The organism is Pseudomonas syringae pv. tomato str. DC3000 (assembly GCF_000007805.1).
GTDB classification, from domain to species: domain Bacteria; phylum Pseudomonadota; class Gammaproteobacteria; order Pseudomonadales; family Pseudomonadaceae; genus Aquipseudomonas; species Aquipseudomonas avellanae.
The window spans coordinates 1,936,565-1,991,299 of sequence record NC_004578.1 but is presented as its reverse complement, the minus strand read 5'-3'; the positions used below and the strand labels follow the sequence as shown (position 1 = coordinate 1,991,299).

56 protein-coding genes and 4 tRNA genes (2 of these 60 only partly in view) are annotated in these 54,735 nt (G+C 60.2%); 28 read left to right on the top strand and 32 right to left on the bottom strand.

The window, feature by feature from the left end:
• Positions 1-1,190: the 5' portion of a sigma-54-dependent phenylalanine hydroxylase transcriptional regulator PhhR gene (locus PSPTO_RS09500; protein WP_005767731.1), read on the bottom strand. It extends 376 nt beyond the left edge of the window; the window shows 1,190 of its 1,566 coding nt (coding positions 1-1,190); the start codon lies at positions 1,188-1,190; its stop codon lies off the left edge, out of view.
• Between the two features lie 274 nt (positions 1,191-1,464).
• Here PSPTO_RS09500 and phhA point away from each other — a divergent pair, with 274 nt between their 5' ends.
• The 4 genes from phhA (at position 1,465) to PSPTO_RS09480 (ending at position 4,621) form a co-directional block, all read left to right on the top strand.
• On the top strand, positions 1,465-2,262 hold the full coding sequence (phhA, locus tag PSPTO_RS09495) for a phenylalanine 4-monooxygenase (RefSeq protein ID WP_005767729.1): 798 nt from the start codon (positions 1,465-1,467) through the stop codon (positions 2,260-2,262).
• A gap of 34 nt (positions 2,263-2,296) precedes the next feature.
• Positions 2,297-2,653, top strand: a complete 357-nt coding sequence (locus tag PSPTO_RS09490) for a 4a-hydroxytetrahydrobiopterin dehydratase (RefSeq protein ID WP_005616592.1) — start codon at positions 2,297-2,299, stop codon at positions 2,651-2,653.
• A 451-nt stretch (positions 2,654-3,104) separates the two neighbouring features.
• Positions 3,105-3,284: a hypothetical protein gene (locus PSPTO_RS09485; protein WP_005767727.1), complete on the top strand. Its 180-nt coding sequence runs from the start codon at positions 3,105-3,107 to the stop codon at positions 3,282-3,284.
• A 137-nt stretch (positions 3,285-3,421) separates the two neighbouring features.
• On the top strand, positions 3,422-4,621 hold the full coding sequence (locus PSPTO_RS09480; protein WP_005767725.1) for an MFS transporter: 1,200 nt from the start codon (positions 3,422-3,424) through the stop codon (positions 4,619-4,621).
• A 301-nt stretch (positions 4,622-4,922) separates the two neighbouring features.
• Here the strand turns inward: PSPTO_RS09480 and arfB are convergent, their stop codons facing one another.
• The 8 genes from arfB to PSPTO_RS09440 all read right to left on the bottom strand — a co-directional run bounded on the left by arfB (position 4,923) and on the right by PSPTO_RS09440 (position 11,937).
• Entirely contained in the window at positions 4,923-5,336 is a 414-nt protein-coding gene (arfB, locus tag PSPTO_RS09475; RefSeq protein ID WP_005767723.1) for an alternative ribosome rescue aminoacyl-tRNA hydrolase ArfB, read from the bottom strand.
• Positions 5,337-5,367: 31 nt separating this feature from the next.
• On the bottom strand, positions 5,368-6,777 hold the full coding sequence (locus PSPTO_RS09470) for an amino acid permease (protein ID WP_005767720.1): 1,410 nt from the start codon (positions 6,775-6,777) through the stop codon (positions 5,368-5,370).
• Positions 6,778-7,048: 271 nt separating this feature from the next.
• Positions 7,049-8,275, bottom strand: coding sequence for a 23S rRNA pseudouridine(2605) synthase RluB (rluB, locus tag PSPTO_RS09465; protein ID WP_005767718.1), 1,227 nt, complete (start codon positions 8,273-8,275; stop codon positions 7,049-7,051).
• Positions 8,276-8,459: 184 nt separating this feature from the next.
• On the bottom strand, positions 8,460-8,651 hold the full coding sequence (locus PSPTO_RS09460) for a DUF1289 domain-containing protein (protein WP_005767716.1): 192 nt from the start codon (positions 8,649-8,651) through the stop codon (positions 8,460-8,462).
• Between the two features lie 172 nt (positions 8,652-8,823).
• Positions 8,824-9,597: an SMC-Scp complex subunit ScpB gene (scpB, locus tag PSPTO_RS09455; protein ID WP_005767714.1), complete on the bottom strand. Its 774-nt coding sequence runs from the start codon at positions 9,595-9,597 to the stop codon at positions 8,824-8,826.
• A 15-nt stretch (positions 9,598-9,612) separates the two neighbouring features.
• Positions 9,613-10,431, bottom strand: a complete 819-nt coding sequence (locus PSPTO_RS09450) for a segregation and condensation protein A (RefSeq protein WP_004396554.1) — start codon at positions 10,429-10,431, stop codon at positions 9,613-9,615.
• A complete protein-coding gene (locus PSPTO_RS09445; protein ID WP_004396553.1) occupies positions 10,431-11,060 on the bottom strand; it encodes an L-threonylcarbamoyladenylate synthase in 630 nt (209 codons plus the stop codon). The genes PSPTO_RS09450 and PSPTO_RS09445 overlap by 1 nt, the downstream gene beginning before the upstream one ends.
• A 13-nt stretch (positions 11,061-11,073) precedes the next feature.
• A complete protein-coding gene (locus PSPTO_RS09440; RefSeq protein WP_005767709.1) occupies positions 11,074-11,937 on the bottom strand; it encodes a PHP domain-containing protein in 864 nt (287 codons plus the stop codon).
• A gap of 65 nt (positions 11,938-12,002) precedes the next feature.
• On the opposite strand from PSPTO_RS09440, the gene PSPTO_RS09435 reads away from it, so the two are divergent.
• The 6 genes from PSPTO_RS09435 to PSPTO_RS09410 all read left to right on the top strand — a co-directional run bounded on the left by PSPTO_RS09435 (position 12,003) and on the right by PSPTO_RS09410 (position 16,218).
• A complete protein-coding gene (locus PSPTO_RS09435; protein WP_004396551.1) occupies positions 12,003-12,599 on the top strand; it encodes a septation protein A in 597 nt (198 codons plus the stop codon).
• A gap of 1 nt (position 12,600) precedes the next feature.
• Positions 12,601-12,900 carry a YciI family protein gene (locus PSPTO_RS09430; RefSeq protein ID WP_005767703.1) on the top strand — a complete coding sequence of 100 codons (300 nt, stop codon included), beginning with the start codon at positions 12,601-12,603 and terminating at the stop codon, positions 12,898-12,900.
• Between the two features lie 130 nt (positions 12,901-13,030).
• Positions 13,031-13,444, top strand: a complete 414-nt coding sequence (locus tag PSPTO_RS09425; protein WP_005767701.1) for a translation initiation factor 2 — start codon at positions 13,031-13,033, stop codon at positions 13,442-13,444.
• Positions 13,445-13,451: 7 nt separating this feature from the next.
• Entirely contained in the window at positions 13,452-14,129 is a 678-nt protein-coding gene (locus PSPTO_RS09420) for a response regulator transcription factor (RefSeq protein WP_004396544.1), read from the top strand.
• A 185-nt stretch (positions 14,130-14,314) separates the two neighbouring features.
• Positions 14,315-14,779 carry a Spy/CpxP family protein refolding chaperone gene (locus PSPTO_RS09415; protein WP_005767699.1) on the top strand — a complete coding sequence of 155 codons (465 nt, stop codon included), beginning with the start codon at positions 14,315-14,317 and terminating at the stop codon, positions 14,777-14,779.
• 86 nt (positions 14,780-14,865) lie between these two features.
• Positions 14,866-16,218 (top strand): sensor histidine kinase, encoded by a 1,353-nt coding sequence (locus PSPTO_RS09410; RefSeq protein ID WP_011103711.1) that lies wholly within the window; start codon positions 14,866-14,868, stop codon positions 16,216-16,218.
• 13 nt (positions 16,219-16,231) lie between these two features.
• Here the strand turns inward: PSPTO_RS09410 and PSPTO_RS09405 are convergent, their stop codons facing one another.
• Positions 16,232-16,792, bottom strand: a complete 561-nt coding sequence (locus tag PSPTO_RS09405) for a nitroreductase family protein (RefSeq protein WP_005767695.1) — start codon at positions 16,790-16,792, stop codon at positions 16,232-16,234.
• 174 nt (positions 16,793-16,966) lie between these two features.
• Between PSPTO_RS09405 and PSPTO_RS09400 the strand changes: the two genes are divergently transcribed.
• Both PSPTO_RS09400 and PSPTO_RS09395 read left to right on the top strand, forming a co-directional pair.
• The gene (locus PSPTO_RS09400) at positions 16,967-18,421 is read left to right on the top strand and encodes a TrkH family potassium uptake protein (RefSeq protein ID WP_011103710.1); all 1,455 of its coding nucleotides are present in this window, start codon (positions 16,967-16,969) and stop codon (positions 18,419-18,421) included.
• A gap of 627 nt (positions 18,422-19,048) precedes the next feature.
• Positions 19,049-19,360, top strand: coding sequence for a DUF962 domain-containing protein (locus PSPTO_RS09395; RefSeq protein WP_005767692.1), 312 nt, complete (start codon positions 19,049-19,051; stop codon positions 19,358-19,360).
• A 15-nt stretch (positions 19,361-19,375) separates the two neighbouring features.
• Here PSPTO_RS09395 and PSPTO_RS09390 read toward each other — a convergent pair whose 3' ends face one another.
• The 4 genes from PSPTO_RS09390 to PSPTO_RS09375 form a co-directional block, all read right to left on the bottom strand.
• Positions 19,376-20,197: a UDP-2,3-diacylglucosamine diphosphatase gene (locus PSPTO_RS09390; RefSeq protein WP_011103709.1), complete on the bottom strand. Its 822-nt coding sequence runs from the start codon at positions 20,195-20,197 to the stop codon at positions 19,376-19,378.
• Positions 20,198-20,289: 92 nt separating this feature from the next.
• Complete coding sequence (locus PSPTO_RS09385) at positions 20,290-20,592, bottom strand: SelT/SelW/SelH family protein (protein ID WP_005767690.1); 303 nt, start codon at positions 20,590-20,592, stop codon at positions 20,290-20,292.
• A gap of 51 nt (positions 20,593-20,643) precedes the next feature.
• Positions 20,644-21,456, bottom strand: coding sequence for an ABC transporter ATP-binding protein (locus tag PSPTO_RS09380; protein ID WP_005767689.1), 813 nt, complete (start codon positions 21,454-21,456; stop codon positions 20,644-20,646).
• A 2-nt stretch (positions 21,457-21,458) separates the two neighbouring features.
• Positions 21,459-22,316 carry an ABC transporter permease gene (locus PSPTO_RS09375; protein ID WP_005767688.1) on the bottom strand — a complete coding sequence of 286 codons (858 nt, stop codon included), beginning with the start codon at positions 22,314-22,316 and terminating at the stop codon, positions 21,459-21,461.
• A gap of 258 nt (positions 22,317-22,574) precedes the next feature.
• Here PSPTO_RS09375 and PSPTO_RS09370 point away from each other — a divergent pair, with 258 nt between their 5' ends.
• Positions 22,575-23,663, top strand: a complete 1,089-nt coding sequence (locus PSPTO_RS09370) for an LLM class flavin-dependent oxidoreductase (protein ID WP_011103708.1) — start codon at positions 22,575-22,577, stop codon at positions 23,661-23,663.
• A gap of 61 nt (positions 23,664-23,724) precedes the next feature.
• Here the strand turns inward: PSPTO_RS09370 and PSPTO_RS09365 are convergent, their stop codons facing one another.
• Positions 23,725-24,630 (bottom strand): LysR family transcriptional regulator, encoded by a 906-nt coding sequence (locus PSPTO_RS09365; protein ID WP_005767686.1) that lies wholly within the window; start codon positions 24,628-24,630, stop codon positions 23,725-23,727.
• Positions 24,631-24,849: 219 nt separating this feature from the next.
• Here PSPTO_RS09365 and PSPTO_RS09360 point away from each other — a divergent pair, with 219 nt between their 5' ends.
• The 4 genes from PSPTO_RS09360 to PSPTO_RS09340 all read left to right on the top strand — a co-directional run bounded on the left by PSPTO_RS09360 (position 24,850) and on the right by PSPTO_RS09340 (position 29,448).
• Positions 24,850-25,464 (top strand): cysteine dioxygenase, encoded by a 615-nt coding sequence (locus PSPTO_RS09360; protein WP_011103707.1) that lies wholly within the window; start codon positions 24,850-24,852, stop codon positions 25,462-25,464.
• Positions 25,461-27,044: a rhodanese homology domain-containing protein gene (locus PSPTO_RS09355; RefSeq protein WP_011103706.1), complete on the top strand. Its 1,584-nt coding sequence runs from the start codon at positions 25,461-25,463 to the stop codon at positions 27,042-27,044. Before PSPTO_RS09360 ends, PSPTO_RS09355 begins: the two co-directional genes overlap by 4 nt.
• 188 nt (positions 27,045-27,232) lie before the next feature.
• Positions 27,233-28,222, top strand: coding sequence for an ABC transporter substrate-binding protein (locus PSPTO_RS09345; protein WP_011103705.1), 990 nt, complete (start codon positions 27,233-27,235; stop codon positions 28,220-28,222).
• Positions 28,223-28,254: 32 nt separating this feature from the next.
• Positions 28,255-29,448: an acyl-CoA dehydrogenase family protein gene (locus tag PSPTO_RS09340; RefSeq protein WP_005766812.1), complete on the top strand. Its 1,194-nt coding sequence runs from the start codon at positions 28,255-28,257 to the stop codon at positions 29,446-29,448.
• Between the two features lie 7 nt (positions 29,449-29,455).
• Here PSPTO_RS09340 and PSPTO_RS09335 read toward each other — a convergent pair whose 3' ends face one another.
• The 3 genes from PSPTO_RS09335 to PSPTO_RS09325 all read right to left on the bottom strand — a co-directional run bounded on the left by PSPTO_RS09335 (position 29,456) and on the right by PSPTO_RS09325 (position 33,776).
• Positions 29,456-31,726 carry a molybdopterin guanine dinucleotide-containing S/N-oxide reductase gene (locus tag PSPTO_RS09335; RefSeq protein WP_011103704.1) on the bottom strand — a complete coding sequence of 757 codons (2,271 nt, stop codon included), beginning with the start codon at positions 31,724-31,726 and terminating at the stop codon, positions 29,456-29,458.
• Between the two features lie 28 nt (positions 31,727-31,754).
• The gene (locus tag PSPTO_RS09330; RefSeq protein ID WP_172679478.1) at positions 31,755-32,747 is read right to left on the bottom strand and encodes an ABC transporter substrate-binding protein; all 993 of its coding nucleotides are present in this window, start codon (positions 32,745-32,747) and stop codon (positions 31,755-31,757) included.
• 123 nt (positions 32,748-32,870) lie between these two features.
• On the bottom strand, positions 32,871-33,776 hold the full coding sequence (locus tag PSPTO_RS09325) for a LysR family transcriptional regulator (protein WP_007245106.1): 906 nt from the start codon (positions 33,774-33,776) through the stop codon (positions 32,871-32,873).
• A gap of 188 nt (positions 33,777-33,964) precedes the next feature.
• Here PSPTO_RS09325 and PSPTO_RS09320 point away from each other — a divergent pair, with 188 nt between their 5' ends.
• A complete protein-coding gene (locus PSPTO_RS09320) occupies positions 33,965-34,687 on the top strand; it encodes a pirin family protein (protein WP_005766806.1) in 723 nt (240 codons plus the stop codon).
• Positions 34,688-34,794: 107 nt separating this feature from the next.
• Here the strand turns inward: PSPTO_RS09320 and PSPTO_RS09315 are convergent.
• The 4 genes from PSPTO_RS09315 to PSPTO_RS09300 form a co-directional block, all read right to left on the bottom strand.
• A tRNA-Gly gene (locus tag PSPTO_RS09315) sits at positions 34,795-34,870 on the bottom strand.
• Positions 34,871-34,874: 4 nt separating this feature from the next.
• Positions 34,875-34,950 (bottom strand) — tRNA-Glu (locus PSPTO_RS09310).
• A 99-nt stretch (positions 34,951-35,049) separates the two neighbouring features.
• A tRNA-Gly gene (locus PSPTO_RS09305) sits at positions 35,050-35,125 on the bottom strand.
• Between the two features lie 2 nt (positions 35,126-35,127).
• Positions 35,128-35,203: transfer RNA gene (locus PSPTO_RS09300), tRNA-Glu, on the bottom strand.
• 306 nt (positions 35,204-35,509) lie between these two features.
• On the opposite strand from PSPTO_RS09300, the gene PSPTO_RS09295 reads away from it, so the two are divergent.
• Positions 35,510-36,268 (top strand): hypothetical protein, encoded by a 759-nt coding sequence (locus tag PSPTO_RS09295; RefSeq protein WP_032621400.1) that lies wholly within the window; start codon positions 35,510-35,512, stop codon positions 36,266-36,268.
• A 52-nt stretch (positions 36,269-36,320) separates the two neighbouring features.
• On the opposite strand, the gene PSPTO_RS09290 is transcribed toward PSPTO_RS09295, so the two are convergent.
• Positions 36,321-36,803: a GAF domain-containing protein gene (locus tag PSPTO_RS09290; RefSeq protein WP_005766803.1), complete on the bottom strand. Its 483-nt coding sequence runs from the start codon at positions 36,801-36,803 to the stop codon at positions 36,321-36,323.
• A complete protein-coding gene (locus tag PSPTO_RS09285) occupies positions 36,800-37,690 on the bottom strand; it encodes an ATP-binding protein (protein WP_005766802.1) in 891 nt (296 codons plus the stop codon). The genes PSPTO_RS09290 and PSPTO_RS09285 overlap by 4 nt, the downstream gene beginning before the upstream one ends.
• Positions 37,691-37,770: 80 nt before the next feature.
• Here PSPTO_RS09285 and PSPTO_RS09280 point away from each other — a divergent pair, with 80 nt between their 5' ends.
• Positions 37,771-40,122, top strand: a complete 2,352-nt coding sequence (locus tag PSPTO_RS09280; protein ID WP_005766801.1) for a hybrid sensor histidine kinase/response regulator — start codon at positions 37,771-37,773, stop codon at positions 40,120-40,122.
• A gap of 5 nt (positions 40,123-40,127) precedes the next feature.
• Here the strand turns inward: PSPTO_RS09280 and PSPTO_RS09275 are convergent, their stop codons facing one another.
• A complete protein-coding gene (locus tag PSPTO_RS09275; protein ID WP_004397843.1) occupies positions 40,128-40,613 on the bottom strand; it encodes a glutathione peroxidase in 486 nt (161 codons plus the stop codon).
• 144 nt (positions 40,614-40,757) lie between these two features.
• Positions 40,758-41,153 carry a peptide-methionine (R)-S-oxide reductase MsrB gene (gene msrB / locus PSPTO_RS09270; RefSeq protein WP_005766799.1) on the bottom strand — a complete coding sequence of 132 codons (396 nt, stop codon included), beginning with the start codon at positions 41,151-41,153 and terminating at the stop codon, positions 40,758-40,760.
• Between the two features lie 190 nt (positions 41,154-41,343).
• On the opposite strand from msrB, the gene PSPTO_RS09265 reads away from it, so the two are divergent.
• Positions 41,344-42,555 (top strand): pyridoxal phosphate-dependent aminotransferase, encoded by a 1,212-nt coding sequence (locus tag PSPTO_RS09265; RefSeq protein WP_004657364.1) that lies wholly within the window; start codon positions 41,344-41,346, stop codon positions 42,553-42,555.
• A gap of 268 nt (positions 42,556-42,823) precedes the next feature.
• Entirely contained in the window at positions 42,824-43,711 is an 888-nt protein-coding gene (gene htpX / locus PSPTO_RS09260; protein WP_004397849.1) for a protease HtpX, read from the top strand.
• 284 nt (positions 43,712-43,995) lie between these two features.
• Here the strand turns inward: htpX and PSPTO_RS09255 are convergent, their stop codons facing one another.
• Complete coding sequence (locus PSPTO_RS09255) at positions 43,996-44,658, bottom strand: thiopurine S-methyltransferase (protein ID WP_005766796.1); 663 nt, start codon at positions 44,656-44,658, stop codon at positions 43,996-43,998.
• Positions 44,659-44,760: 102 nt separating this feature from the next.
• Between PSPTO_RS09255 and PSPTO_RS09250 the strand changes: the two genes are divergently transcribed.
• The gene (locus tag PSPTO_RS09250; RefSeq protein WP_005766795.1) at positions 44,761-45,528 is read left to right on the top strand and encodes a DODA-type extradiol aromatic ring-opening family dioxygenase; all 768 of its coding nucleotides are present in this window, start codon (positions 44,761-44,763) and stop codon (positions 45,526-45,528) included.
• A gap of 86 nt (positions 45,529-45,614) precedes the next feature.
• Here PSPTO_RS09250 and PSPTO_RS09245 read toward each other — a convergent pair whose 3' ends face one another.
• Together PSPTO_RS09245 and PSPTO_RS09240 are read right to left on the bottom strand one after the other, a co-directional pair.
• Positions 45,615-47,336, bottom strand: coding sequence for a DEAD/DEAH box helicase (locus tag PSPTO_RS09245; RefSeq protein ID WP_007245115.1), 1,722 nt, complete (start codon positions 47,334-47,336; stop codon positions 45,615-45,617).
• Positions 47,337-47,757: 421 nt separating this feature from the next.
• Positions 47,758-48,519 carry a spermidine synthase gene (locus PSPTO_RS09240; RefSeq protein ID WP_005766792.1) on the bottom strand — a complete coding sequence of 254 codons (762 nt, stop codon included), beginning with the start codon at positions 48,517-48,519 and terminating at the stop codon, positions 47,758-47,760.
• 171 nt (positions 48,520-48,690) lie between these two features.
• Here PSPTO_RS09240 and PSPTO_RS09235 point away from each other — a divergent pair, with 171 nt between their 5' ends.
• The gene (locus PSPTO_RS09235) at positions 48,691-50,037 is read left to right on the top strand and encodes a class II 3-deoxy-7-phosphoheptulonate synthase (RefSeq protein WP_005766790.1); all 1,347 of its coding nucleotides are present in this window, start codon (positions 48,691-48,693) and stop codon (positions 50,035-50,037) included.
• A gap of 27 nt (positions 50,038-50,064) precedes the next feature.
• Here the strand turns inward: PSPTO_RS09235 and PSPTO_RS09230 are convergent, their stop codons facing one another.
• A complete protein-coding gene (locus tag PSPTO_RS09230) occupies positions 50,065-50,298 on the bottom strand; it encodes a DUF1127 domain-containing protein (RefSeq protein ID WP_046463922.1) in 234 nt (77 codons plus the stop codon).
• A gap of 94 nt (positions 50,299-50,392) precedes the next feature.
• On the opposite strand from PSPTO_RS09230, the gene PSPTO_RS09225 reads away from it, so the two are divergent.
• On the top strand, positions 50,393-51,247 hold the full coding sequence (locus PSPTO_RS09225; protein ID WP_005766786.1) for a LysR substrate-binding domain-containing protein: 855 nt from the start codon (positions 50,393-50,395) through the stop codon (positions 51,245-51,247).
• On the opposite strand, the gene PSPTO_RS09220 is transcribed toward PSPTO_RS09225, so the two are convergent.
• Positions 51,237-51,983: a sulfite exporter TauE/SafE family protein gene (locus tag PSPTO_RS09220; protein WP_011103701.1), complete on the bottom strand. Its 747-nt coding sequence runs from the start codon at positions 51,981-51,983 to the stop codon at positions 51,237-51,239. The genes PSPTO_RS09225 and PSPTO_RS09220 overlap by 11 nt on opposite strands.
• Positions 51,984-52,168: 185 nt before the next feature.
• On the opposite strand from PSPTO_RS09220, the gene PSPTO_RS09215 reads away from it, so the two are divergent.
• The 3 genes from PSPTO_RS09215 (at position 52,169) to PSPTO_RS09205 (ending at position 54,338) form a co-directional block, all read left to right on the top strand.
• Positions 52,169-52,642: a MarR family winged helix-turn-helix transcriptional regulator gene (locus tag PSPTO_RS09215; RefSeq protein WP_003373291.1), complete on the top strand. Its 474-nt coding sequence runs from the start codon at positions 52,169-52,171 to the stop codon at positions 52,640-52,642.
• 216 nt (positions 52,643-52,858) lie between these two features.
• Positions 52,859-53,278 carry an organic hydroperoxide resistance protein gene (locus PSPTO_RS09210; RefSeq protein ID WP_005766782.1) on the top strand — a complete coding sequence of 140 codons (420 nt, stop codon included), beginning with the start codon at positions 52,859-52,861 and terminating at the stop codon, positions 53,276-53,278.
• A 40-nt stretch (positions 53,279-53,318) separates the two neighbouring features.
• On the top strand, positions 53,319-54,338 hold the full coding sequence (locus PSPTO_RS09205) for an alpha/beta hydrolase (RefSeq protein ID WP_011103700.1): 1,020 nt from the start codon (positions 53,319-53,321) through the stop codon (positions 54,336-54,338).
• Positions 54,339-54,429: 91 nt separating this feature from the next.
• On the opposite strand, the gene PSPTO_RS09200 is transcribed toward PSPTO_RS09205, so the two are convergent.
• Positions 54,430-54,735 carry the 3' portion of an elongation factor P gene (locus PSPTO_RS09200; protein ID WP_003373297.1) on the bottom strand. The gene runs 264 nt beyond the window's last position, so only the last 306 of its 570 coding nucleotides appear in the window; its start codon lies off the right edge, out of view; it ends in the stop codon at positions 54,430-54,432.

Here is a 54,735-nt window from a genome sequence, read left to right as displayed (position 1 = left end):
GCATGATCGACAAAGTGCTCCACCAGCGGTTCAAGGCCGTCCAGACAATCGCGCAGCGGCGGGATGTGCAGTGACAGCACATTGAGGCGATGGTAGAGGTCCTGACGGAACTCGCCTCTGGCGCACAGCTGCGAGAGGTCAACCTGCGTCGAACACATCACCCGCACGTCGAGAAACATGTCTTCGTCACTGCCGACCCGGCGAAAGCTGCCGTCCTGAATGAAGCGCAGCAGCTTGGCCTGCATGCGCGCACTCAGCTCACCTACGCCATCCAGAAACAACGTGCCGCCCGCCGTCAACTCCACCAGCCCCAGCCGACCTTCAACCCGCGCACCCTCGAACGCGCCGGGCTCGTAGCCGAACAGTTCGATTTCGGCCATGGACTCCGAGAGCCCGGCACAATTGAGGGCCATCAAGGGTGACTGGCCGCGCGGGCTGGCGAGGTGGCAGGCGCGGGCCAGCAGCTCCTTGCCGGTGCCGGTTTCGCCTTCGATCAGCAACGGCGCGTCCAGCGGTGCCATGCGCCGTGCTTCGCGGACCACCGCAGCCATGACCTTCGAGCTCTGAAAGATACTGTCGAAACCGCGCAATTCCTGCTTGCGCACATGATAGATACGCTCGCCGACCCGGTCCGCGCGGTGCAGGGTCAGCACGGCGCCGGCCATGGCCTCGCTGTCGTCGTGTTCGGACTGCAGCGGCGCGATGTCGGCTAGAAACACGTCACCGCGCACCTTGACCCGCAGGCCGTTGATGCGCGACTGACTGGAACGCACCAGCGCGGGCAGATCGAAGTCCTCGGCATACCGCGACAACGCAATCCCCGGCACTTCATCGACCCGCACCCCCAGCAACTGCGCAGCGGCGCGGTTGGCGGCAACGATGGCGCCGGCCATGTCGATGGACAACACCGGAAAATCCAGCGCGCCGAGCAAGGCATTGAGTTCCATGTGCCGCCGCTCGCTGGGCATCAACCCGACGCGCTTGACGCCGAACACGCCGGTGATCGCCTCGAATTTCGGACGCAACGCCTGAAACTGCAGGTTGATCAGGTTCGGGCAAAACAGATAGATCGCGTCACCGTGCTCGCCGCCCACTTCACCGCGAGCCACGTTGACGCCATAGGCGACCAGCAGATCGAGGATGTCACGAAGAATGCCGATGCGGTTCTGGCAGTGGACCTTGATGCGCATGAGTGGTCTGTTCCTGTGAACGTCATTGGTTTTTAAGCGGCAAGTTTTTTTGAACATGACAAACTTTGCCGTCAACAATACGTTACACAACGGCATTGCGCGAGTTAGCCCGGCGCTTGATTCGAGGCCGAAATAAAGCATTCGTAAAGTTTTCGTTACGAAATGGCGAGCTAGCGACGGATGCCTGCAGTTCTCGCCCACTGACTGCCCCGCAAAACCGGGTTATTGCTGTCGTCAGGCGCTATAAAAACAACAGTCTTTCGAGGAGATCAGCATGGCCCAGACGCACTACGTGGCACGCGAACCGGACGCTTCGGGCTTCATTGACTATCCGGCGGTCGAGCATGCGGTATGGAGCACGCTGATCACTCGGCAGATGAAGATCATCGAAGGCCGCGCCTGCCAGGAATATCTGGACGGCATCGAGCAGTTGGCCCTGCCCCACGATCGCATTCCGCAGTTGGGCGACATCAACAAGGTGCTCGGTGCGACCACCGGCTGGCAGGTTGAAAGGGTGCCAGCGCTGATCCCCTTTCAGACATTTTTCGAGCTGCTGGCCAGCAAGCGTTTTCCGGTGGCGACGTTTATTCGCACCGAGCAAGAACTGGATTACCTGCAGGAGCCGGACATTTTTCACGAGATATTCGGTCACTGCCCGCTGCTGACCAACCCTTGGTTCGCCGAATTTACCCACACTTACGGCAAACTTGGCCTCAGCGCGAACAAGGAACAACGGGTTTACCTCGCCCGGCTGTACTGGATGACCATTGAATTCGGCCTGGTCGACACACCACACGGGCGGAGAATCTACGGCGGTGGCATTCTTTCTTCGCCCAGGGAGGCGGTATACAGCCTGTCGTCGGCCCCCGAACATCAGCCGTTCGACCCGCTTGAAGCAATGCGTACGCCGTACCGCATCGACATTCTGCAGCCACTGTATTTTGTCCTGCCTGACCTCAAGCGTCTGTTCGATCTGGCCGGCGAGGACATCATGGCGATGGTCGAACACGGTATGCAGATGGGCTTGCACGCGCCCAAGTTTCCCCCTAAAACCAAAAGCCACGCGGCCTGACTGCGGCCAGGCATCTGAAAAGGACACCCTGTTTATGAGCACATTGAATCAAGCCCACTGCGAAGCCTGCAGCGCCGGCGCCCCGCAAGTCAGTGAAGCCGAACTGCCGGAACTGCTCAGGCAGATCCCGGACTGGAACATCGAAGTACGCGACAGCGTGATGCAGCTGGAAAAAGTGTTTCTGTTCAAGAATTTCAAATTCGCCCTGGCGTTCACCAATGCGGTGGGCGAAATTGCCGAGGCCGAAGGCCATCATCCTGGCCTGCTGACCGAGTGGGGCAAAGTAACCGTTACCTGGTGGAGCCACTCGATCAAAGGGCTGCACCGCAACGATTTCATCATGGCGGCGCGCACCGATGAAGTAGCGGCAAAGGCCGAAGGTCGCAAATAAAAAACCGGGGAAACGGGCCGCGTTTGCGGGGCGTCGCAATGAACAATAACGCGGTCCGCTGCCTCGCAAGGCGAGGTCCAAAGACAGTAAAAAGCCGATTTTGTTTCGCAGAATGACCATTGAGGGTAAAAAAATATCCTGATTGTCATTTTCAGTGGGGTATCCTGCGCAGGCTTTTTAAAAAGCACGGTTCTATCTGCAACCCCTTGCGAGGAGCGACGACGATGCATGAAATCCCTAACTTCCCACCAGGCCAACAGGAACCACAGCAGTCGACTCTGGCTCAACAAGAGTTGGGGCAACCTGTCGCAATGAAAGCAGCACCCTCGGCTCAAGACAGCCAGAAAGCCGGAAGCAAAGACTGAAGGCGATTGTTTTCAGGCGTATCGAAAAACGGTCTTGCCGATTTTCAATACGCCTGGAAAACCAGCAACAGGCAGACACAGACGTTATGAGTGACTTCAGCGAAACCCAGGCCAATGCCCTGATCGGCACTGCCGAAAAAATGATCGAAATCTGGTCACGTCTCACCCCGGAAAAACAGAGCGCCCTGCTCGCCCGCTTCGGCACCCAGGAAAACGCACTGGCCGCCCTTGTGACAACCCAGCTTGTAGCCCCAGCGAACAAATAGCCCTTCTTTCGCCGTTTATTTCAATCTGTTGCACCTGCATCGCCAGATGCGTCGGTATGATGAGCACTTCGAGAGCTTGCTAAGGGTTTTCCCTGCCCGCTCGAAAGCCACGCCTGCACAGAACGAAAGCCTGCCCCATGCCCCAGACACAGCACACCACGCCGCAACCGCCGATGACTGTCACCCTGACCGTCGTTTCCATCGTCATGTTCACGTTCATCGGCTACCTGAATATCGGTATTCCGCTCGCCGTCCTGCCCGGTTATGTCCACAGCGACCTGGGCTTCGGCGCGGTGATCGCAGGCCTGGTGATAAGCGTGCAGTATCTGGCGACGCTGATCAGCCGGCCGTGGGCGAGCCGCATCATCGACAATCTGGGCAGCAAGAAAGCCGTACAGATCGGCCTGACCGGCTGCGGGCTGAGCGGTGTGTTCATGCTGGTGCCGGTCTGGCTGGACGCCTGGCCAATGGCGAGCCTGGTAATTCTGCTGATTGGCCGGGTGATCCTCGGCAGCGCGGAAAGCCTGGTAGGCTCCGGCTCGATTGGCTGGGGTATCGGCCGGGTCGGCGCGCAGAACACTGCCAAGGTGATTTCCTGGAACGGCATCGCCAGCTATGGCGCACTGGCCATCGGCGCACCACTGGGCGTGGGGATGGTCGACTCACTCGGATTGTGGACAGTGGGCGTGAGCATCATGCTGCTGTGCGCGCTGGGCCTGTACCTGACCTGGCACAAGGAAGCCGCGCCGATTGTGCACGGTGAACGACTGCCGTTCATGCATGTGCTGGGGCGGGTGTTTCCGCACGGCATGGGCCTGGCGCTGGGCGGTATTGGTTTCGGCACCATCGCAACCTTCATTACCCTGTATTACGCGAGCAATCACTGGCCGAACGCAGCGCTGTGCCTGACCCTGTTTGGTGGCAGTTTTATCGCTGCACGCCTGTTGTTCGGCAACCTGATCAACCGCCTGGGCGGCTTTCGGGTGGCGATTGTCTGCCTGTCGGTAGAGACGCTGGGGCTACTATTGCTGTGGATGGCGCCGACGCCCGGCCTGGCGCTGGCCGGTGCAGCCTTGACTGGCTTCGGCTTCTCGCTGGTGTTCCCGGCGCTGGGTGTCGAAGCGGTGAATCTGGTCCCGGCCTCCAGTCGCGGGGCGGCGGTGGGCGCTTATTCACTGTTCATCGACCTGTCATTGGGCATCACCGGCCCACTGGCAGGCGCGATTGCCGCCGGCTTTGGCTTTGTCTCGATCTTTCTGTTCGCGGCGCTGGCGTCACTTACCGGGCTGGGGCTGAGCGTTTATCTGTACAAGCAGGCACAGGCGTTGCGCCAGTGATGATCGGTTCTGGTCATCGTTTCCGCACTTGAGCGTGGTAACGCTCTACGTCGCAAAGAGGACGCGGAGCGTTCAGAAAGGCACGCGACGCGGAGCGCCGCACGATAGTTGCGATTATCGTTCCCGCGCTCCAGCGTGGTAATGCAGTTCGCGACGCTCTGCGTCGCAAAGAGGACGCGGAGCGTCCAGAAAGGCATGCGACGCGGAGCGCCGCACGATAGTTGCGATTATCGTTCCCGCGCTCCAGCGTGGTAATGCCGTTCTGGACGCTCTGCGTCCGATCTTGAAGGGCCAGTCGTACTCAAAAATCCACTTTCCCGCGCCCGGCCTTGATCGAGCCGCGTTTGCTCTTGGACTCCAGCCTTCGGGTCTTGGACCCCAAAGTCGGTCGTGTGGGGCGGCGTTTCTTTTCGACTTTGGCGGCATTGACGATCAGCTCGCTCAGGCGCAGTAACGCATCGGCGCGGTTCTGCTCCTGGGTGCGGTACTGCTGGGCCTTCAGCACGATCACGCCATCGCTGGTAATCCGGCTGTCGTTCAGCGCCAGCAACCGCTCTTTATAGAACGGCGGCAACGACGAGGCGTTGATGTCGAACCGCAAGTGCATGGCGCTGGAGACCTTGTTGACGTTCTGCCCACCCGCACCCTGTGCGCGAATGGCAGTCAACTCGATCTCGGCGTCCGGCAAATGGACATTGTTGGAAATCACCAGCATCGGGGCATCTTCTTTTCTGCAACAGGCACAGTTATTTGCCAGTCTCGGCATTCACGACAACGCTACGCCTGTTTTTGGCTCGGTAACACACCCACATCACCGCCAGCCAGACCGGTATCGCGTAAACCGAGATCTGGATACCGGGGATCATCAGCATGATGCCGAGAATGAACACCACAAACGCCAGGCAAACGTAGTTGCCATACGGATACCACAGCGCCTTGAACAGCGGCACCTGCCCGGTGCGATTCATGTGCTGGCGGAATTTCAGGTGCGAGTAGCTGATCATTGCCCAGTTGATGACCAGCGTGGCCACCACCAGTGACATCAGCAACTCCAGCGCCTGTTGCGGCACGAAGTAGTTGAGCAGCACGGCCACCAGCGTCACGGCGGCGGACGCGAAAATCGCCTTGACCGGCACGCCACGTTTATCGACCTGCGCCAGCAGCTTGGGCGCATCGCCCTGCTCGGCCATGCCCACCAGCATGCGGCTGTTGCAATAGGTGCCGCTGTTGTAGACCGACAGCGCTGCGGTCAGTACCACGAAATTGAGGATATGCGCCGCCGCATCGCTGCCGAGCATCGAGAATACCTGCACAAACGGGCTGCCGCTGTAGGAATCACCCGAGGCATTGAGGCTGGCCAGCAGGCTGTCCCACGGCGTCAGCGACAACAGCACTACCAGCGCGCCGATGTAGAAAATCAGGATGCGGTAGATGACCTGATTGATCGCCTTGGGGATCACAGTCTTCGGCTGTTCGGCCTCGGCAGCGGTAAAACCGAGCATTTCCAGGCCGCCGAACGAGAACATGATGATCGCCAACGCCATCACCAAACCGCTGACGCCATTGGGGAAGAATCCGCCATGCTCCCAGAGGTTGCTGACCGACGCCTGCGGGCCACCGCTGCCGCTGACCAGCATGTAGCTGCCCAGCGCGATCATGCCGATGATCGCCACCACCTTGATGATCGCGAACCAGAACTCGGTCTCGCCGAACACCTTGACGTTGGTCAGGTTGATGGCGTTGATCAACACGAAGAACACCGCTGCCGACACCCAACTCGGGATGTGCGGCAACCAGTAGTGAATGTATTTGCCGACCGCGGTCAGCTCCGACATACCCACCAGGATGTACAGCAGCCAGCAGTTCCAGCCCGACAGAAACCCGGCGAAACCGCCCCAGTAGTTGTGCGCAAAATGGCTGAACGACCCGGCCACCGGCTCTTCGACAATCATCTCGCCGAGCTGGCGCATGATCATGAAGGCGATGAAGCCACAGATCGCATAACCGAGAATCATCGAAGGCCCGGCTGATTTCAGCACGCCCGCCGACCCGAGAAACAAGCCCGTGCCGATTGCGCCGCCCAGAGCGATCAGCTGGATATGCCGATTCTTCAGACCGCGTTTCAATTCGCCCGAGGGTGCAGTTGTTTCACTCATTCGATAGCCACCTGATTGTTCTTGTTCTGTGACAGAAAAGGACCTGACGCGCTCGTGACGCGGCAGAATTGCAGCACTCCGAGCGAGTGGCCCTGAGTGTTGAACAGCAGTGATTCACAGAAAAAAGCGCAGCATTGTACACCTGCATGCAGGTCGAGACTCAAAACAGGGAAATGGATGCCAAAGGGCTGTGTGACAACGTTTTTCACACGGCCAGAAACAACAACGCCAGCCTCATGGACTGGCGTTGCTGCTTATTCACACCACGTCATCACTCAGGCTTGCGACGACCGAAGCCAGGGCGCTGGCCCGAGCCTGCCGGTGGACCGCGACGCTTGCCTGACGGCGCATCATCGTTCACCAGCTTGATGCCGACACGCTTGGGCCCAGGCTTGGCCGGACGCTTGTTCATGTCGCTCGGACGCTCGGCGACCGGTGTGCCACGGCTGTTGTCAGCCGGACGCGGTGCACGCGAACCGGGCTTGCCCGAGTCCTTGCGCACAGGACGCTGAGTAGAGTCGCCGCCACGCGGACGATCACGCTCGCTGCCGGTGATCTGCGGCTGACGCGGCGTACGATCGCCGGTCGCCGGAGCGCCAGCCGCAGGACGCAGCGTACGAACTACGCGCTCGCCTTTGCCCAGCGGGCGCGAGGATTGACGTTGCAGACGCTCCATCTTGTCCTTGGTCTTGGCGTTCATCTGCGGCTGAGCCACAGGTTGCAGACCGACTTCGGCAGACAGAATGTCGACTTCGTACTGGCTCATTTCGCGCCAGCGGCCCATCGGCAGGTCGGAGTTGAGGAACACCGGCCCGTAACGCACACGCTTCAGACGGCTGACCACCAGCCCCTGGGATTCCCACAGGCGACGTACTTCGCGGTTACGGCCTTCCATCACCACGCAGTGGTACCAGTGGTTGAAGCCTTCGCCGCCCGGCGCCTGCTTGATGTCGGTAAAACGGGCAGGCCCGTCTTCGAGGATCACGCCGTTCTTGAGGCGCAGCAGCATGTCGTCATCGACTTCGCCACGCACACGAACCGCGTATTCACGGTCCATTTCGAACGAGGGGTGCATCAGGCGGTTGGCGAGTTCACCGTCGGTGGTGAACATCAGCAGCCCGGTGGTGTTGATGTCGAGACGACCGATGTTGATCCAGCGACCTTCTTTAGGACGCGGCAGACGATCGAACACGGTCGGACGGCCTTCCGGGTCGTCACGGGTGCAGATTTCGCCATCGGGCTTGTTGTACATGATGACGCGACGGACTGTTTCAGCCGCTTCTTCGCGCTTGATGACGCGACCATCGACACTGATGGCGTCATGCAGGTCAACGCGCTGACCGAGGGTCGCGTCCTTGCCATTGACCTTGATACGGCCCTGGGTAATCCAGGCCTCTACGTCACGGCGTGAACCCACGCCAATGCGCGCCAGAACCTTCTGCAGCTTTTCGCCTGCGGGTCCGATTTCCTGGCTGTCCTGCTTGTCTTTTTCACTCATCTGGGCACCTCCCGGTGTGTCGAATCAGGGCTGACCGAGAACCGGTGAGACCTGTGCCCGGCGCGCTGTGGATAGCGGCAAGGCGAAATACTTGATAGCCCGGGCGACCACTGATCGCCGAGGGTCGGCCATCATACGCCTCTGCGCTGATTTACGCATCCAGCGTCAGAGACAAATGCCGGCGTCACTTCTTCTTTTTGCGACCGGCGGTCTTGAGCTTCGCCAGCCGCTTGGCGGACTCGTCAAGCACCGTGCGTTTGTCGTCCTTGTCGAGCTTCTTCCAGGCCTTGATTTCACGCTTGCTGCGACCGCAACCCAGGCAAATGTCATCATCGAATTTGCACAGGCTGATGCAGGGGTTCTTGGTCGAACTCATGGGCAGCGGATCTCTTGGCGGGTGGTAACAGATGTGACCGTGGCGTGGCGGATGAATTCGACCGAAGTGCGCTGGGCATTGTGCACGATAGTTCTGATTATCGTTCCGCACGCTCTGGCATGGGAAAGCGTCCAGAAAAGCGCTACCACGCGGAGCGTGGGAGCAATAATCATCAGGCCCCGGAGCCTTTTTCCTCATCGCCTTCCTCAGGCTCAGGCTCCGCGCGCAGCAGGTCGTCGAAGTCGGTCTTGAGGCCTTGTTCCATCGAGTCCAGTTCGACCAACAAGGTGCGGAAGCTGGTTTCGTCGCGAGGGGCTTCGGGTTCTGCGTCCGGGTCGAGGCTGGCGTCGGCCAGGGCTTGCAGGTGCGCAGGCACCGGGGCGTCTTCGAAATCCAGGACGGGCTCGGTTTCCATCTCGCGCAGGTCAGCCAGCGGCGGCAGTTCGTCGAGGCTTTTGAGGTTGAAGTGGTCCAGAAAACCCTTGGTGGTGGCAAACATCGCCGGTTTGCCAGGCACGTCGCGGTAACCCACCACGCGGATCCACTCGCGCTCCAGCAAGGTCTTGACGATGTGGCTGTTCACCGCAACGCCGCGCACGTCTTCGATTTCGCCACGGGTGATCGGCTGGCGATAAGCAATCAAGGCCAGGGTTTCCAGCATGGCGCGGGAGTAACGCTGCGGCCGCTCTTCCCACAGCCGTCCGACCCAGGGTGAAAACCGGTCACGAATCTGCAGGCGATAACCCGAAGCGACTTCCTTGAGTTCAAACGCACGCCCCTCGCAGGATTTGCGCAGCACTTCCAGCGCCTTCTTGAACACCGGTGGCTCGGGACGCTCGCCTTCTTCAAACAGCTCGTAAAGCCGCTCCAGAGTCTGCGGTTTTCCGGAGGCCAGCAGAAACGCTTCAAGCAACGGGGCCAGTTCGCGGGGTTCGTTGAGGTTCATGGGTGTGTTCTTGCTCTACTCGGCTCGCGCCCGGACATGGATCGCCGCAAAGGGCTCGTTTTGGACCAGCTCGACAAGGGATTCCTTGACCAGCTCAAGCACAGCCATAAATGTCACGACCACACCCAGACGCCCTTCTTCTGCGGTAAACAGCTCGGCAAACGGCACGAAACCGCCGCCCTTGAGACGTTCCAGGACGTCGCTCATGCGCTCGCGCGTCGACAGCGCCTCGCGGCTGACCTGATGGCTTTCGAACATGTCGCCGCGGTGCAGCACTTCGGCCATGGACATCAGCACCTCTTCAAGGCTGACGTCCGGCAACAGCTTGCGCGCACGAGCTTCAGGGGCGTCGAGTTTCGGCACGATGACGTCGCGGCCGACCCGTTTCAGGCCGTCGATCCCTTCGGCGGCGGCCTTGAAACGCTCGTATTCCTGCAGGCGGCGAATCAGTTCGGCACGTGGGTCGCCCTCCTCCTCTTCGATTTCCGCCGAGCGCGGCAGAAGCATGCGCGACTTGATCTCGGCCAGCATCGCGGCCATCACCAGGTATTCAGCCGCTAGCTCCAGGCGCACGGTTTTCATCAACTCGACGTAGCCCATGTACTGCTTGGTGATTTCGGCCACCGGGATGTCGAGGATGTCGATGTTCTGTTTGCGAATCAGGTACAGCAGCAGGTCGAGCGGTCCCTCAAACGCTTCGAGAAAAACCTCGAGCGCATCCGGCGGAATGTACAGATCCAGCGGCATCTGCGTGACCGCACGCCCGTAGACCAGCGCGAACGGCAGTTCCTGCTGGGCATCGGCCTGGCTGTCTGCGGCCTCGACGACAGTCATTAAGCGCGGTCACCGAACGGGGTTGGGTCACCACAACCGACACGAACGATCTGCGGCTCGCCCTCGGACAGGTTGATCACGGTGGACGCCGAAATACCGCCGATCCCGCCATCGATGATCAGGTCCACGTGATGCTCGAGAATCTGGCGCATTTCGTAGGGATCGCTGAGCGGCACGGTGTCACCCGGCATGATCAGGCTGACGCTCATCAGCGGCTCGCCCAGTTGCTCCAGCAACGCCTGGGCGATGGGGTGGCTCGGCACACGCAGGCCGATGGTGCGGCGCTTGGGGTGCAAAATCAGGCGCGGCACTTCTCGGGTGGCGTTGAGAATAAAGGTGTAAGGCCCTGGCGTGTGCGCCTTGAGCGCGCGGAACGCGCCGGTGTCGACCTTGGCAAACAGCCCCAGTTGCGACAGGTCGCAGCACATCAGGGTGAAGTTGTGTTTGTCGTCCAGCTGGCGCAGGCGGCGGATACGCTCGATGGCGCTCTTGTCGCCGATCTGGCAACCCAGCGCGTAGGAGGAATCTGTCGGGTAGACCACCAGCCCGCCGGCTTTTATGATTTCCGCGGCCTGTTTGATCAGGCGCGGCTGCGGGTTTTCCGGATGGACCTGGAAAAATTGACTCACGGTAACTTCCTGTTCAGACGGCGGCAGTAGGCTGTTCATGTTTGAATCTGCACCATAAAGGCGGTAGATCCTCAGGCACCGGACGGTAAGTGCCGATCTCGCCCCAGTTGCCGGGACCGTGGAAGTCGCTGCCGGCCGAAACCAACAGACCGAACTCGCGGGCAAGGATGGCCAGGGTGCCGACCTGATCGGCAGGTTGCATGCCATTGACCACTTCGATGGCGTGGCCACCGGCCTGGACGAAATCGCCGACCAGTTTACGCCGTTTACTGCGGGTAAAGTCATAATGCGAAGGATGCGCGAGGCTGACCCATGCGCCCGAGGCACGCAACGTGGCCACGGTGTCTTCCAGCGTCGGCCAGTGCTGTTTGACGTCGCCCAGCTTGCCCGCCCCCAGCCATTTGCGAAACGCTTCGGCGCGATCCTTGACGAAACCGGCGCGCACCATGAAGTCGGCGAAGTGCGGACGCGCCGGCGCATTGCCGCTGTCACCCAGCGCCTGCTGGATGGCCCGGGCACCTTCCAGCGCGCCAGGCATACCTTTGATCGCCAATTTACGGCTGATTTCTTCAGCGCGCAGCCAGCGTCCTTCATGCAGACGGGCGATGGCTTCGGTCAATGCCGGGGCCTGGGTGTCGAACCCGTAGCCCAGTACATGAATGGTCGCGCCACCCCAGGTGCAGGACAGCTCAACCCCGTTAACCAGCTGCATGCCAAGTGAATGCGCCGCTGTACGGGCCTCTTCAAGCCCTTCGAGGGTGTCGTGGTCGGTCAGCGAAAGGACGCGCACGCCGTATTCATGAGCACGGGCAACCAGCGCCGTGGGCGAGAGTGCCCCGTCGGAGGCGGTGCTGTGGCAATGCAGGTCAACATTCATAGTGGTGCTTTCGTGTTCATTGATGTTTGTTATTATGCCGCCACATCCTGCTTCTGGCTGCCATTGTGAAACAATTCATCGACTTCATCCCGCTGCTCCTGTTTTTCATCGTCTACAAAACCGAGCCGCGTGCCGTGGATATCCTCGGCAACAGTTACACGTTCGGTGGCATATTCAGCGCAACGGCCATGCTCATCATCAGTTCGGTGGTGGTCTACGGCATTCTTTACATAAAACAGCGCAAGCTGGAAAAGAGCCAATGGCTGACGCTGGTCGCCTGCCTGGTGTTCGGCAGCCTGACGCTGGCTTTTCACAGCGAAACCTTTCTGAAGTGGAAGGCCCCGGTGGTCAACTGGCTGTTTGCCGTGGCCTTTGCCGGCAGTCACTTCATCGGCGACCGCCCGCTTATCCAGCGCATCATGGGCCATGCCCTGACCTTGCCGGCGGCCATCTGGACCCGGCTGAATATCGCCTGGATCATCTTCTTCCTGTTCTGCGGCGCGGCCAACCTGTACGTGGCGTTCACTTATCAGGAATTCTGGGTCGACTTCAAAGTGTTCGGCAGTCTGGGCATGACCCTGATTTTCCTGGTCGGCCAGGGGATCTACCTGTCGCGCCACCTGCACGACACCACACCCAACACGCCCAAATCCGAGGACTGACATGCTCTACGCAATCATCGCCACTGACGTCGAAAACTCGCTGGAAAAGCGCTTGAGTGTACGCCCTGCACACCTTGAACGCCTGAACACGCTCAAGGATGCCGGCCGCTTGGTACTGGCCGGCCCACACCCGGCGGTCGAGAGCAACGATCCGGGCGCTGCCGGTTTCAGCGGCAGCCTGGTTGTCGCCGAGTTCGAATCCTTGAGCGCAGCGAAAACCTGGGCCGAAGCCGACCCGTACGTCTCAGCTGGCGTCTACGCCAACGTCGTGGTCAAGCCGTTCAAGCAAGTCCTGCCCTGATCCCCCCACCGCTCTGTTTGCATTGAAGCAGAGCGGTGTCGCTTGCGCCGCCCTTGCTCATATTTCCCGACGCCCTGCCGATAACCTGCTCAATGTGCGAATTTATACGGTTCGGTAAAAGGGAATTCAGATGCGTTCAGGTACGTGGTGTCTGTGGGCGGTGTTGATGGCGACGGGTGTGCCGGCAAACGCCGAGACGGTTAATGAAACCGGTGCAGTTCAGCCTTTGCACCTGCCTACCCCCGCCAACCAGATTGCCGACCTGCAGTTGCGCCTCAAAGACAGCGAGCGTCAGCGCGACGAGCTGACACAACAGTTGCAGAACGCCAACCCGGAGCGCGACACCGCGCTGTTGACGCGCTTGCGCCAAGAGAACCAAAAGCTCAAGTTGCAGCTCAAAGAAGCATTGTCGGCCGCACCTGCGCGCGTGCTGACCGAGCAACAACAATGGTTCGTCGCGGGCGGTGGCGTTGCGATGTTCGCCCTTCTCTGCGGTATATTGATCAGCGGTTGGCGTAGGCAACGTCGGCAGTGGCTAAATTGAGTGAGTCATGAGCGAGCTGTTACTAATTGATGATGATCAGGAGCTGTGCGAACTGCTGTGCAGTTGGCTGAGCCAGGAAGGTTTTCAGGTGCGCGCCTGCCACGACGGGACCAGCGCACGTCAGGCTCTGGCCGAGGCCGCTCCGGCTGCTGTGGTGCTGGATGTGATGCTGCCTGACGGTAGCGGCCTGGAACTGCTCAAGCAATTGCGCGCCGACCATCCCGACCTGCCCGTGGTCATGCTTTCGGCACGCGGCGAGCCGCTGGACCGCATTCTGGGCCTTGAACTGGGCGCTGACGATTACCTGGCAAAACCCTGCGACCCCCGCGAACTCACCGCCCGGCTGCGCGCCGTGTTGCGCCGCAGCCACCCGGTCGCGTCGTCCACGCAACTCGAGCTGGGCGACCTGACGTTCAGCCCGATGCGCGGCGTGGTGAGTGTCGACGAGAAAGAACTGACCCTGACGGTGTCCGAGAGCCGTTTGCTCGAAGCGCTGATGCGCCAGCCCGGCGAACCGCTGGACAAGCAGGAACTGGCGCAGCTGGCACTGGGCCGCAAGCTGACCTTGTACGATCGCAGCCTGGACATGCACGTCAGCAACCTGCGCAAAAAAATCGGCCCGCACCCCGACGGCCGCCCGCGCATCGTCGCCCTGCGCAGCCGCGGGTATTATTATGCTCTTTGAGCAGCGGCAAGCTTCAAGTGGCAAGCTGCAAGTAAAAGCAAAGCGCTTCTGGCTTGTAGCTTGCAGCTGACAACTTGTACCTACCCCCTTACACAAGCTTTACCAAGCGCTGACCGCGCTTGACCTTGATCTCCCTAAACTGGGCTCATCGGCATCGAGCCGCACTAGAGACAAGGAGATACACCATGCGCAAGACCCTGATCGCTTTGATGTTCGCCACTGCCCTGCCAGCTATCGCAATGGCCGCTCCGCCAGCACCTCCCGCCGGTGCCCCTGATGCAGACGCACCCGGCATGCACATGCAGCGTGGTGACCGAGGCCCTGGTATGCACCGTGGCCCAGGCCCGCTCAAAGAGCTGGACCTGACCCGCGAACAGCGTCAGCAGATCGACCGCTTGATGCGCGAGCAGATGCATGAGCGCCGCGAGATCACTCAGAACTACCTGGAAAAAATGCCGGCTGCCGATCAAAAGGCAATGCGCGACGAGATCGAAGCCAAACGCTCCAAGACCGACAGCGAAGTTCGCGCACTGCTCAAGCCTGATCAGCAGAAGCAGTTCGACGAAATCAAAAAGAAAGAAGACGAGCGCCGCGCCGAATGGGCAGAATTCAAAGCCTGGAAAGCGGCAAAAACAGCCAAGGCCCAATAACCGTCAGGCCGTCTGGCCCGATGAGTTGAAACCAACCCGGCATGCACACGCATGCCGGGCTTTTTTACTGAGATCGAGGGAATCCTGTGCGCTCATTGTTCTGGCGAATCCTGGCCAGCTTCTGGCTGGCCATCGCTCTGGTTGCAGGGCTGTCGGTACTGCTGGGGCATATGCTCGACCAGGATGCGTGGATCCTCAACCGCCACCCGGTGCTCAACTCGTTGCCAGAAAACTGGACACAGCGCTTCGAGGAAAACGGTGCCGACAGCGCTCAGGATTTTCTACAGGACATCAAACGGCGTAACCGCATCGATGTTCAGGTGCTCAGCGACAGCGGCGAACCGGTCATACGCGGCACCTTCCCGCCACGCGCTGCCGCGTTTGAAGCCCGTCAGCAGGAAGACGCCGACGAAAACGGCCGCAAACTGCCCTGGCGCCGGTTGGCCACCGAATACAGCAGCCCGAAGACCGGCGAAACCTATCTGTTCATCTACCGCATCCCGCACCCGGAACTTGACGCCTGGCATCGCCAGAGCCTGATGTGGCCGCTGAGTGCGCTGGGTATCGCACTGGTGGTTCTGACCCTGTTCAGCCTGTTTGTGACACTCTCGATCACCCGCCCGCTGAGCCGTCTGCGCGGTGCCGTGCATGATTTGGGGCAGACCAGCTATCAACAGCACAGCATCGGCCAGTTGGCCAACCGCCGCGACGAGTTTGGCGTGCTGGCCACTGATTTCAACCGCATGGGTGCGCGCCTGCAAAGCCTGATCGGCAGTCAGCGTCAGCTGTTGCGCGATGTGTCACACGAGTTGCGCTCGCCTCTGGCCCGACTGCGCATTGCTCTGGCACTGGCTGAACGCGCAGAACCTGCCGAGCGTGAAAAGCTCTGGCCGCGTCTGGGCCGTGAATGTGACCGACTGGAAGCGCTGATCAGCGAGATTCTGGCGTTGGCGCGTCTGGACGCAGATTTCGGCGGGCCTGAGCCAGTCGATCTGAACGAGCTGTTGCACCGACTGAAAAACGACACGCACCTGGACGGTGCCGAACAGCATATTCAGGTCGAGGTGCAGCACGATCTGCACCTGCAAGGCTGGCCGGACATGATCGAGCGGGCGCTGGACAACCTGCTGCGCAACGCCCTGCGCTTCAACCCGGCCGGGCAGCGGATAGACTTGCAAGCGATTCAGGTCGGCGATCGAGTCAGCCTGAGCGTTCGCGACCACGGCCCAGGCGTTGCCGACGAGCACCTGGCGCAACTGGGCGAACCGTTTTACCGTGCCCCCGGCCAGAGCACGCCGGGCCACGGCCTGGGGTTGGCGATTGCCAAACGCGCCGCCGAGCGGCACGGCGGCAACCTGATACTGGGCAATCATCCGGACGGCGGGTTCATTGCCACCCTTGACATGCCAAGAGAGCCGATCAGCCCTTCATCGGTTTAGGCCTGCCAATACGTTAGCCCTGCCACTCACTGACAAACTCGCCAACGTCAACCTTCGGGGCCTCGCGCGGCGGGTTCAAGGGCGTCCCAAGGTACAGAAAGCCAATCACCTCTTCGCCCGCGGCAAGCCCGAAGCCTTGGGCAACCTGCGACGCATAGGACAAATCCCCCGTGCGCCAGACCGCACCGACACCCAGCGCATACGCTGCCAGCAGCACGCCGTGGGCAGCGCATCCGGCGGTGATCAGTTGCTCCTTGCGGGGGACTTTGAAGTGATCCTGCAGGCAGGCAATCACCACCACGACCAGCGGCGCACGCAACGGGCCGAGACGGGCCTTTTCCAGCGCCTGTGGGGTGACTTCGTTGCCGCTCTGTTGCAGCGCTTCAACCAGCAAATCGCCCATGCGCTCGCGGGCCGAGCCTTCGACGGTCAGGAAGCGGTACGGCTTGAGCTGGCCATGATCCGGCGAGCGCAGGGCTGCGCCGAACATGATTTCTCGCTGCGCAGCGTCCGGGGCCGGGTCGACCAGCCGTGGAACCGATACTCGATTGAGCAAAACCTCAAGCGCCTGCATGGGCTGTCTCCTTGAAAAAATGATCGGGCATTCTAGAGCCTGTTTACCGTCAATAACGAGTGCGGTGGACAATTCCTTACCCGGCCTGTCGAACCTTGCCGCGGATTGCGCTGGTTTACATGCCTTGAAGCGCAGGTAGAATGGCGCCTTTCCTGATACCAGCCAGAGCCATCCATGTCGTTGCCGACCTTTCGCATTATCGGTTTCATTATCGGCATCTTCCTGATCACCCTGGCTGTGGCCATGATCGTGCCGATGGCCACGCTGGTCATCTACGACCGCTTCGAAGACCTGCGCTCGTTTCTGTGGGCCAGCGCCATCACCTTTATCGCAGGCCTTGCGCTGGTGGTGCCCGGACGCCCCGACAACGTCCAGTTACGCCCTCGTGACATGTACATGCTCACGGTTTCCAGCTGGATCGTGGTGTGCATCTTCGCTGCCCTGCCCTTTCTGCTGACCCAGCACATCAGCTACACCGACTCATTTTTTGAAAGCATGTCGGGCATCACCGCCACCGGTTCGACGGTGCTCAGCCATCTGGATAGCATGTCGCCGGGTATTCTGATCTGGCGTTCGATGCTCCACTGGCTGGGCGGTATCGGTTTCATCGGTATGGCCGTGGCGATTCTGCCGTTGCTGCGCATCGGCGGCATGCGCCTGTTTCAGACCGAATCGTCGGACCGCTCGGAAAAGGTCATGCCCCGCTCGCACATGGTGGCCAAGTTCATCGTGCTGGCCTACGTCGGCTTTACCGCGCTGGGCAGTCTGGCGTTCTGGGCGGCGGGCATGAGCCTGTTCGATGCGATCAACCACGCGATGTCGGCGATTTCCACGGGCGGTTTCTCCACTTCCGACCTGTCGCTGGCCAGGTGGCCGCAGCCTGCGGTGCACTGGGTGGCGATTGTGGTGATGATTCTCGGTAGCCTGCCGTTCACGCTGTATGTCGCCACGCTGCGCGGCAACCGCAAGGCGTTGATCAAGGATGAACAGGTGCAGGGATTGATCGGCCTGTTGCTGATCACCTGGTTGGTGATGACGGTGTGGTACGCCAACACCACTGACTTGCCGTGGACCGAAGCGCTGCGCCATGTGGCGCTGAACGTGACGTCGGTGGTAACCACTACGGGTTTTGCACTGGGTGACTACAGCCTGTGGGGCAATTTCTCGCTCATGCTGTTCTTTTATCTGGGTTTTATCGGTGGCTGTTCCGGTTCGACGGCAGGCGGGGTAAAGATTTTCCGCTTTCAGGTCGCTTATATTCTGCTCAAGACCAACCTTAATCAGTTGATTCACCCACGCGCGGTGATGAAGCAGAAATACAACGGGCATCGACTGGACGACGAAATCGTTCGCTCGATTCTGACCTTTTCGTTCTTTTTCACGATCACCATCTGCCTGATTGCGTTGATGCTGTCGCTGCTCGGGCTGGACTGGATGACTGCGCTGACGGGTGCGGCCAGTACGGTTTCCGGTGTCGGGCCCGGGCTGGGCGAGGTCATTGGCCCGGCGGGTAACTTCTCCACCCTGCCGGATGCTGCCAAGTGGATTCTGTCCGGCGGTATGCTGCTCGGCCGTCTGGAGATTATTACCGTGCTGGTGTTGTGTGTGCCGGCGTTCTGGCGGCATTGAGGCCGGGCAGCGCTCATCGTGATACACATGTTTTGAAGAGCCCAAAAATCGGGGCTGAAACTGCAGTATCTAGCTGGCCAGAAATGTCTGTGGGAGTGAGCTTGCTCACGAAGACGGTATTTCATACGATGCATTTTCGGCGATTATGCCGGCCTTTTCGCGGACAAGTCCGCTCCCACATTCATCCTCGATTATGATTATCGTGCCGATGCTCCGCGTCGCATGCAGTTCTGGACGCTCTGCGTCCTCTTTGTGGCGCTTCGCGTAATACAGCGGTTTTGCGATGTCAGTAATGTTTGTTTACGGCTCAAGGCACATTTTCGCCCCTCGGCGACTCACTTAAAAGGACCAAAGTGAGCAAAGTCCCAGCTCCGTTTCCGGCCCGACTTCGTCACACTCTGCATCGTCATGCCATCGCGGTCGAAAAGCACTTCGTTGGCAGCAACTGCGAACAAGGCTTGAGATTGTTTTGCAAGGGAGATTTCTGACGTAGAGCGTCACGAACTGCATGCCAACGCGCATTGGCACGATAGTCGTAAACATGAACACGACTCGACTACTGCGCATCAGCACGCTATTCAGTTAAATTTGTGTATAACAACAAGAACCAACACGAGGGTGTGCGCTGTGGAGACCATCAAGCGTTTCTCAAGCTTTGCCGAGTTCTATCCTTTCTACCTCGCCGAGCACAGCAGCAGTACCAGTCGGCGTCTGCATTTTGTGGGCACTTCGCTGGTTATCTTTTTGCTCGCGTTTGGCGTGGGCAGCGGTCGCTGGGGGTTGTTGTGGTTGTTGCCGGTCGCGGGGTACGGTTTTGCCTGGGCGGGGCATTTTTTCTTCGAGAAAAACCGGCCGGCCACTTTCAAGCATCCGTTTTACAGTCTGCTCGGTGACTTCGTCATGTACCGCGACATGTTGCTGGGTAAGGTCCCTTTCTGACCGAGACTCGCCGGATCACGTAACCGTTTCGCTGACCGGCTCGCGAATCCCCTGCTGAGCCGCTTGCACATGCGCGTCCGCCAGGCGGAACAGTTCGATGTTGCCGTCCAGATGCTCGATCAGTGCGGTACAGGATTCGACCCAGTCGCCGCAATTGAGGTATTCCACACCGCCCACCTGGCGGATTTCCGCATGGTGAATGTGCCCGCAGACCACGCCGTCCAGCCCGCGCTTGACGCATTCGTGGGCGATGGCCTCTTCGAAATCGCTGATGAAGTTCACTGCACTTTTGACCTTGTGTTTCAAGTACGCCGACAGCGACCAGTAGCCATAGCCGTATTTGGCCCGCCAGTGGTTCAACCAGCGGTTGAGGGTCAGGGTGAATTCGTAGGCCGAGTCGCCTAGAAAGGCCAGCCAGCGGTGATAGCGGGTGATCACATCGAACTGGTCGCCGTGGATGACCAGAAAGCGTCGGCCATCGGCAGTTACGTGCTCGGCTTCATCCACCAACTGGATGTTGCCCAGAATAAGCTTCGAGTAACGACGCAGGAACTCGTCATGGTTGCCGGTGACGTAAATCACTTCTGTGCCGCGCTTGCTCATGGTCAGCAAGCGCCGAATCACGTTGGTGTGCGCTTGCGGCCAGTACATGCCCCCGCGCAGTTTCCAGCCGTCGATGATGTCGCCGACCAGGTACACCTTGTCCGCCTGATAACGCTTGAGAAACGCCGACAAGTGCTCGGCCTGGCAGTCGCGCGTGCCCAGGTGAACGTCAGAAATCCACAAGGTCCGCACACGTTGTTTGCGGCTGGGTGTGGCGAGCTGAGCACTGGTCATGTGACGACCTCCGGCAGGGTTTTGAAGAGAGTGGAGCATGCCGGTTAACCGAATGTGACACGTGCATGGCGATGTTGTGACAGTCGCCTGGGTTACTGAGGATTGCTGGGCGTTTGGCGGTCGTTATGACCCAGATCACGGGCCGGATCTATCTGGTCGCGCAGCCGCTGCTTGAGCACCTTGGCCTCGGGAAAGCCGCCGTCGGCCTTGCGCTCCCACAGTTGCACGCCATCGCAGGTAATGCGGAACGCACCGCCGGTGCCCGGCTGCAAGGAAACCTTGCCCAGATCATCGCTGAACGTACTCAACAGTTCCTGGGCCAGCCAGGCCGCGCGCAGCAACCACTGACATTGGATGCAATAGGTGATGATGACTTCAGGTTTTTCGGCAGACATGGACGTCTCCTCCAGAAATTCAGACGACCATGATACGCACCGCGCGCAGGTTCAACGAGCACTGGCGACGCGACGCAGTTCGCTGAACGTCGAGTCCGGGGCCGACGCTTGCGGCGCAGTGTCAGGCTCAGCCCCCTTGACGCCCAGCAACCCCAGCAGGCGACTGCGAATCAACTGAAAACCGGCCTGCCCGCTGTCACGCTGGCGCGGCAGATCGATGCGAATGTCATCGGCGATCTTGCCATCGGCCAGCACGATAACCCGATCAGCCAGCAGGATGGCCTCATCGACATCGTGGGTCACCAGCAGCACCGCTGGGGTGTGCTTGCGCCACAGGTCGATGATCAACTGGTGCATGCGGATGCGGGTCAGGGCGTCGAGCGCCGCAAAAGGCTCGTCGAGCAGCAACAGTTTCGGCTCGCGGACCAGCCCGCGCGCCAGTGCCACGCGCTGCGCCTCGCCGCCTGACAGCGTGGCCGGGAAGGCATTCAGCCGATGCGCCAGGCCGACTTCGGTCAATGCCGCGTGCGCTCGCGCCTTGGCGTCGTTGACACGCAGGCCGAGCACCACGTTTTTCCAGGCACTTTTCCACGGCATCAGTCGCGGCTCCTGAAACACCGCCGCACGCGCCACCGGTACGCGCAGCTCGCCGCTGTCGATACTGTCCAGCCCGGCCAGCGTGCGCAGCAACGTGGTCTTGCCTGAACCGCTGGCCCCCAGCAACGCGACAAACTCGCCCGCCGCAATGTCCAGATCAAGCCCGTCGATCACCCGTTGCCGACCAAACTGGCGAACCACATTACGCAGTTGCACCGGAGCCGGGATGGTGACGGATGGGGTGTTACGCAGATCGAAAGTCGCCATGCTCAATGCCTCACGAAGGTCGGGCGCCAGGCCAGCGCATAGCGCTCCAGCGTGCGGATAATGCCGTCGATCACCAGGCCGAGAACGCTGTAGATCAGTAAGCAGATAACAATCACATCCGTGCGCATGAAGTCGCGGGCATCGCTGGCCAGAAAGCCGATGCCGGCCGTGGTGTTGATCTGTTCGACGAACACCAGCGCCAGCCACGAAATACCCAGCGAATAGCGCAGCCCGACAAAAAATGACGGCAAGGAACCTGGCAGGATGACGTGCCAGATCAGCTCGCGGCGGCTCAGGCCAAGCGTGTTGGCGGCCTCGATGAGCTTGGGATCAATGTTGCGGATACCGGCAAACAGGTTCAGGTACACCGGAAAGGTCGTACCCATCACGATCAGCGCGACTTTGGTGAATTCGCCAATCCCGAACCAGAGAATGAACAGCGGCACCAGCGCCAGGGACGGAATGGTGCGCAGCATCTGCATGGGCGAATCGAGGGCGATTTCTCCGCGTCGGGAAAGACCGGTCACCAGCGCCGCGACCACGCCAATGCTCACGCCGATACTCAGGCCCAGCAATGCACGTTGCAGCGACACCCACAAATGCACGGCCAGCTCGCCCGAGACGATCATCGACCACAGCGTGCCGCCAATCTGCGACGGCGCGGCGATCACACGGACCGGCAGCAGACCGGTTTGCGAGGCCAGCTCCCAAAGCAGCAACAGCAGCAGCGGGCTGAGCAGACGCAAGACAAACCCCGGCACCTGCCAACGCTGGCGACTGTGCTCGGTGGCGCCGGCCAGCTCAGGCTTGTTGACCACCAGAAAACCGGAGTTGGCGGGGTTGAATGTTGTTTCAGACATAAAGGCATCCTTCCTCAGTGAATCGGACAGGAACACGCCCGATGCAGTTAGGAAGACCATGCTATGTGCATAAGAACATCATGTGAAATTCCATTAAGACCTAAGCTAATCGTAAAATAGCTGATCAAGAACAGATAATATAATGCATATTTTTTATAATTAACTTAGACCAAAATCGAATTTCACAGCGTCTGCCCCTTGCCTTTATGGTGCCTCTCGACAAGGTCGAACGGACCTCAACCATTGGCAGGAGTTTTCATGAGCATCGAATTCATTGGCTACATCGCCACGCAACCCGGTTCTGAAATTCACCCGCGCAGTGGCGCGACTGTCCAGCCCGACTACGTGAAGACGGTGGCCAAGGCTCATGAAGACGCAGGTTTTGACCGTGCGCTGATCGCGTATCACTCCAACAGCCCGGACAGCACGCTGGTTGCAGCACATGCCGCCAGCGTGACCAGCACGTTGAAATTCCTCGTAGCCCATCGCCCTGGGTTCATCTCCCCGACCGTGGCAGCCCGGCAGTTTGCGACGCTGGACGTGTTCAATGGCGGGCGCACGGCGGTACACATCATCACCGGCGGCGACGACAAGGAACTGCGCGCCGACGGCAGTCACATCGGCAAGGACGAACGTTACGCGCGCAGCGACGAATACCTCAGCGTGGTGCGTCAGGAGTGGACCCGTGACAAGCCGTTTGATCATCAGGGCACTTACTACCAGTTCGAGGGTGCGCACTCGCAGGTCAAGTCCCCGCAGTTGCCGCATATCCCGCTGTACTTTGGCGGCTCCTCGGCAGCGGCGATTGCCGTGGCCGGCAAGCATGCCGACGTCTACGCGCTGTGGGGCGAGACGTACGAGCAAGTGCGCGACGTGGTCAGACAGGTCCGCGCCGAAGCCGCCAAACACGGACGCACCCTTCGCTTCAGCCTGTCGTTGCGGCCGATTCTGGCTGAAACCGAAGAGAAGGCCTGGGCACGCGCTGACAGTATTCTGGAAAAGGCCAAGGCATTGGCAGACAGCAACGGCTTTGTCCGCCGCGAACCGCCGAACGAAGGCTCGCGTCGCCTGTTGGCCGCGGCTGCACAGGGTTCGCGTCTGGACAAGCGCCTGTGGACAGGCATTGCCGGCCTGCTCGGCGCGCAAGGTAATTCGACGTCGCTGGTCGGCACCCCGGAGCAGGTCGCTGAAGCGTTGCTCGATTACTACGACCTTGGGATCACCACCTTCCTGATTCGTGGCTTCGACCCGCTGGAAGATGCCATCGATTACGGCAAAAAGCTGATCCCGCTGACTCGCCAGTTGGTCGCTCAGCGTGAGCAGCAGGCTCGCGAACAAGTCGCCTGATTCAACGCTCTGCGGACAGGCCAGACTTGCGATTGAAGTCTGCCTGCCCGCAATGACGTGTTCAGGCTGCGGCTGAAAGCGGTTTGAGGGAACGCGCCACCAGCGCGCCAAAAGCCTCGACCGGCGCTTGCAGGTTGCCGAGAAAGCGCGGGTAGAACAGCCACAGGTCCATTACCGGTTTGAAGTCCTTGAGCGGCAACACCACCAATTGTTCGCGGTGGGCGCTGCGTTCCAGCAACGGTCTTGGTACCAGGCCCAGCCCCATCCCATCGGCCACCAGCCCGAGTTGCAGCTCAGTGCCGAAGGTTTCCAGATTGACCTTCATGCTCAGGCCTTGATCGGTCAACGTACGCTGTAAACCTGCACGAAAACCGCAGCCATCGGGGTTGAGCACCCAGCCCTGCTCGTAACAATCTGCCAGCTTGCCGGGCTTTTTCGGCACCGAGCCTTTGGCGCAGACCACCACCAGTTCCATCTTGCCGATGGACTGACCGACGATGTTGTCCGGGAATATCTTGCCTGCCGGGAACAGCGCTGCCGCTGCATCCAGCTCGCCGTTTTCAATCTTGCCGATCAGGTGGCTGCCCCAGCCGGTGCTGACCTGCGCGCGCAAGTCCGGAAACTCGCCGCGCAATTGCTTGAGCGCATCGAGCAGCACCACGTCGCCGATGGTTTGCGGCACGCCCAGCCGCAGCAGGCCGCTGGGCGGTGTGTCGCTGGCCACCAGCTCGCGCAGCGAATCCATCTCGCGCAGGATGGCAAGGCACTTCTGGTAGACCTGAATACCCATCGGCGTCGGCTTGAGCGGCTTGGTATTGCGGTCGAACAGCTCGACCCCCAGCGCCTGCTCGAAGTTCTGCACCCGGCGCGTGATGGCCGGCTGGGTCAGATCCAGCGATTCAGCGGCGTGGCTGATCGACTGACAGCGGATGACTGCAACGAACGCATCGATATCATCAATTTTCATTCGGACCGCACATAAAAAGGAGAAGAAACATAGGCAAAAAGCATAGTCCCGGCAGGCGTTCATTCATAGCCCGCCTGACCCACCGGTGCTAGATTTCGCGCCTTTCGAGAAAGAAGTAAAAGACGTTTTCGTTATAACCTAATCATTAAAAAATAGCATATTAAATATCTATATTATGCTTATATCAGACCATTCCCCTGACCTTGATCTGGAATGGACATGAATCAGAACCGACACCCGGAACGACTCGGGGCCTTTATCGATGCGCTGGCCGAACTGATAGGCAGCGAGCCGCACGAAGGCGATCTGTTGCGTCGCGGCGGCAAGCTGCTGGCGCAACTGGTCAGCCATGATGACTGGCTGGCGGACGAGTTCGCCCAGCCCGACCCCGCCCGCTATCAGCAATTTCTGTTGCATGCCGACCCGCAGCAACGCTTTTCGGTGGTCAGTTTTGTCTGGGGGCCGGGGCAACGAACGCCTATTCACGATCATCGGGTCTGGGGCCTGATCGGCATGTTGCGTGGCGCCGAGCATTCACAGGGCTATGTGCGCAATACCCAAGGGCGCTTCGAGACCAGCGGCCCGTCGATTCGTCTGCAACCCGGCCAGGTTGAGGCGCTGTCGCCGCACAGCAACGATGTCCACCAGGTCAGCAATGCCTTTGATGATCAGGTGTCGATCAGCATTCACGTGTACGGCGCCGACATCGGCACCGTGAAACGCGCCGTCTATGACCTGGACGGCAGCGAAAAACTGTTCATTTCCGGCTATTCCAACGCCGCTGCTATCACACGTGCCCACCAGGACCTGCCAACAGGGAGTTACACCCGATGACCACACCCGCCACCCGATCTTTTGCCGACGTTCGTCAGGCGTTGCTGGACCGTCAGGAACTGGCCCTGGTAGACGTGCGTGAAGAAGCGCCGTTTGCCGAGGCTCATCCGCTGTTTGCCGTGAACATCCCGCTGTCGAAACTGGAGCTGGAGGTTTTTTCGCGGATTCCACGTCGTGATACTGCTGTCACCCTCTATGACAACGGCGAAGGTCTGGCGCACATTGCGCTGCAACGCCTGCAAGCGCTCGGCTACAGCGATGTGCAACTGCTCGATGGCGGTTTGCAGGGCTGGCGTGAGGCTGGCGGCGAGCTGTTCATTGATGTGAACGTGCCGAGCAAGGCGTTTGGCGAACTGGTGGAGCATCACCGCGCCACGCCATCGCTGGCCGCCGAAGAAGTCAAAGCCCTGCTCGACAGCAACGCCGATGTAGTGGTGCTGGATGCGCGGCGTTATGACGAATACCAGACCATGAGCATCCCCGGTGGTATCAGTGTGCCGGGGGCCGAACTGGTGTTGCGGGCGCGGGAGCTGGCACCGGACCCGAACACGCGAATCATCGTCAATTGCGCCGGTCGCACGCGCAGCATCATCGGCACCCAGTCGCTGGTTAACGCAGGCCTGCCTAATCAGATCAATGCGCTGCGCAACGGCACGATTGGCTGGCTGCTGGCCGGGCAGACACTTGATCATGGCCAGAACCGGCGTTTTGCAGCGGTCAGTGAAGACACTCGTGAAACCGCCAGTGCCGATGCGCGCAAGGTCGCTGACCGGGCCCGTGTCAAACGCGCCAGCCGCGCTGACCTGCAACACTGGCAAACCGACACTTCGCGCACCACTTACCTGTTCGATGTACGCACCCCGGAAGAATTTGCCAAAGGCCATCTGCCCGGTGCGCGCTCGACGCCGGGTGGGCAGCTGGTGCAGGAAACCGATCATTTCGCCAGTGTGCGCGGCGCACGGATCGCGCTGGTGGACGACGACGGCGTACGCGCCAACATGTCCGCTTCCTGGCTGGCACAACTGGGCTGGGATGTGTCGGTTGTCGATGATCTACAGGCAGCAGACTTCAGCGAACAGGGCGACTGGGACGCGCCCTTCCCGATCCCGCCGCAAGTCGAGGCGATCAGCGTCGAGACGCTTGTGTTGTGGCAGTCACAGGTCGAGGTGGCGGTGCTGGATTTCACCACCAGCGCCAATTATGTCAAACAGCACATTCCCGGTGCCTGGTGGACCCTGCGTGCCGACCTCAAGCAGGCGCTGGGCAACCTGCCTGCCGCTGACCGCTACGTGCTGACTTGCGGCAGCAGCCGTCTGGCGCGCTTTGCGGTCGCCGACCTTGAGGCACTGACCGACACGCCGGTGTTTTTGCTCGAAGGCGGCACCGCCAGCTGGATCAAGGCCGGCTTGCCGCTGGAGCACGGCGAAAGCCGACTGGCCTCGCCACGCATCGACCGCTACCGCCGCCCTTATGAAGGCACCGATGCTCCGCGCGAAGCCATGCAAGCGTACCTGGATTGGGAGTTTGGCCTGGTGGAGCAATTGGCCCGGGACGGGACACACGGGTTTTACGTGATTTGAGCGTGTGAATGACTATCGTGCCAATGCTCTGCGTTGGCATGCATTTCTGGACGCTTCGCGTCCAACTGTGAACCAGCGGTGCGACGCAGATTTGTGACGCGAAGCGTCACTCAAGGCATTTCCACGCTGGAGCGTGAGGAACGATAAGGGTCACGGCCGACCAACCGACTCAATGGAGAAACACCTTAATGCTGCCTTTTTTCAAATCCGCCCTGCCCCTTAAAGCCCTGCTGCTGGGCGCGTTGCTCAGCCTACTGGCAGGGCAGCAGGTGGTGGCTGCCGAACAGGCACCGCTGCGGGTGGCCAATCAGAAGTCGCTGCTGAAAACACTGCTGCAAGTCTCCGGTGAACTCAAGGATGTGCCTTACGAGATTCAGTTTTCGGAGTTTCCTTCCGCCGCACCGCTGGGTGAGGCGCTGAATGCTGGCGCGGTGGACATCGGTGCGCTGGGCGATGCACCTTATGTGTTCGCGCTCGGCGCCGGTGCGCCACTGAAAGTGGTCAGCATCACCCACGCTCAGGGCCGCTTCACCACGGCGGTGCTGGTGCCCAAAGATTCGCCGATCAAGACCGTGGCCGATCTCAAGGGCAAACGTATCGTCACCGGGCGCGGCTCCATCGGCCATTACCTGGCGATTCGCGCCCTGCACCAAGCAGGTCTGAAAACCAGCGACGTGACCTTCATCAATATGCTGCCCAGCGAATCACGCCTGCTGCTGGACAGCGGCGACGCCGATGCCTGGGCAACCTGGGACCCTTACACCACGATTTCCATCACCCAGAGCGACGCACGCGTACTGGTCAGTGGCAGCGAACTGCTGAGCAATCACCTGTACCTGGCGGCAACCAGCAAAGCCATCGAAAGCAAACGCGCTCAGCTGGACGATTTTGTGGCCAGGGTCGAGCGCGCCTTCAATTGGTCCAACGCCCATCCGGAAGAATACGCAGCCGCTCAAGCGAAGGTCACCGGCCTGCCGCTGGCGGTGCATCTGGCAGTGGCCAACGCGACGAAGATGCAGCGCACGCCGATTGACGATCAGATCATCCAGGGCCTGCAAAACACCGCTGACACCTATCTGGCTGAGGGCATCCTGACCAGAAAAATCGATGTTTCAACAGGCTTCGACAAGCGCTTCAACGCTTCGCGCGCAGAGATTGCTCAGGCCGCCGCTCGATAACCGCTGCATAACCGCTGCGAAAAGGACCCCGCATGACACTTTCAACCCTGCGCCCTACCCCGCGCCAGCAGTATGAATCGCCCGAGTCAGCCGAGGATTTCACCCAGCGGCTGGCCGACCTGACCCGCACGCTGGCCGAAACAGCCGAGCAGTACGACATCAGCGCGCAGTTCCCTCACGCCAACTTCCGCTTGCTGCACAGCCACGGACTGCTCGGCCTGACCGTGCCTGCCGAACTGGGCGGCGGCGCTGCCGACCTGTCGCGGGCGCAGCAGGTCATCAGCGCAGTGGCCAGAGGCGAGCCTTCGACAGCGCTGATTCTGGTCATGCAGTACCTGCAGCATTCCAGGCTGCAGGACAACCGCAACTGGCCGAGCCACCTGCGCGAACAGGTGGCCAAAGACGCCGTGCACGAGGGCGCGCTGATCAACGCGCTGCGTGTCGAACCCGACCTGGGCACACCTGCGCGTGGCGGCTTGCCGGGCACCATCGCCCGGCGCAGCGCCGAAGGCTGGCGCATCAGCGGCAGCAAGATCTACTCCACCGGCAGCCATGGCCTGACCTGGTTCGCCGTGTGGGCGCGCAGCGATGACGAGGACCCGCTGGTCGGCAGTTGGCTGGTGCACAAGGACACGCCCGGGATCAGCATCGTCGAGGACTGGGACCATCTGGGCATGCGCGCCACCTGCAGCCACGAGGTCAGGTTCGACAACGTGCGAGTGCCGCTCGAACACGCGGTCAGCGTCAGTCCGTGGAGCGCCCCGCAATCCGAGCTTGATGGTGCCGGCATGCTGTGGATGTCGGTGCTGCTGTCGTCGGTCTACGATGGCATCGCTCAATCTGCCCGCGACTGGCTGGTGCACTGGCTGGAACAGCGCACGCCTTCCAACCTGGGCGCCGCGCTGTCGACCCTGCCGCGCTTTCAGGAAACAGTCGGGCAGATCGACACACTGCTGTTCGCCAACCGCAGCCTGCTGGAGTCCGCCGCCCAAGGGCACACACCCGCACAGCATGCCGCGCAGATCAAATACCTGGTGACCGGCAATGCCATCCGCGCAGTGGAACTGGCCATTGAGGCCTCGGGCAATCCCGGGCTTTCACGCACTAACCCGCTGCAGCGTCATTACCGCAACGTGCTATGCGGCCGGGTGCATACGCCGCAGAACGACGCCGTGTTGATGGGCGTGGGCAAAGCGGTATTTGCGGCACGCAAGCAGAGCCAGTAAGCCGCTTTCAGAGCAATGGCGGCGGCTCGAACGCCGTCACCGGCGGCACCGCCTGATCCCATTTGACGATTTCTACTGAAGCGGTCTGCGCAGCACAGCCTTGCGACAGGCTGGAGGCGCCGACATCCAGCGTAATCACATTGGGATTGCCGTGCTTTTCCAGGCTGCCAGGCTCGCCATGCACCAGCGGATCGAACCACGCGCCGGTGGCGATCTGCACCACGCCGGGCCGGATACCGTCCGACACGATGACGCCCGCCAGAAACGCCCCTCGCTCGTTGAACACCTTGACCACGTCGCCATCGACCACCCCGCGCAGCTGCGCATCCAGGGGGTTGAGGGTCAGCGGCTCACGGGCCTGTATTTTCGAGGCTCGGCTGTAGCTGCCGTGGTCGTACTGGCTGTGCAGACGGGTTTTGGGCTGATTGGAGAGCAGATGCAGCGCATGGCTCGGCGCGGGTTTGTCCAGCCACACCGGGTGGCCGGGGCAGTCGGCATAGCCAAACCCGGCGATGCGCTCGGAGAAAATCTCGATGCGCCCGGACGGCGTTGGCAACGGGTGCGTATCGGGGTCGTCGCGAAAGGGTTTGAGTAGTACGTTATCGGTGGGCGGATAGTCGATTTCCAGCAAACCGTCACGCCAGAACTGCGCGAAGTCCGGCAGAGCAATTTCGAAAGTTTCAGCGCGCTCACGGGATTCGTCGTAAATGAATTGCAGCCAGGCTTGGGCATCGCGACCTTCGGTGAACGCCTGTTCGACGCCAAGCCGTTCAGCCAGCCCGGCCAGAATCGAATAATCATCGCGGGACTCGCCCACCGGCTCGATGGCCTGTTGCATGGCGATCATGAAGCGGTCAGACGCCGAACTGCCGATGTCATTGCGCTCCAGTGCCGTGGTCGCGGGCAGCACGATATCCGAATAACGCGCCTGAGCGGTCCAGAACTGTTCGTGAACTATGATGGTTTGCGGTCGCTTCCAGGCCTCCAGCAGTCGGTTGAGGTCCTGATGGTGGTGAAAGATGTTGCCGCCCGCCCAGTACACCAGCCGGATGTCCGGGTAAGTCTGCTGCTGGCCGTTGTAATCGAACGACGTGCCGGGGTTGAGCAACATGTCGGTCACCCGTGCCACCGGAATAAATGCCTTGATCGGGTTACTGCCCTGGGAAAAGCGCGGCCCGGAAAACGCCTTGCGGCCGCTGCCGGTGTTGTTCATACAGCCATAACCCAGGCCGAATCCACCACCGGGCAAGCCGATCTGCCCCAGCAATGCCGCGAGGGTAACGGTCATCCAGAACGGTTGCTCCCCATGAATGGAGCGCTGCAGTGAATAGGCGACATTGATCATGGTGCGCTTGCTGGCCATACGCCGCGCCAGTTCGACAATCTGCTCTGCCGGAATATCGGTCAGCGCCGCCGCCCAGCGCGGGTCTTTCGGCTGGCCGTCGGTGTAGCCCAGCAGGTAGTCGCGAAAACGCTCATAACCCACGGTGTAGCGCTGGACGAAATCTTCGTTGTGCAGACCTTCGCTGATAAGCACCCAGCAAAGCGCCATCATCAATGCGGTGTCGCTGCCGGGACGTACCGCCAACCACTGGTTGTGCGTCGGACCTGCCAGATCATCACGCAGCGGGCTGACGTTGACGAACTGCACCCCTGCATCGGACATACGTTGCAACGCGTCGACCAACAGGTGGTCGCTGGCCCCGCCGGGGCTGGTTTGCGCATTCTTGGCGGGCAACCCGCCAAAGGCGACGAACAGCTCACAGTGCTCGGCGAGGTTGTTCCAGGACGTATGCGCCGCCAGCAGCCAGTCCATGTTGCCGACAATGTGCGGCATCAGCACCCGCCCGGCGCCCAGGCTGTAGCTGTCGGTGCTGGACACATAGCCGCCGATGCAGTTGAGGAAGCGGTGCAACTGGCTTTGCGCATGATGAAAGCGCCCCGCGCTGCCCCAGCCGTAGCTGCCGCCAAAAATCGCCTGATTGCCGTACTCGCGTCTGACGCGCTGCAACTCCTTGGCAACCAGGTCCAGCGCCACCGCCCATGACACCTCGACGAAGGGCTCCTGCCCGCGCAGTTGCGGACACCCGCCGTTTTTTTCAAGAAAGCTGCGGCGCACCGCCGGGCGCATGACGCGCGTCGGCGAGGTAATGGCCTGGGCTACCGAATCGCCAATCGGCGAAGGGTGCGTGTCCCATTCCGCTGGCAGCAAGGCCGTCAGCTTGCCGCCCTCAACCTGCGGACGATAAGCGCCCCAGTGCAATGACGTGAAACTCATGGTGCGGGCTCCCGGATGAGGCGGTCGATCAGCGGGCAACCTGCGTCTGGCTGCCCAGCGCCGCATTGAACGACTCGTCGAACACGCTGGCAGCAGGATAGCGCTTGGTCAGCCCGGCGTTGTTGAAAAAGTCGATGGTCTGCTGCGCACCGGCCACCACTTGCGGGGTAATCGGCACCACCACGACCAGCGCGCGGGAAAACCAGCGGCGTGCGACCTGCGCATCGGCTTTGGTCAGCGCGGCCCAGGCATTGGCGTAGCGTTCATTGTGCTGCGGGTCACTGACCGACCAGGCGCGGGCAGCCTGCAGGCGTTGCAGGAAGTCGCTGATCTGCGCACGTTTGTCCTTGATGGCCTGATCGTTGGCAACAATGAAGCTCTGCGCGGGGATCAGCCCTTCGGCGGTGGCGATGATGCGTGCGCCCTGGCGCTCTTGTTGAGTGACGTAGGGTTCCCAGGTTGCAATCGCGTCCACCGAGCCGCCGTCCAGTGCGTGGGAGGAATCCAGTGCACTGAGGTAACGATAATCAACGGCGCCGCGGGCGACCCCGGCCTTGTCCAGTGCGGTGAGCATCAATTGCTGGCTGAACGAGCCTTTCCAGATAGCGACTTTCTTGCCCGCCAGATCGGCAACCGTGTGGATCGGCGAATCCTTGCGCACCACAATCGCAACGCCGTCGAGGTTCTGCCGCGACACGCCGATCACCTTGATCGGCGCCCCCAGCGCACCCATGAACAGCGCAGGCGAATCGCCCAGCAATCCGATGTCCAGGCTACCGACGTTCAACGCCTCAGCGACCGGGGAGCCTGCGGTGAACTGCTTCCACTCAAGCTCGTAAGGCAAATCCTTGAGCACACCGGCGGCTTGCATCACGGTCTGCGCGCTGTAACTCTGATCACCGACGATCAGATTGGCAGCCTGCGTGTTCACCACAGCAAACAGCACCAAGGCCAGCCCTGTCAGCAGGCGTTTACCGCAACGGATAATGATCGTCGACACAGGTTTTTTCTCCAGAGGCATCAGGCAGATCAGATTGACCGCCAACGACCCTAACACCCGGATAAAAATTAGCTAAATTCATTTTTGTTCTAGCCTAAGATGCAAAATAATGATTTTGCAGGACGTCCGAATGATCGCTCGCGCCTATTGCCGATCACCCGGTTCGATCGTCGAGTCCAGTCGCTCACGCAGAAACTCGATAAACGCCTGCACCGGTCGCGAGGCTTGGCGATGCTGCGGATAAACGGCAGAGAGGGTCAACGGCTCGGGGCGCAGTTCATCCAGTACACGAACCAGACTGCCAGCGCGCAACGCATCGCCAACGATGAACGTCGGCAAATAGGTGATACCCAGCCCCGCCAGGGCGGCGTCCTTGAGCAGCTCGCCGTTGTTGGCCCGCATCCTGCCGCTGACGTTCAGGCTGACCGGCTTGCCAGTGCCCTGAAAACGCCACTGCACATGACGGCTGTGGCCATAGGGCAGGCACTCATGACTGTGCAGGTCTTCAGGCTGTTGCGGCGTGCCCCGCTCGGCCAGGTAGGTGGGGCTGGCGCAGTAGACCCTATCAATCGAGGCGATGCGCCGGGCGATCAGGCTGGAATCTTCCAGTACACCGATGCGCAGCACCAGATCGTAGCCTTCGCTGATCACATCCACCGGCCGATCGCTCAGGTCCACTTCCACCGCCACGTCACGGTAGCGCTGCAAAAACACCGGCAGCAGACACCCCAGATGCGCCACGGCAAACGACAACGGCGCACTCAGGCGTAATGTGCCGCGCGGCTCGCTGTTCTGCCCGGTGATGCCCTGCTCGACCTGTTCGACTTCGGCCAGCAGACGCAGGGCCGATTCGTAGTAGCTCTGGCCCAGCGGCGTGACATCCAGACGCCGCGTCGAGCGGTTGAGCAGGCGCACGCCGAGTCGCTCTTCCAGCTGCATCAGACGGCGGCTGACGAACTGCTTGGACAGACCCAGTTTGTCGGATGCCGCCGTGAAGCTGCCGGACTCCATGACCTGACAGAAAATACGCATGTCTTCAAAAGGGTTCATGTATCAAGGCCTGAATGAACGCTGAATGCTGTTCGACAGAGCGTAACGTGCCGTCCGGCACTGTCAACCACAGCGAGACAGTCATTCATCTTTCAGCTACTTATTGCGACAGTCGATAAACCGTAACCTTCGTCTCACTTGATCGATTGCTGAATGTGCAGCGTCGATAAACGGATGGAGAAAGAATCATGCTGACTCTTCGCAAAGCTTCCGATCGTGGCGCAGCTGATCATGGCTGGTTGAAATCCTTTCATACCTTTTCCTTTGCCAGCTACCGCAACGCGCAGGAACAGGGCTTTTCCGATCTGCTGGTCATTAATGACGACCGCGTAACCGCCGGTAAGGGTTTCGGCCAGCATCCGCACCGCGACATGGAAATCTTTTCCTACGTGCTGGAGGGTGCGCTGGAGCACAAAGACACGCTGGGTACCGGCTCGGTGATTCGCCCAGGCGACGTGCAATTGATGAGTGCCGGCAGCGGCGTGGCGCACAGTGAGTTCAATCACTCGCAGACCGAAGGTGTGCATTTCCTGCAAATCTGGATCGTACCCAACGTTGCAGGCGCCACGCCGAATTACCAGCAGGAGCATTTCAGCGCTGAGCAGAAACGCGGTCGCCTGCAACTGATTATCTCGCCTGAAGGCGAGGACGGTTCGCTGAAGGTTCGTCAGGACGCCCGCGTGTACGCCGGCCTGTTCGAGGGTGATGAAACCGCAACGCTGGAACTGGCAGCCAACCGCTACGCCTACGTGCATGTCGCCCGTGGCAGCGTGGTACTCAATGGCGAGCAACTGGGCGAAGGGGACGGCGTGCGCGTGCGCAGCGAACAGTTGATCAGCCTGAAAGACGGGGTGGACGCAGAAGTGCTGGTGTTTGACATGCGCCCTAATGAAACGCCGCAGATGCCTTGATGAGGTGTAACACCGAACGCCGCTCTCTGGAGCGGCGTTTTTTATAACGCACCACAAAAAAAGCACAAACAAAAACGCCGCTCTGTTGAGCGGCGTTTTTGTGAATATGGAGCGGGAAACGAGACTCGAACTCGCGACCCCGACCTTGGCAAGGTCGTGCTCTACCAACTGAGCTATTCCCGCAATATGGCGTCCCCTAGGGGACTCGAACCCCTGTTACCGCCGTGAAAGGGCGGTGTCCTAGGCCACTAGACGAAGGGGACACAGCCTGAAACACATGGTGTGTATTTCAGTTCCAGACGCCATCCGAAGATGTGTACTGGTTTCACTCAACCTTGCCCGTGAGCAAGATTGCTTAAAAATGGAGCGGGAAACGAGACTCGAACTCGCGACCCCGACCTTGGCAAGGTCGTGCTCTACCAACTGAGCTATTCCCGCAATGGCGTCCCCTAGGGGACTCGAACCCCTGTTACCGCCGTGAAAGGGCGGTGTCCTAGGCCACTAGACGAAGGGGACACACGTACAACATTCACTACTTATTTGCGCTACGCTGTGTGCTTTACGCTGTAAGTGGCGCGCATTCTATGGATGCTTTGAGGGGTCGTCAACCCCAATCTGAAAATTTATTGAAATCAATAACTTCGATGCCGTTCAGGAGGCTGACCGATGGTCGCCATTTGCCTCGCGACGGCTCAACGGCCTCATCTATATAGAAGAGATGCCGACATAGTCCAATAAGGACATCTATGCGCAGTTGTGCTTAGCCACTACACTCGCACTAAAATTATTTGAACAAATGAGGTTTGCACAGTGACCCCACTCATGATCACGCTGATGGTAGTAGCAGGTATCGCACTGCTCATCGCGATCGGCTACCTGAATCACGTCGCTGAAAACGGCAAACTGGAAAAGGCGCGCACCAAGGTAGAACTCAGTGATCGACTGCGTCGTTGCAGTGAGATCACTGAAGTATTTCCCGGCCAGTTGATGTCACCAGCCTTGAAGCTGCTGCTCACGCGCCTGGAACTGAATGTGGTGCAGCGCATGCTGAACCTGGACAAGGGCAACGCCCAGCTCAAGCACCGCATTGGCGAACTGGAAGAACAGATCGGCAAGGGCGAACGCATTGATGTGCCGAACCCGGTGACGCCAATTCAGACCGAAGCCAAGGCCAAGGACGTGCGCTTTCTACTCGAAGCCCTGCATGGTCAGGTAACGCGCGCTGCCCACGACGGCTTTTTGCAGACCAGCGAAGCCAAGCACTGGATCCGCGAAATTCGCACCATTCTGGTCACGCTGCACATCGAGTTCTTCAATAACCTCGGCCAGACAGCGCTCACCCAGGACCAGCCTGGTCAGGCCCGTCTGGCCTTTGAACGCGGCGTGCAGTACCTGCGCAACCAGCCGGACCCGGTCACTTATCAACAGCAGCTTCTGGCGATGGAGAAACAACTGGCGCGCGCCAACTCGATGGTGCTGACCAACACGGCGCCGACCGAAGACGACGACAACGCGCTGACCGAAGGCCTCAAGGCTGACGATTCCGAATCGGAATGGAAAAAGAAAGTCATCTACGATTGATGACTGCCCCGCCGCTGCTCAGGCTAACGCCGGCAGCGGCAGGTCGACCGGCTCAGCAGTCGGTCGCGGCCAGAAAGATAGCTGCCAGACGCTCGACCCCCGCCTGATCCACCTCGCTGAAACGCCCCACACTCGGACTGTCCAGGTCCAGCACGCCGATCAGACGCTCGCCCTTGACCAACGGCACCACCAGCTCGCTGTTCGATGCGCTGTCGCAGGCGATATGCCCCGCAAACTCGTGCACGTCTTGAACACGCTGGGTTTGCCGACTCTGCGCCGCCGCACCGCAAACGCCTCGACCGAAAGGAATACGCACGCAGGCAATCTGCCCCTGAAACGGCCCAAGCACCAGTTCTTCGTCACGATTGAGATAAAAACCTGCCCAGTTCAGGTCGTCGATCTGGGTGTAGAGAAAAGCCGAAAACTGCGCGGCGTTGGCAATGAAGTCACGCTCGTCGGCCAACAGCGACTCAAGCTGGGCGGCCAGCAAGGCGTAGCCATCAAGGCCGGCACCGGTATTTTGCAAATCAATCATCTTTGTTGCTCCAGCAATTGTAGGCCTACCCAGTAACGTGAAAATTGATAGGCACAGCGCCCATTACGATTGCCGCGGGCAGTGGCCCAGCGGATCGCGGCTTTTTCCAGTGCCTCGTCGCGCTGCCACTGCAAGCCGGCCTTGTGCGCCAGTTGCGTGATCCAGTGTTCGACCACGTTCAGGTAATGTTCCTGAGTGAACGGATAGAACGACAACCACAAACCGAACCGGTCAGACAAGGCGATCTTGTCTTCCACCGCCTCGCTGGGGTGCAGTTCGCCGTCTACGTGCTTCCAGTCGGCATTGTCACTTTCCTTCTCGGGCACCAGATGGCGGCGATTGGACGTGGCGTACAGCAGCACGTTGTCCGGTGCCTGCTCCAGCGAACCGTCGAGCACGCTTTTCAGCACGCGATAATCACCCTCGCCCGATTCGAACGACAGATCATCACAGAACAGCACGAAACGCTGCGGCAGTTTTTGCAATTGCTCGACCAAGCGCGGCAAATCGCCCAGGTGATCGCGCTCGATCTCGATCAGACGCAGGCCAACGGGGGCGTATTCGGTGAGCAGTGCGCGGATCAAGGACGACTTGCCGGTGCCGCGCGAGCCCCACAGCAACGCATGGTTGGCGGGCAGGCCATTAATGAACTGGCGCGTGTTGCGCCCCAACTGGTCACGCTGCAGGTCGACGCCGATCAGGTCGGTCAGCCGCGTCTCCAGGCTGACCTCCAGCGGCATCAGATAGCCGCTACGGCCTTCACGCACCCAGCGAGCCGCCAGCGCCTGTGACCAGTCGACCGGCTCACGCAGCGCTGGCAGCAACGGTTCGAGCCGAGCCAGTACGGCATCGGCACGCTGCAAAAAAGCATCCAACCGAGAATCCACGGGATCTCCTCATATTTAACTGATTAATCACCAGTGCCGATCAGCTATGCTTGGCGCAGCAGAAGTGGCAGTAGGTACTCATGGATATATCGCTCAAAAACAGGCTTTCGTTCAAGCAGGCACGCCTTGCCGTACTGATCGGCTTTGCGCTTGGCACCCTGTTGAGCGTGGCGCAGATTGCGATCGATTATGCCAGCGAAGACGCCTCCATCAATCGCGAAATCGGATCACTGCTGGAAATCATCCAGAACCCGGCCTCGCGTATCGCCTACAACATCGACGCCGAACTCGCCCAGGAGCTCACCCTTGGGCTGTTGCACTCCCCTGCCGTGGTCAGTGCCAGGCTGACCGACAACAACGACACGGTGCTCGCCAGCGTCGAACGAGCGACTGCGACCGGGCGTTACCGGGTGCTCAGTGACTGGCTGTTCGGCGAAAGCCGGCAGTTTCAGGAGAAGCTGCACCTTGACCACCTGCCAGACGAAACCATCGGCACACTGTACCTGACCGTGGACACCTTCGCGTTCGGCAGCCACTTTCTGCAACGCGCCGAGATCACCCTGCTCAATGGCTTTGTCCGCAGTCTGGCGCTGGCTGGCATTCTGACCATTCTGTTCTACGCAACCCTGACCAAGCCGCTGGTGAGGGTCATCCGCGACTTGAGCAGCCGCGACCCACGCACTGTCGATCAGGCGAAAATCACCTGCCCGCCGTATCACGAGAAGGACGAAATCGGCGTTCTGGTCGCCACGTTCAACCGCCAGTTCGAAACCATGAGCAGCGAATTTTCCAGGCGCCGCGCCGCCGAGGATCGGCTGACCGACCATCTCAACGAGCTGGAAAACATTGTTTCGGCGCGTACCAACGAGCTCAAGTCCAGCAACATGCGCCTGCGCGAGTCCAACGAAGAACTGCAGATCGCGCGCAGCACGGCACTGGACATGGCGAATGCACGCTCGGCGTTTCTGGCGCACATGAGTCATGAAATCCGCACGCCACTCAACGGTTTGCTGGGCATGCTGGCGCTGTCGCTTGACAGCCCGCTCGGGGCCGAGCAACGCCAGCAACTGATGATCGCCCACGACTCGGGCAAGGTACTGGTCGAACTGCTCAACGATATTCTCGACATGTCCAAGTTCGACGCCGGCCATCTGGAGATCGAGCGCATTCCGTTCGACCTTGGGGGGCTGATCGAGGACACGGCCAATCTGCTCTCGCAGAATGCCGCGCCCAGCGTGGAACTGACCTGCCTGATTGCGCCGGATTTTCCGGCGATGGTCACCGGCGACCCGACCCGGGTCCGGCAGATCGTCAGCAACCTGCTGTCCAACGCGCTCAAATTCACGCGTTTCGGGCGTGTCGATGTGCGCCTGACCCACCATCAGGATGCGGCCAGCGGGGAACATCGCGTACGCATCGAGGTGCGCGACACCGGTATCGGCATCGCGCAGGATGCCCAGGCAAAAATATTCCAGCCGTTCACCCAGGCCGAAACCGCAATCACCCGCCAGTACGGCGGCACCGGGCTGGGCCTGGCGCTGACCAACAACCTTTGCGAGGCCATGCACGGCACATTGAGCATCCAGTCGCAATCGGGTTTCGGCAGCCAGTTCTGCGCTGAACTGCCATTACCGGTGCACGTGCCTGCGGTTGCGCAGAACCCGCTCAGAGGCCGGGTAACTGTGGTCAGCTCGGCCGGCAGCGGTCTTGTGGAATTGCTCGGCAGCCTGCTGCCCTTCTGGGGAGTGGACCTCAAGCGGCGCAGTATCGACGACAGCCCGGACGATCTGGACCTCGACAATGCTCCAGATCTGGTCATCACCGACTGCCCCGAGTGCCTGTTCGCGATTCGCCCGACCACGCCGGTGCCGATTTTGCTGGTCACGGCTTACGGCAATTTCATGCCGGGCGAACAGGTTGCAGCCCTTGCGCCATTGCAACAGCAGGCCCGGCCCTTGGCCCGCAACGCGCTGTACCACGCACTGCGACGCGTCCTGAACCAGGAAGACACCGGCAAGCGGGACACGCTGGCGCTCGATCAGCCGACCCGGCGTGTGGCCCGCGTCCTGCTCGTGGAAGACAACCCGGTCAATCAACTGGTGGCCAAAGGCATACTGAGCAAGCTCGGCTGCGAAGTGATCATCAGCAGTCACGGTGGGGAGGCGCTGGAACAACTGGAGCACGGCCATTTCGACCTGGTGTTGATGGACTGCAACATGCCGGTCATGGACGGCTACCAGGCCACCCGCCAGATCCGCAGCAGCGGCCGCTGGCCCAATCTGCCGATCGTTGCGCTGACCGCCAACGCCATGCCCGACGAGCGTGAACGCTGCAAGGCGGCCGGCATGAACGACTACCTGGCCAAGCCGTTCCGACGCGCTGAACTGGCCGGCATTCTGGATCAATGGATCCCCGTCACTGACGACCGCTGACAGATTTAACGCAGCAGCGCTTCAATTTCATCCGTCAGTTCTTCAGGCTTGGTCAATGGCGCAAAACGCTTGACCAGCTTGCCGTCCTGACCAATCAGGAACTTGGTGAAATTCCACTTGATGCGCTCGGTGCCCAGCAGCCCCGGCGCCTGCTCCTTGAGCTGAACGAACAAGGGATGGGCCTGATCACCGTTGACATCGACTTTCTTGAACAGCGGGAAGCTGACGCCGTAGTTCAGTTCGCAAAAACCGGAAATAGCGCCCTCGTCTCCCGGCTCCTGCTTGCCGAACTGGTTGCACGGAAAGCCGAGCACCACCAACCCCTGATCCTTGTAGTCCTGCCAGAGTTTTTCCAGCCCTTTGTATTGGGGCGTGAAACCGCATTTGCTGGCCGTATTGACCACCAGGACCGCCTTGCCAGCGAAATCGGCGAGGGTTTTCTGTTCTCCCTTGATCGTCGTGACCGGGATGTTCAGCAGGTTTTCGCTCATCAAAAGAAGCCTCGGGGCGGTTGGGGCGATTTGGAGATCAGGACATGCGCACTGACGTTAGCGTGCAATTGCGCAGACCGCACGCCAATTGCGGTCATTGATGCACGCCGATAAGGCCCGCAGCCGCTGCATGCCGCTGCCTTGCTACTCGCGTGGCACCAGTTCCAGGCATACCGAATTGATGCAGTAACGCAGCCCGGTGGGTGGCGGACCATCGGGAAACACGTGCCCCAGGTGGGCGTCGCATCGGGCGCAGACCACTTCGGTGCGAATCATTCCGTGGCTGACATCACGCACTTCGACCACCGCACTGCCTTCCAGCGGGGCGTAGAAGCTCGGCCAGCCGCAGCCCGAATCGAACTTGGTGGTGGAGTCGAACAGCGCCTCGTTGCAACAGATGCAATGGTAGACGCCCGCTGTTTTCGTATCGTTGTACTTGCCGGAAAACGGTCGCTCGGTGCCTTTGAGGCGGCAAACGCTGTACTGCGCCGGGTCGAGCATTTCTTTCCACTCTTCGAGCGTTTTCTGCAACTTGTCCACAGGTACACCTCCGAATTCGAAAAAGCCCGATCTGTACCTTTTCCACAGATCAGGTGGCACGTATGATTGCGCCAGGTCAGGCATCAGTCTGGCACCCGCGTTTGTCGCATACAAACCCATTTTCATGGCGAACGTGCTGCGACCTTCATTGCAAGCCGGCAACAGCTCGTCCATTTTCGGGATCATCACCATGCAGTTCAACAAATCGAACAAGCTCGCAAACGTCTGCTACGACATTCGCGGGCCAGTGCTCAAGCACGCCAAACGCCTGGAAGAGGAAGGCCATCGCATCCTCAAGCTGAATATCGGCAACCCGGCACCGTTTGGTTTCGAGGCGCCGGACGAAATCCTGCAGGACGTGATCCGCAACCTGCCGACCGCTCAGGGCTACAGCGACTCCAAGGGCCTGTTCAGCGCCCGCAAGGCGGTCATGCAGTACTACCAGCAGAAGCAGGTCGAAGGTGTCGGCATCGAAGACATCTACCTGGGCAACGGCGTTTCCGAGCTGATCGTGATGTCGATGCAGGCGCTGCTAAATAACGGCGACGAAGTGCTGGTTCCGGCACCCGATTACCCATTGTGGACCGCCGCAGTTGCGCTGTCCGGTGGCAGCCCGGTGCATTATCTGTGCGACGAGCAGGCCAACTGGTGGCCTGACCTTGAAGACATCAAGGCCAAGATCACGCCGAACACCAAGGCCATGGTCATCATCAACCCGAACAACCCCACCGGTGCGGTGTATTCCCGCGAAGTGCTGCTGGGCATGCTGGAGCTGGCCCGTCAGCACAACCTGGTGGTGTTCTCCGACGAAATATACGACAAAATCCTGTATGACGACGCCGTGCATATCTGCACCGCCTCGCTGGCGCCGGACCTGCTGTGCCTGACCTTCAACGGCTTGTCGAAATCGTACCGCGTTGCGGGCTTCCGCTCGGGCTGGATCGCCATTTCCGGGCCGAAACACAACGCGCAGAGCTACATCGAAGGCATCGACATTCTGGCCAACATGCGCCTGTGCGCCAACGTGCCTAGCCAGCACGCCATCCAGACCGCGCTGGGCGGCTACCAGAGCATCAATGACCTGATCCTGCCACCAGGTCGCCTGCTGGAGCAGCGCAACCGCACCTGGGAGTTGCTCAACGACATTCCCGGCGTGAGCTGCGTCAAGCCGATGGGCGCGCTGTATGCGTTCCCGCGCATCGACCCGAAGGTCTGCCCGATCTTCAACGACGAGAAGTTTGTGCTCGACCTGCTGCTCTCGGAAAAACTGCTGGTGGTTCAGGGCACTGCGTTCAACTGGCCTTATCCTGACCACTTCCGCGTGGTGACCCTGCCTCGGGTCGACGAGCTGGAGCAGGCCATTGGCCGCATCGGCAACTTCCTCAAGGGTTATCGTCAGTAACGGTTACCTCTTTGCCTCGCTGCGCCCGACTGCCCCGACCTGTTCGGGGCAGTTTATTTGCACGCTCTCAAAACAGCGCTCTCGACCCGCGACAGACCCTTCAGGCATCGACTGCGCTGGCTCAGGCGCCGTTCAGCTTCGCGCGATTACCATGGGTTTCGAGCAGAGGACACAGTTTGAAATAGTCCCTGTGTTGAATAGCGACGGTCATCACCTTATATACCCGGCATCGAGTTACATATTTATACCTGAGGAGAACGTTTCGACCATGATGCGCATTTTGCTGTTTTTGGCCACTAACCTTGCGGTCGTGCTGATTGCCAGCATCACCCTGAGCCTTTTTGGCTTCAATGGGTTCATGGCGGCCAACGGGGTTGATCTGAACCTCAATCAGCTGCTGGTCTTCTGCGCTGTGTTCGGTTTCGCCGGCTCGCTGTTCTCGCTGTTCATCTCCAAGTGGATGGCGAAAATGAGCACCGGTACTCAGATCATCACCCAGCCACGTACTCGCCATGAGCAATGGTTACTGCAGACCGTTGAACAACTGTCCCGCGATGCGGGCATCAAGATGCCGGAAGTCGGTATTTTTCCGGCGTATGAAGCCAATGCGTTCGCTACCGGCTGGAACAAGAACGACGCACTGGTTGCCGTCAGCCAGGGCCTGCTCGAGCGGTTCTCGCCAGATGAGGTAAAGGCTGTACTGGCGCACGAAATCGGCCATGTTGCCAACGGCGACATGGTCACGCTGGCCCTGGTGCAGGGTGTGGTGAACACCTTTGTGATGTTCTTCGCCCGTATCATCGGCAATTTTGTCGACAAAGTGATCTTCAAGACCGAGAACGGTCAGGGTATCGCCTACTACATCACGACGATCTTTGCCGAGCTGGTACTGGGCTTTCTGGCCAGTGCGATTGTCATGTGGTTCTCGCGCAAACGCGAATTCCGCGCTGACGATGCCGGTGCACGACTGGCCGGTACGGACGCGATGATCGGTGCGCTGCAACGCTTGCGCTCGGAACAGGGCGTACCGGTGAACATGCCTGACAGCCTGACGGCGTTCGGTATCAACGCCGGCCTCAAGAAAGGCCTCGCCGGCCTGTTCATGAGCCACCCGCCGCTGGAACAACGCATCGAGGCACTGCGCCGCCGCGGTTGATTCACGGCGCGCAACGTAATGGATTTATCGGTTCCTTGATGTCAGCCGGATATGTTTTCGACTCAAGGCACCTTTTCGCCTCTCGGCGCCCTACTTTGAGGGACCAAAGCAGGCAAAGTCCCAGCTCCGTTTCCGGCACGACTTCGTCGGGTTCCTTCGCCCTGACACTGATCCGGGGGCCGCAGCAACGGGCCATCTTTCACCTATCGTTCCCACGCTCCAGCGTGGTAACGCCGCTCTGGACGCTCTGCGTCCGATCTTGAGTGCATGGCGCCGGGCAGAATTCAGCGTAATTTCCGCGCCAGCACATAAACCTGCTCATCAAGGCGCTCTACCCCGGCCTTCAAGGCTTTGGGGCTGCTGTGCAGCGCATCGTGCTCACCGACCTTCGTGATATTCCAGTTCCCGGACACGAACGCCTGCAGCCACGTAGGCGGCACGGAGAACGGCGGGCCTTCGAGCCGGCTCTGATCATAATCCAGGGTGATCAATAAACCGTTGCACTCTCGGGGCATCAGCGCTTCAAGCTGCTGCACATAGCGCTCACGCAAGTCCGCTGGCAGGGCGATCAAGGCGGCGCGGTCGTAAAAGGCTGTGCAGTGGCCAATGTCTTGCGATGTGAGGGCGAAGAAATCCCCGCACCATATTTCGATACCCGGCGCGGCATAGACACTGAAGTCGCCCTGCCGAGTGATTTGCGGTTGCACGCCATGCTCGCTGAAATAACTTTCGACCGCCGTCTCGGACAGCTCTGCGCCCACCACGTGGCAGCCCTGCCCGATCAACCAGCTCATGTCCTGGCTTTTGCCGCACAACGGCACCAGCACTCGAGCCTCCGGCGCAAGCCCCAGTCGGGGCCAATACTGTTGCAGATCCTGATTGACCTGCGCCTGATGAAAGCCGATCTGTCCCGCGCGCCAACGCTGCTGCCAAAAATCCGCGTGCATCAACCCTCCTGAAAATCCGATCAAAAAGCGTTAGAACTTATATTGGAATTAGATCATGAAGATGACCGACTATTGGTCATTGCCACTGTTCTGGAGCCCTCCATGTTTCCCAGCCTGTTTATTTCCCACGGCTCGCCCACGCTCGCGCTGGAGCCCGGCGAAAGCGGGCCGGCGCTGGCACAACTGGCAGCCAGCCTGCCCAGGCCTCGCGCCATCGTGATGGTATCCGCCCATTGGGAAAGCCACGAGCTTATCGTCAACGGCAACCCACAGCCCGAGACCTGGCATGACTTCGGCGGTTTTGCAGCGGAGCTGTTTGCGATGCAATACCCCGCACCCGGGCTGCCGGAGCTGACCCGGACGATAGTCGAACTGCTCACAGCCAATGGCCTGCCTGCCCGCATCGATAGCAGACGCCCCTTCGACCACGGTGTCTGGGTGCCGCTGTCGCTGATGTACCCACAGGCTGACATACCGGTGGTGCAAGTTTCACTGCCCAGTCGCCAGGGCCCGGCGTTGCAGACACAGGTGGGCCGGGCACTGGCCGGCTTGCGCGAACAGGGTGTGCTGGTGATCGGCTCGGGCAGCATCACGCATAACCTTTACGATCTGGACTGGAGCGCCGCGCCTGACAGGGTCGAGCCCTGGGCCGCGGAGTTTCGCGACTGGATAATCGACAAGCTGCAAAGCAATGATGAAGCCGCCCTGCACCACTACCGCACGCAGGCGCCTCATGCGGTGCGAGCACACCCCAGTGACGAACACCTGCTGCCGCTTTATTTCGCACGCGGCGCAGGCGGTGCGTTCAGCATCGCTTATCAGGGCTTTACCATGGGCGCACTGGGCATGGACATCTATCGGTTCGACTGACACCCCAGCCGCCAGCCTGAATTCAACGCAAAAAAATCCCCGAACCAGTCGGGGATTTTTTATTGGCCGATCAGCTCAAGGGCAGATCAGTCTTCGCGATAGCGACGCAGCTTGAGCTGCTTGCCCGCAACACGGGTGTCCTTGAGTTTGGTCAGCAGACGCTCAAGGCCATCTTCCGGCAGCTCGACCAGGCTGAAGCTGTCACGGACCTGGATACGGCCGATCGCTTCGCGGGCCAGGCCGCCTTCGTTAAGGATTGCACCCAGCAGGTTCTTGGCAGCGATACCGTCACGCGCACCCAGCGCGGTACGGCAACGAGCACGACCTTCGGCCAATGGAACCGGCGCACGACGCTCACGCTCAGGACGATCGCCACGGTCACCACGATCGCTGCTACCGCTACGCTCTGGACGATCACCGCGAGGGGCGTTGTTCGGAACCAGCGGACGGTCACGCTCGATGGCTGCAAGGGTCAGAGCCTGACCGTTGGTAGCCTTGCGCAGCAGTGCAGCAGCGAGGGCACGCGGGCTGCAACCGATGTCGGCAGTCAGACGATCCAGCAGATCGCCATGAGTCGATTCGGCATCAGCAACCAGCGGCGCCAGGCTGTTGGTCAGTTTCTTGATGCGGGCATCCAGAACGGCCTGGGCATCCGGCAGGCGGACTTCCGCAACCTTCTGACCGGTCACACGCTCGATCACTTGCAGCATGCGACGCTCGCGAGGAGTGACCAGCAGCAACGCACGGCCTTCGCGACCTGCACGGCCGGTACGGCCGATACGGTGAACGTAGGACTCTGGATCGTAAGGCATGTCCACGTTGAAAACGTGGGTGATACGTGGAACGTCAAGACCACGGGCAGCAACGTCGGTCGCCACAACGATGTCCAGACGGCCATCCTTGAGGGATTCGATAACGCGCTCGCGCTGGTTCTGGGCGATGTCGCCGTTCAGTGCAGCGGCCTTGTAGCCTTTGGCTTCAAGGGCGCTTGCCAGGTCCAGGGTCGCCTGCTTGGTGCGGACGAACATGATCAGGGCGTCGAAGTCTTCAACTTCCAGCAGGCTCAATACAGCCGAGGTTTTCTGGTCAGCGTGAACCAGCAGGTGAGCCTGCTCGATCGCGGTAACGGTCTGGGTCTTGGTCTGGATTTTCACGTGCTTCGGATCGCGCAGATGGCGTTCGGCGATGGCACGGATCGACTGTGGCAGAGTGGCCGAGAACAGTACGGTCTGGCGGGTTTCAGGCATGGCCTTGAAGATGACTTCGAGGTCGTCCATGAAGCCCAGCTTGAGCATTTCGTCCGCTTCGTCGAGAACCAGGTGGTTCACGGTCGCCAGGACTTTCTCGTCACGACGCAGGTGGTCGCAGAGACGGCCCGGTGTGGCGACAACGATCTGTGCGCCGTTGCGGATGGCCTTGAGCTGAGGGCCCATCGGCGCGCCGCCGTAGACTGCAACGACAGTCACGCCCGGCATTTGTTTGGCGTAGGTCTCGAACGCGGTGGCAACCTGAAGGGCCAGCTCGCGGGTCGGGGCCAGAATCAGTGCTTGCGGCTCACGCTTGGTCGGATCGATGCGATGCAGGATAGGCAGTGCGAACGCGGCGGTTTTACCCGTACCGGTCTGCGCCTGACCAATCATGTCGTGACCGGCAAGAATGATCGGGATCGATTGCTGCTGAATGGCCGAAGGCTCTTCGTAGCCAGTGGCGACGACAGCTGCAACGATATTTGGATGAAGTTCGAGAGCGGCGAAGCCGCCGATTTCCTGGGTCATGGGTCTGCCTCTAGTGCATCCGCAAAGACCCATGCTTCAAAGCTGCGCGTGCCGTGTACGACCTTGAGGTCACCCTGGCTGCTTTGTCGGCGGGGATTTGCGAAAACGTTTGATGAATGGATCGTCCAGGCTAGTCCGCTAGGCGAACAAGCGACCGAAGCTGGCTTCGGGGAACTGCAATACCTCGACGAGGGCCGTGTTAAGGCCGGCGCGCACTATACCGGAAATACGCACCTTGGTGAGTCTTTTTTTACGAAAAATTGCGCCATTCTCGCGCAGGGACAGCCCATGAACCCGGCCGCAACGTGAGCCGATCAAGGCGCGGGCCCGAGATTACGGGCATTGGCGCTTAAACGTTTAATCTGTTTTTGCGGATAACCGGTATCCCGACCTGCGGGGTGTGGCGAATTGTCTCACCCCCAATGCGCCAGTTTCGACACTGCGGCCGGGCCACTCAGGTCGCCGAACGTACAGCCTTGATCAACGATTGCAGCGAGTAACCCAGATCAGGCGCAAGGGCCTCGGCACGCCGATACAGCGCATCGATATCCAGCGTCTGGTCCAGGTCAGCCGGCACGATGAGGATGACGTTGCCCTCTTTCACCGGCAGCTCCCAATAATGACGGTGGTAAAGGCCGCGCAGCAGCGCCGCGCCCAGTGGCTTGCCATCGTCAGAGGCCCACTGGTTGATGATCAGCCAGCCGCCGGGACTGAGCCGCTGCTGGCAACCCTGCAGGAAATTCCAGGCCAGATGCCCGACGCCCGGCCCGACATCGGTGTACAGGTCGACGAAGATCAGGTCGGCAGGCTCGGCGCTGCTCAACAACTCCAGCGCATCGCCAATCCTTATGTACAGGCGCGGATCGTCGTCGAGCCCCATGAACTCCATGGCCAGACGCGGCACGTCCGGGCGCAGTTCGATGACTTCGACGTCCTCCAGCGGCAGAAACTTCATGCACGCCTGGGTCAGGGTTCCGGCCCCCAGCCCCAGAAACAGCGCGCTTTCCGGCGCCTCATGGCACAACGCGCCAATCAGCATCGCGCGGGTGTAATCGTATTCCAGCCAGCTGGGATCAGCCGTAAAGGTACAGCTCTGCTCAATGGCATCACCGAACTCGAGGAAGCGGTAATCGTCCACTTCCAGCACGCGGATCATGCCGAAGTCATCGTGGACCTCGGCCAGAATTCGTTCTACGCGCTCACGCTCTTCCGTCATCACCGTTCCTGGTCATCGTTGCGCCGGGCGCAAAACGTGAATTGTCGGGCAAGCGCGCCGTTTTGTCACACGTTGCGGGCTGCGTCAGCGCTCCGGTGGTCCGCGCCGCGCTGGCAGAGCGCCGACGAACTGCTAACATGCGGACCCGATTGCACAACCCTAGAGCCAATAATGAGCCAACCCTGGAGCCCCGACAGCTGGCGGGCACTGCCGATTCAGCAGCAACCTCACTACCCTGACGCCGCGCACCTGCTGAAGGTCGAACAAACGCTGGCCAGCTATCCGCCGCTGGTGTTTGCCGGCGAAGCACGGGAGTTGCGCCGCCAGTTTGCCGAGGTGACCCAGGGCCGGGCGTTCCTGCTGCAAGGCGGCGATTGCGCCGAAAGCTTCATGGAGTTTTCGGCGGCGAAGATTCGCGACACCTTCAAGGTGCTGTTGCAGATGGCGATCGTCATGACCTTCGCTGCGGGCTGCCCGGTGGTCAAGGTCGGACGCATGGCCGGACAATTCGCCAAGCCGCGCTCGGCCAATGACGAAATCATCGATGGCGTGACGCTCCCGGCTTATCGGGGTGACATCGTCAATGGCATCGGTTTCGACGAAAAAAGCCGAGTGCCGGACCCGGAACGCCTGATCCAGGCTTACAACCAGTCCACCGCCACCCTGAACCTGCTGCGCGCGTTCGCACAGGGCGGGTTTGCCGATCTGCATCAGGTGCACAAGTGGAACCTGGACTTCATCGCCAACTCGGCGCTGGCCGACAAGTACAGCCAGTTGGCCGGGCGCATCGATGAAACCCTGGCGTTCATGCGCGCCTGCGGCATGGACAGCTCGCCGCAACTGCGCGAAACCAGTTTTTTCACCGCCCACGAAGCGCTGCTGCTCAATTACGAAGAAGCCTTTGTGCGGCGCGACAGCCTGACCAACGACTATTACGATTGCTCGGCACACATGCTGTGGATCGGTGATCGCACCCGTCAACTGGACGGCGCGCATGTCGAGTTTCTGCGCGGGGTCAACAACCCGATCGGCGTCAAGGTTGGCCCGAGCATGAACACCGAGGACCTGATTCGTCTGATCGACATCCTCAACCCGGACAACGATCCGGGGCGCCTGAACCTGATTGCGCGCATGGGCGCCAACAAGGTCGCCGACCACCTGCCGCAACTGATTCGTGCCGTCGAGCGCGAAGGCCGCAAGGTGCTGTGGAGCTCCGACCCGATGCACGGCAACACCATCAAGGCCAGCAGCGGCTACAAGACCCGCGATTTTGCGCAGATCCTCGGTGAAGTGAAGCAGTTCTTCCAGGTGCATCAGGCCGAAGGCACTTATGCCGGTGGCATTCATATCGAGATGACCGGACAGAACGTCACCGAATGCATCGGCGGCGCTCGCCCGATCACTGAAGACGGCCTTTCGGATCGCTACCACACTCACTGCGACCCGCGCATGAACGCCGACCAGTCACTGGAGCTGGCGTTTCTGATCGCCGAAACCCTGAAACAGGTCCGGCGTTAAACACAATTCGCTGCGCCCACTGCCCGCTCAACGCTTGAGCGGGTCGTCCCAGAACGGACGTTCGACTTCCTGTTGAATATCCGCCCGGCTCAAGCCCAGATCCTTGAGCGCGCCATCGCTCATCTGCGCCAGAAGACGCCACTGACGATGCAGTTCCAGCCAACGCTGCACATGACGCTTCAGCGATATCAAAGCCCTGCCTGCCTGCACATGCTCGACAGGCCTTGAGTCCACTACACCCGCTTTTTGACCTTTCATCATCTTGCCCTCCATGTGGGATGACTGAAGTCTCGCGCCTGGCGTAGGATCAATCCAACGAATGTTTCTTATGCAGTCCATCTGGGAGATTGATGATTTGGCCAATTATCCGGGCATTGATACCGAACTGCTTCGTACCTTTGTGGCCATTGCCGACCACGGCGGTTTCACTCGCGCAGGTGAAGTGGTCAACCGCACTCAATCGGCGGTCAGCATGCAGATGAAGCGTCTGGAAGAGGATGTCGTTCAGCGTCAACTGTTCCAGCGTGAAGGCCGGACCCTGAACCTCACAGCAGAGGGCCAGGTACTGCTCGGCTACGCACGGCGGATTCTCAAGTTGCACAGCGAAGTGTTCAACACCTTGCGCGAGCCGCACATGGTCGGCGTGGTGAAAATCGGCTCGCCCGACGATTACGTGATGCGCTTTTTGCCCGGCATCCTTTCGCAGTTCGCGCAGGCTTATCCGCTGGTTCAGGTGGAAGTGCACTGCGAACCGTCCGATTTGCTGCTGCAACGCCAGGACCTTGATCTGACCATTGTGACGCGCAAGCCCGGCACCGAGATCGGTACGCTGTTGCGTCACGAGCGCCTGGTCTGGATGGAGGCCATCGGCTTCGCGCCTCATGAACAAAAGCCCATGCCGCTGGCGATGTTCAATACCCATTGCTTTTGTCGCGACTGGGCCTGCAATGCGCTGGACAGCGTGGAGCGTGAGTACCGCATCGCCTACACCAGTTCCAGCATGGCGGCGATCACTGCCGTGGTCAGCGCAGGCCTTGCGGTCACCGCGCAGTTTCAAAGCCTGGCCACACCGGAGTTGCGCATCCTCGGCGATGCCGAACACTTGCCACATCTGCCAACGGCCAGCATCGTGCTGCTGCGCAACCCGAAGACCCCCTCACCCATCACCGAATGCATGGCCGACTACATCATCGACGGTTTCAAACCTTGAGGGCGAGAATGACCGCACAGAGCACCAGAAACACGCAGAACATCAGCCGCAGCGTTCGCTCGGGCAGAGAATGCGCCAGCTTGACACCCCAACTGATACTGGCCAGACCGCCGACGGCCAATGGAATGCCCATCGACCAGTTGACGTGATCGTGCAGCGCGTAGGTGACCAGCGTGATCCCGGTGCTTGGCGCGGCCAGGGACAACGCCAGCCCTTGGGCCACAACCTGCGTTGCGCCAAAGACGCTGGTCAGAATGGGCGTAGCCACCACTCCGCCGCCAACACCGAACAAACCACCGGTCACGCCGGAGCCGACGCCCAGTAGCCACAGATACTTTTCGTGACGCAGCCCGCCGCTGGCCAGCGTGTTGCGCCAGTACATCTGCGCGACGTTGAACACCGTCAAAATCACCAGAAAGGCCACAAAACCCAGGCGCATGCTTTGCGGGTCAATGCGCACGGCCAGCATTGAAGTCAGCCAGGCAAAAATGAAGCTGGGAATGATCAGCATCAGCGCGTTGCGCAGCAGAATCCGGTTGCGCTGGTTATAGCGCCACAAGGCAAGCAAGACGTTGGGCAGCACCATCAGCAACGCAGTGCCTTGCGCCAGTTGCTGATCCAGACCGAACAACACGCCCAGCGCCGGGATGGCCACAAGACCACCGCCAATCCCGAACAAGCCACCCAGAGTGCCCATCGCCGCACCCAGCAATACGAACATCACCACTTCAATCACACTGCGTCCCCATTCGTTCAATAGCCAAATGCTACGCAGTCCTGCCCTCGACCAACAGGTAATATCAGTTTTTTTGCACACCCCGCATGATGCCAGCGCTGCCAACCTGCGTGAGCGGAATTATCTGGCGCATTAAAGAGTGCAGCACTAAGTTAAACTCAGTCCACTGAGTACGAGGAGCCGCTATGAGTGCCGATGAAAGCCCCACCCACGTCGCATCTGCCGACTGTGATTCGCTGCTGCTGGATAACCAATTGTGTTTCGCCCTGTATTCCACTTCGTTGATGATGACCAAGGTTTACAAACCCTTGCTACAAGCGCTCGGGCTGACCTATCCGCAGTATCTGGCCATGATGGTGCTGTGGGAAAAGGACGGTTTGACCGTCAGCGATGTCAGCACGCGCCTGCTCACTGATCCGGGCTCGCTGACGCCTTTACTCAAGCGCCTTGAAGGCGAAGGCTTTATCAGCCGCACGCGCAGCAAGGAAGATGAACGGGTGGTGCTGTTGCATCTCACTGAGCAAGGTCGTGCCTTGCAGCAGAAGGCCCTGAGCGTACCTGGCTGCATCCTGTCGGCAAGCGGCCTGAACATGGAAAAGCTTCTCGACCTCCAGGCTCGGTTGCTGAGCATGCGCGACCATCTGCACCAAAGCCTGTAAAAGCCAAAGCCTCGCTTCCCTTGGCGCCTGCCCCACTGCACTTGATCACTTCCACGGGGGCAACCTTTCACGCCCCCACCCCCCCCTGTAAAGCCTCAAGCCGGCTTTTTTAAAAAATTTATCTTGCGCGCAAAATATTTGCGCTATACATTTGCCTGGTGATTAATTAGCGCGCAAGTATCTTGCGCAAAACCACCATCCAAATGAGGAAATACCATGGACACGCTCTACACCGCAGTTGCAACCGCCACCGGCGGCCGTGATGGTCGTGCTGTTTCCAGCGACAAGATTCTCGACGTCAAACTGGCCACACCGAAAGAACTCGGCGGTGCGGGCGGCGCAGCCACCAACCCTGAGCAACTGTTCGCTGCCGGTTATTCGGCCTGCTTTATCGGCGCTTTGAAATTCGTTGCCGGTCAGAGCAAGCGCAGCATCCCGGCAGACGCCTCGATTACCGCACACGTGGGCATCGGCCAGATCCCCGGTGGTTTCGGTCTGGACATCGACCTGCATGTCAGCCTGCCCGGCCTTGAACAAGCCGACGCTCAGCAACTGGTCGATGCCGCTCACCTGGTCTGCCCTTACTCGAACGCCACACGCGGTAACGTCGATGTGCGTCTGCATGTGACTGTCTGATACCCACCAGGCCAGCAACGAACACTGGAAAGGAACGAACATGAAGACTTTCAGCAAGGTCATGACCGGTACGCTTCTCGCGCTGTCCATCGGCAGCGCATTTGCCGCGGGCGATCCAGCCATCGAGCACAACACCCAGGCTTTCCTCGACGCCCTGAACTCGGGCACCGGCAAGCCTATCGAGCAGTTGTCGCCCAAAGATGCGCGGGCCGTACTGGTCGGAGCACAGGCGGGGGTCAAACTGACGCTGCCCCAGGCAGATGTCAGCGAAAAGACCATTACGGTGGATGGCAAGCCCATCAGCCTTAATATCGTCCGCCCTGCTGGCGTAAAAGGGACTTTGCCGGTCTTCATGTTCTTTCACGGCGGCGGCTGGGTGCTGGGTGACTTCCAGACTCACGAGCGCCTGGTGCGCGATCTGGTGGCTGGTTCGGGGGCAGTCGCGGTATTCGTCAACTACACGCCTTCACCTGAGGCGCATTACCCGACGGCGATCAACCAGGCCTACGCAGCGACCCAATGGGTGGCTGAGCATGGCAAGGAAATCAATGTCGACGGCAAGCGCCTCGCGGTCGCCGGTAACAGCGTGGGCGGCAACATGGCAACCGTCGTTGCGCTGATGGCCAAAGACAAAGGTACGCCGGCGCTCAGGTATCAGGTGCTGTTGTGGCCGGTGACTGACGCCAGTTTCGACAACGGCTCCTACAACCAGTACGCCGAAGGCCACTTCCTGACCCGCAACATGATGAAGTGGTTCTGGGACAACTACACCACGGATGCCGCACAGCGTAACGAGATCTACGCCTCGCCGCTGCGCGCCACCACCGAACAGCTGAAAGGCCTGCCGCCTGCGCTGATCCAGACCGCCAGTGCCGACGTATTGCGTGACGAGGGTGAAGCCTATGCGCGCAAGCTGGACCAGGCTGGCGTGCCGGTCACGGCCGTACGCTACAACGGCATGATCCATGACTACGGCCTGCTCAACGTTGTCAGCCAGGTCCCGGCTGTTCGCTCGGCGATCCTGCAGGCGTCTCAGGAATTGAAAGAACACCTGAAATAGCACCTGAAACAACGGCAGCGTCTCAAATTTCAGCCGTAAAAAAACCCGCAGCGATGCGGGTTTTTTGCGTAACGGGGTTACAAAACCATGCTTACTTCGCACGGCCTTTGTAGGAACCGCCTTCACGGGTATCGATCTCGATCATGTCGCCGATTTCGATGAAGTCAGCAACGCTCAGCTCGGTGCCGTTTTTCAGCTTGGCAGGCTTCATGACCTTGCCCGACGTGTCGCCGCGAGCGGAACCTTCGGTGTAGTCGACCTGACGCACGATAGTGGTCGGCAGCTCCACGGAAACCAGACGCTCGTCGAAGAACACGGCTTCGCAGACGTCGGTCATGCCTTCTTCAACGAATGGCAGAACGCTTTCGATGTCTTCGGCGTTCAGCTCGTACATGGT

What these genes read in the sequence shown, in the direction of transcription:
- PSPTO_RS09380 (WP_005767689.1), bottom strand. Translation starts at nt 21,456, where the DNA reads ATGGCGACTTTCGATCTGCGTAACACCCCATCCGTCACCATCCCGGCT.
- PSPTO_RS09255 (WP_005766796.1), bottom strand. Translation starts at nt 44,658, where the DNA reads ATGCACGCGGATTTTTGGCAGCAGCGTTGGCGCGCGGGACAGATCGGC.
- PSPTO_RS09420 (WP_004396544.1), top strand. Translation starts at nt 13,452, where the DNA reads ATGAGCGAGCTGTTACTAATTGATGATGATCAGGAGCTGTGCGAACTG.
- scpB (WP_005767714.1), bottom strand. Translation starts at nt 9,597, where the DNA reads ATGAACCTCAACGAACCCCGCGAACTGGCCCCGTTGCTTGAAGCGTTT.
- PSPTO_RS09460 (WP_005767716.1), bottom strand. Translation starts at nt 8,651, where the DNA reads ATGAGTTCGACCAAGAACCCCTGCATCAGCCTGTGCAAATTCGATGAT.
- PSPTO_RS09405 (WP_005767695.1), bottom strand. Translation starts at nt 16,792, where the DNA reads ATGCAGGCGCTTGAGGTTTTGCTCAATCGAGTATCGGTTCCACGGCTG.
- PSPTO_RS09210 (WP_005766782.1), top strand. Translation starts at nt 52,859, where the DNA reads ATGGACACGCTCTACACCGCAGTTGCAACCGCCACCGGCGGCCGTGAT.
- PSPTO_RS09375 (WP_005767688.1), bottom strand. Translation starts at nt 22,316, where the DNA reads ATGTCTGAAACAACATTCAACCCCGCCAACTCCGGTTTTCTGGTGGTC.
- arfB (WP_005767723.1), bottom strand. Translation starts at nt 5,336, where the DNA reads ATGCTGGTGATTTCCAACAATGTCCATTTGCCGGACGCCGAGATCGAG.
- PSPTO_RS09365 (WP_005767686.1), bottom strand. Translation starts at nt 24,630, where the DNA reads ATGAAAATTGATGATATCGATGCGTTCGTTGCAGTCATCCGCTGTCAG.
- PSPTO_RS09280 (WP_005766801.1), top strand. Translation starts at nt 37,771, where the DNA reads ATGGATATATCGCTCAAAAACAGGCTTTCGTTCAAGCAGGCACGCCTT.
- PSPTO_RS09425 (WP_005767701.1), top strand. Translation starts at nt 13,031, where the DNA reads ATGCGTTCAGGTACGTGGTGTCTGTGGGCGGTGTTGATGGCGACGGGT.
- PSPTO_RS09235 (WP_005766790.1), top strand. Translation starts at nt 48,691, where the DNA reads ATGAGCCAACCCTGGAGCCCCGACAGCTGGCGGGCACTGCCGATTCAG.
- PSPTO_RS09205 (WP_011103700.1), top strand. Translation starts at nt 53,319, where the DNA reads ATGAAGACTTTCAGCAAGGTCATGACCGGTACGCTTCTCGCGCTGTCC.
- PSPTO_RS09325 (WP_007245106.1), bottom strand. Translation starts at nt 33,776, where the DNA reads ATGAACCCTTTTGAAGACATGCGTATTTTCTGTCAGGTCATGGAGTCC.
- PSPTO_RS09470 (WP_005767720.1), bottom strand. Translation starts at nt 6,777, where the DNA reads ATGAGTGAAACAACTGCACCCTCGGGCGAATTGAAACGCGGTCTGAAG.
- PSPTO_RS09345 (WP_011103705.1), top strand. Translation starts at nt 27,233, where the DNA reads ATGCTGCCTTTTTTCAAATCCGCCCTGCCCCTTAAAGCCCTGCTGCTG.
- PSPTO_RS09245 (WP_007245115.1), bottom strand. Translation starts at nt 47,336, where the DNA reads ATGGGTCTTTGCGGATGCACTAGAGGCAGACCCATGACCCAGGAAATC.
- PSPTO_RS09295 (WP_032621400.1), top strand. Translation starts at nt 35,510, where the DNA reads ATGATCACGCTGATGGTAGTAGCAGGTATCGCACTGCTCATCGCGATC.
- PSPTO_RS09215 (WP_003373291.1), top strand. Translation starts at nt 52,169, where the DNA reads ATGAGTGCCGATGAAAGCCCCACCCACGTCGCATCTGCCGACTGTGAT.
- PSPTO_RS09480 (WP_005767725.1), top strand. Translation starts at nt 3,422, where the DNA reads ATGCCCCAGACACAGCACACCACGCCGCAACCGCCGATGACTGTCACC.
- rluB (WP_005767718.1), bottom strand. Translation starts at nt 8,275, where the DNA reads ATGAGTGAAAAAGACAAGCAGGACAGCCAGGAAATCGGACCCGCAGGC.
- PSPTO_RS09360 (WP_011103707.1), top strand. Translation starts at nt 24,850, where the DNA reads ATGAATCAGAACCGACACCCGGAACGACTCGGGGCCTTTATCGATGCG.
- PSPTO_RS09370 (WP_011103708.1), top strand. Translation starts at nt 22,575, where the DNA reads ATGAGCATCGAATTCATTGGCTACATCGCCACGCAACCCGGTTCTGAA.
- PSPTO_RS09250 (WP_005766795.1), top strand. Translation starts at nt 44,761, where the DNA reads ATGTTTCCCAGCCTGTTTATTTCCCACGGCTCGCCCACGCTCGCGCTG.
- PSPTO_RS09335 (WP_011103704.1), bottom strand. Translation starts at nt 31,726, where the DNA reads ATGAGTTTCACGTCATTGCACTGGGGCGCTTATCGTCCGCAGGTTGAG.
- PSPTO_RS09330 (WP_172679478.1), bottom strand. Translation starts at nt 32,747, where the DNA reads ATGCCTCTGGAGAAAAAACCTGTGTCGACGATCATTATCCGTTGCGGT.
- PSPTO_RS09355 (WP_011103706.1), top strand. Translation starts at nt 25,461, where the DNA reads ATGACCACACCCGCCACCCGATCTTTTGCCGACGTTCGTCAGGCGTTG.
- PSPTO_RS09490 (WP_005616592.1), top strand. Translation starts at nt 2,297, where the DNA reads ATGAGCACATTGAATCAAGCCCACTGCGAAGCCTGCAGCGCCGGCGCC.
- phhA (WP_005767729.1), top strand. Translation starts at nt 1,465, where the DNA reads ATGGCCCAGACGCACTACGTGGCACGCGAACCGGACGCTTCGGGCTTC.
- PSPTO_RS09275 (WP_004397843.1), bottom strand. Translation starts at nt 40,613, where the DNA reads ATGAGCGAAAACCTGCTGAACATCCCGGTCACGACGATCAAGGGAGAA.
- PSPTO_RS09340 (WP_005766812.1), top strand. Translation starts at nt 28,255, where the DNA reads ATGACACTTTCAACCCTGCGCCCTACCCCGCGCCAGCAGTATGAATCG.
- PSPTO_RS09390 (WP_011103709.1), bottom strand. Translation starts at nt 20,197, where the DNA reads ATGACCAGTGCTCAGCTCGCCACACCCAGCCGCAAACAACGTGTGCGG.
- PSPTO_RS09440 (WP_005767709.1), bottom strand. Translation starts at nt 11,937, where the DNA reads ATGAATGTTGACCTGCATTGCCACAGCACCGCCTCCGACGGGGCACTC.
- PSPTO_RS09230 (WP_046463922.1), bottom strand. Translation starts at nt 50,298, where the DNA reads ATGATGAAAGGTCAAAAAGCGGGTGTAGTGGACTCAAGGCCTGTCGAG.
- PSPTO_RS09400 (WP_011103710.1), top strand. Translation starts at nt 16,967, where the DNA reads ATGTCGTTGCCGACCTTTCGCATTATCGGTTTCATTATCGGCATCTTC.
- PSPTO_RS09415 (WP_005767699.1), top strand. Translation starts at nt 14,315, where the DNA reads ATGCGCAAGACCCTGATCGCTTTGATGTTCGCCACTGCCCTGCCAGCT.
- PSPTO_RS09320 (WP_005766806.1), top strand. Translation starts at nt 33,965, where the DNA reads ATGCTGACTCTTCGCAAAGCTTCCGATCGTGGCGCAGCTGATCATGGC.
- PSPTO_RS09485 (WP_005767727.1), top strand. Translation starts at nt 3,105, where the DNA reads ATGAGTGACTTCAGCGAAACCCAGGCCAATGCCCTGATCGGCACTGCC.
- PSPTO_RS09265 (WP_004657364.1), top strand. Translation starts at nt 41,344, where the DNA reads ATGCAGTTCAACAAATCGAACAAGCTCGCAAACGTCTGCTACGACATT.
- PSPTO_RS09240 (WP_005766792.1), bottom strand. Translation starts at nt 48,519, where the DNA reads ATGACGGAAGAGCGTGAGCGCGTAGAACGAATTCTGGCCGAGGTCCAC.
- PSPTO_RS09450 (WP_004396554.1), bottom strand. Translation starts at nt 10,431, where the DNA reads ATGACTGTCGTCGAGGCCGCAGACAGCCAGGCCGATGCCCAGCAGGAA.
- PSPTO_RS09385 (WP_005767690.1), bottom strand. Translation starts at nt 20,592, where the DNA reads ATGTCTGCCGAAAAACCTGAAGTCATCATCACCTATTGCATCCAATGT.
- PSPTO_RS09290 (WP_005766803.1), bottom strand. Translation starts at nt 36,803, where the DNA reads ATGATTGATTTGCAAAATACCGGTGCCGGCCTTGATGGCTACGCCTTG.
- htpX (WP_004397849.1), top strand. Translation starts at nt 42,824, where the DNA reads ATGATGCGCATTTTGCTGTTTTTGGCCACTAACCTTGCGGTCGTGCTG.
- PSPTO_RS09430 (WP_005767703.1), top strand. Translation starts at nt 12,601, where the DNA reads ATGCTCTACGCAATCATCGCCACTGACGTCGAAAACTCGCTGGAAAAG.